General features: G+C 67.2%; 52 protein-coding genes and 2 tRNA genes (2 of these 54 cut by a window edge). 14 read left to right on the top strand and 40 right to left on the bottom strand.

The genetic code is table 11. The features are described from left to right. From JF781_RS08915 to JF781_RS08890, 6 genes are all read left to right on the top strand, one after another. Positions 1-1927 carry the 3' portion of an RND family transporter gene (locus JF781_RS08915; RefSeq protein ID WP_225327134.1) on the top strand. It extends 1082 nt beyond the left edge of the window, so 1927 of the gene's 3009 nt are visible here — the last part of the coding sequence; its start codon lies beyond the left edge, outside the window; its stop codon occupies positions 1925-1927. A gap of 57 nt (positions 1928-1984) precedes the next feature. Then, the gene (gene pe / locus JF781_RS08910) at positions 1985-3112 is read left to right on the top strand and encodes an acyltransferase PE (protein WP_225327133.1); all 1128 of its coding nucleotides are present in this window, start codon (positions 1985-1987) and stop codon (positions 3110-3112) included. Between the two features lie 10 nt (positions 3113-3122). Then, positions 3123-4862: an AMP-binding protein gene (locus JF781_RS08905; protein WP_225327132.1), complete on the top strand. Its 1740-nt coding sequence runs from the start codon at positions 3123-3125 to the stop codon at positions 4860-4862. Between the two features lie 82 nt (positions 4863-4944). Further along, positions 4945-6003, top strand: coding sequence for a dihydrodipicolinate reductase (locus tag JF781_RS08900; RefSeq protein WP_225327131.1), 1059 nt, complete (start codon positions 4945-4947; stop codon positions 6001-6003). Between the two features lie 165 nt (positions 6004-6168). Beyond that, positions 6169-6633, top strand: coding sequence for an MmpS family transport accessory protein (locus JF781_RS08895; protein WP_225327130.1), 465 nt, complete (start codon positions 6169-6171; stop codon positions 6631-6633). Next, a complete protein-coding gene (locus JF781_RS08890) occupies positions 6630-9542 on the top strand; it encodes an RND family transporter (RefSeq protein WP_225327129.1) in 2913 nt (970 codons plus the stop codon). The genes JF781_RS08895 and JF781_RS08890 overlap by 4 nt, the downstream gene beginning before the upstream one ends. 51 nt (positions 9543-9593) lie before the next feature. Here the strand turns inward: JF781_RS08890 and JF781_RS08885 are convergent, their stop codons facing one another. From JF781_RS08885 to JF781_RS08850, 8 genes are read right to left on the bottom strand one after another with little or no spacing between them, the layout of a single operon-like run. Further along, on the bottom strand, positions 9594-10427 hold the full coding sequence (locus JF781_RS08885) for a DegV family protein (protein WP_225327128.1): 834 nt from the start codon (positions 10425-10427) through the stop codon (positions 9594-9596). A 5-nt stretch (positions 10428-10432) separates the two neighbouring features. Further along, positions 10433-11233 (bottom strand): diglucosylglycerate octanoyltransferase, encoded by an 801-nt coding sequence (gene octT, locus JF781_RS08880; RefSeq protein ID WP_225327127.1) that lies wholly within the window; start codon positions 11231-11233, stop codon positions 10433-10435. Next, entirely contained in the window at positions 11223-11897 is a 675-nt protein-coding gene (gene gpgP, locus JF781_RS08875) for a glucosyl-3-phosphoglycerate phosphatase (protein ID WP_225327126.1), read from the bottom strand. The genes octT and gpgP overlap by 11 nt, the downstream gene beginning before the upstream one ends. After that, entirely contained in the window at positions 11894-12289 is a 396-nt protein-coding gene (gene rsfS, locus JF781_RS08870) for a ribosome silencing factor (protein WP_225327125.1), read from the bottom strand. The genes gpgP and rsfS overlap by 4 nt, the downstream gene beginning before the upstream one ends. Continuing rightward, entirely contained in the window at positions 12286-12918 is a 633-nt protein-coding gene (nadD, locus tag JF781_RS08865) for a nicotinate-nucleotide adenylyltransferase (RefSeq protein ID WP_225327124.1), read from the bottom strand. Before nadD ends, rsfS begins: the two co-directional genes overlap by 4 nt. Before the next feature lie 52 nt (positions 12919-12970). Beyond that, on the bottom strand, positions 12971-14419 hold the full coding sequence (locus JF781_RS08860; RefSeq protein WP_225327123.1) for a VWA domain-containing protein: 1449 nt from the start codon (positions 14417-14419) through the stop codon (positions 12971-12973). Positions 14420-14429: 10 nt separating this feature from the next. After that, positions 14430-15305, bottom strand: a complete 876-nt coding sequence (locus tag JF781_RS08855; protein ID WP_225327122.1) for a MoxR family ATPase — start codon at positions 15303-15305, stop codon at positions 14430-14432. A gap of 36 nt (positions 15306-15341) precedes the next feature. Further along, positions 15342-16625, bottom strand: coding sequence for a glutamate-5-semialdehyde dehydrogenase (locus JF781_RS08850; protein WP_225327121.1), 1284 nt, complete (start codon positions 16623-16625; stop codon positions 15342-15344). A gap of 83 nt (positions 16626-16708) precedes the next feature. On the opposite strand from JF781_RS08850, the gene JF781_RS08845 reads away from it, so the two are divergent. After that, entirely contained in the window at positions 16709-17587 is an 879-nt protein-coding gene (locus JF781_RS08845) for a ribokinase (protein ID WP_225327120.1), read from the top strand. A 73-nt stretch (positions 17588-17660) separates the two neighbouring features. Here the strand turns inward: JF781_RS08845 and JF781_RS08840 are convergent, their stop codons facing one another. The 6 genes from JF781_RS08840 to JF781_RS08815 all read right to left on the bottom strand — a co-directional run bounded on the left by JF781_RS08840 (position 17661) and on the right by JF781_RS08815 (position 21753). Next, positions 17661-18488 (bottom strand): isocitrate lyase/phosphoenolpyruvate mutase family protein, encoded by an 828-nt coding sequence (locus tag JF781_RS08840; protein WP_225327119.1) that lies wholly within the window; start codon positions 18486-18488, stop codon positions 17661-17663. A 102-nt stretch (positions 18489-18590) separates the two neighbouring features. Then, complete coding sequence (locus tag JF781_RS08835) at positions 18591-18977, bottom strand: thioesterase family protein (RefSeq protein WP_225327118.1); 387 nt, start codon at positions 18975-18977, stop codon at positions 18591-18593. 106 nt (positions 18978-19083) lie between these two features. Beyond that, complete coding sequence (locus JF781_RS08830) at positions 19084-19533, bottom strand: GNAT family N-acetyltransferase (protein WP_225327117.1); 450 nt, start codon at positions 19531-19533, stop codon at positions 19084-19086. 71 nt (positions 19534-19604) lie between these two features. Continuing rightward, the gene (locus tag JF781_RS08825) at positions 19605-20042 is read right to left on the bottom strand and encodes a hypothetical protein (RefSeq protein ID WP_225327116.1); all 438 of its coding nucleotides are present in this window, start codon (positions 20040-20042) and stop codon (positions 19605-19607) included. A 44-nt stretch (positions 20043-20086) separates the two neighbouring features. After that, on the bottom strand, positions 20087-20899 hold the full coding sequence (locus tag JF781_RS08820) for an acyl-CoA thioesterase II (RefSeq protein WP_225327115.1): 813 nt from the start codon (positions 20897-20899) through the stop codon (positions 20087-20089). After that, on the bottom strand, positions 20896-21753 hold the full coding sequence (locus JF781_RS08815; RefSeq protein ID WP_225327114.1) for an alpha/beta fold hydrolase: 858 nt from the start codon (positions 21751-21753) through the stop codon (positions 20896-20898). The genes JF781_RS08820 and JF781_RS08815 overlap by 4 nt, the downstream gene beginning before the upstream one ends. Before the next feature lie 146 nt (positions 21754-21899). Between JF781_RS08815 and JF781_RS08810 the strand changes: the two genes are divergently transcribed. Continuing rightward, positions 21900-23234: a PLP-dependent aminotransferase family protein gene (locus JF781_RS08810; protein ID WP_225327113.1), complete on the top strand. Its 1335-nt coding sequence runs from the start codon at positions 21900-21902 to the stop codon at positions 23232-23234. Between the two features lie 13 nt (positions 23235-23247). On the opposite strand, the gene JF781_RS08805 is transcribed toward JF781_RS08810, so the two are convergent. Then, the gene (locus JF781_RS08805; protein WP_225327112.1) at positions 23248-25290 is read right to left on the bottom strand and encodes an NAD(+) synthase; all 2043 of its coding nucleotides are present in this window, start codon (positions 25288-25290) and stop codon (positions 23248-23250) included. A 59-nt stretch (positions 25291-25349) separates the two neighbouring features. Here JF781_RS08805 and JF781_RS08800 point away from each other — a divergent pair, with 59 nt between their 5' ends. Further along, complete coding sequence (locus JF781_RS08800; RefSeq protein WP_225327111.1) at positions 25350-25895, top strand: cysteine hydrolase family protein; 546 nt, start codon at positions 25350-25352, stop codon at positions 25893-25895. Between the two features lie 16 nt (positions 25896-25911). Further along, on the top strand, positions 25912-26760 hold the full coding sequence (locus tag JF781_RS08795; RefSeq protein WP_225327110.1) for an NAD-dependent protein deacetylase: 849 nt from the start codon (positions 25912-25914) through the stop codon (positions 26758-26760). On the opposite strand, the gene JF781_RS08790 is transcribed toward JF781_RS08795, so the two are convergent. Beyond that, a complete protein-coding gene (locus JF781_RS08790; RefSeq protein ID WP_225327109.1) occupies positions 26757-28034 on the bottom strand; it encodes a cytochrome P450 in 1278 nt (425 codons plus the stop codon). The genes JF781_RS08795 and JF781_RS08790 overlap by 4 nt on opposite strands. A gap of 105 nt (positions 28035-28139) precedes the next feature. On the opposite strand from JF781_RS08790, the gene JF781_RS08785 reads away from it, so the two are divergent. Next, complete coding sequence (locus JF781_RS08785) at positions 28140-28820, top strand: TetR/AcrR family transcriptional regulator (protein ID WP_225327108.1); 681 nt, start codon at positions 28140-28142, stop codon at positions 28818-28820. A gap of 98 nt (positions 28821-28918) precedes the next feature. Here JF781_RS08785 and proB read toward each other — a convergent pair whose 3' ends face one another. The 18 genes from proB to clpX form a co-directional block, all read right to left on the bottom strand. After that, on the bottom strand, positions 28919-30022 hold the full coding sequence (proB, locus tag JF781_RS08780) for a glutamate 5-kinase (RefSeq protein ID WP_225327107.1): 1104 nt from the start codon (positions 30020-30022) through the stop codon (positions 28919-28921). 146 nt (positions 30023-30168) lie between these two features. Further along, complete coding sequence (obgE, locus tag JF781_RS08775) at positions 30169-31644, bottom strand: GTPase ObgE (RefSeq protein WP_225327106.1); 1476 nt, start codon at positions 31642-31644, stop codon at positions 30169-30171. Positions 31645-31734: 90 nt separating this feature from the next. Next, positions 31735-32001 (bottom strand): 50S ribosomal protein L27, encoded by a 267-nt coding sequence (gene rpmA, locus JF781_RS08770; RefSeq protein ID WP_225327105.1) that lies wholly within the window; start codon positions 31999-32001, stop codon positions 31735-31737. 13 nt (positions 32002-32014) lie between these two features. Then, a complete protein-coding gene (gene rplU / locus JF781_RS08765; RefSeq protein WP_225327104.1) occupies positions 32015-32326 on the bottom strand; it encodes a 50S ribosomal protein L21 in 312 nt (103 codons plus the stop codon). Between the two features lie 214 nt (positions 32327-32540). Then, complete coding sequence (locus JF781_RS08760) at positions 32541-35378, bottom strand: Rne/Rng family ribonuclease (protein ID WP_225327103.1); 2838 nt, start codon at positions 35376-35378, stop codon at positions 32541-32543. A gap of 344 nt (positions 35379-35722) precedes the next feature. After that, complete coding sequence (ndk, locus tag JF781_RS08755) at positions 35723-36133, bottom strand: nucleoside-diphosphate kinase (RefSeq protein WP_225327102.1); 411 nt, start codon at positions 36131-36133, stop codon at positions 35723-35725. A 62-nt stretch (positions 36134-36195) separates the two neighbouring features. Continuing rightward, the gene (locus JF781_RS08750; protein ID WP_225327171.1) at positions 36196-36498 is read right to left on the bottom strand and encodes a DUF4233 domain-containing protein; all 303 of its coding nucleotides are present in this window, start codon (positions 36496-36498) and stop codon (positions 36196-36198) included. Between the two features lie 80 nt (positions 36499-36578). Next, positions 36579-38036: a folylpolyglutamate synthase/dihydrofolate synthase family protein gene (locus JF781_RS08745; RefSeq protein ID WP_225327101.1), complete on the bottom strand. Its 1458-nt coding sequence runs from the start codon at positions 38034-38036 to the stop codon at positions 36579-36581. Then, positions 38033-40681: a valine--tRNA ligase gene (locus tag JF781_RS08740; RefSeq protein WP_225327100.1), complete on the bottom strand. Its 2649-nt coding sequence runs from the start codon at positions 40679-40681 to the stop codon at positions 38033-38035. Before JF781_RS08740 ends, JF781_RS08745 begins: the two co-directional genes overlap by 4 nt. A gap of 90 nt (positions 40682-40771) precedes the next feature. Continuing rightward, positions 40772-41371: a LysM peptidoglycan-binding domain-containing protein gene (locus JF781_RS08735; RefSeq protein ID WP_225327099.1), complete on the bottom strand. Its 600-nt coding sequence runs from the start codon at positions 41369-41371 to the stop codon at positions 40772-40774. Between the two features lie 162 nt (positions 41372-41533). Next, a complete protein-coding gene (locus JF781_RS08730) occupies positions 41534-42112 on the bottom strand; it encodes a DUF937 domain-containing protein (RefSeq protein ID WP_225327098.1) in 579 nt (192 codons plus the stop codon). 151 nt (positions 42113-42263) lie between these two features. After that, entirely contained in the window at positions 42264-43520 is a 1257-nt protein-coding gene (locus JF781_RS08725) for a trans-acting enoyl reductase family protein (protein WP_225327097.1), read from the bottom strand. Positions 43521-43622: 102 nt separating this feature from the next. Beyond that, a complete protein-coding gene (locus JF781_RS08720; RefSeq protein WP_225327096.1) occupies positions 43623-44162 on the bottom strand; it encodes a transglycosylase family protein in 540 nt (179 codons plus the stop codon). A gap of 810 nt (positions 44163-44972) precedes the next feature. Continuing rightward, the gene (gene mobA, locus JF781_RS08715) at positions 44973-45581 is read right to left on the bottom strand and encodes a molybdenum cofactor guanylyltransferase (protein WP_225327095.1); all 609 of its coding nucleotides are present in this window, start codon (positions 45579-45581) and stop codon (positions 44973-44975) included. Position 45582: 1 nt separating this feature from the next. Beyond that, positions 45583-46683 (bottom strand): 2-oxoacid:ferredoxin oxidoreductase subunit beta, encoded by a 1101-nt coding sequence (locus JF781_RS08710; RefSeq protein ID WP_014379675.1) that lies wholly within the window; start codon positions 46681-46683, stop codon positions 45583-45585. A 49-nt stretch (positions 46684-46732) separates the two neighbouring features. Then, a complete protein-coding gene (locus tag JF781_RS08705; protein ID WP_225327170.1) occupies positions 46733-48688 on the bottom strand; it encodes a 2-oxoacid:acceptor oxidoreductase subunit alpha in 1956 nt (651 codons plus the stop codon). A gap of 247 nt (positions 48689-48935) precedes the next feature. After that, on the bottom strand, positions 48936-50189 hold the full coding sequence (locus tag JF781_RS08700) for an MFS transporter (protein WP_225327094.1): 1254 nt from the start codon (positions 50187-50189) through the stop codon (positions 48936-48938). A gap of 43 nt (positions 50190-50232) precedes the next feature. Then, positions 50233-51513 carry an ATP-dependent Clp protease ATP-binding subunit ClpX gene (gene clpX, locus JF781_RS08695; RefSeq protein ID WP_008255183.1) on the bottom strand — a complete coding sequence of 427 codons (1281 nt, stop codon included), beginning with the start codon at positions 51511-51513 and terminating at the stop codon, positions 50233-50235. 341 nt (positions 51514-51854) lie between these two features. On the opposite strand from clpX, the gene mmuM reads away from it, so the two are divergent. Beyond that, positions 51855-52781, top strand: coding sequence for a homocysteine S-methyltransferase (gene mmuM / locus JF781_RS08690; protein ID WP_225327093.1), 927 nt, complete (start codon positions 51855-51857; stop codon positions 52779-52781). Between the two features lie 21 nt (positions 52782-52802). On the opposite strand, the gene clpP2 is transcribed toward mmuM, so the two are convergent. The 4 genes from clpP2 to JF781_RS08670 form a co-directional block, all read right to left on the bottom strand. Beyond that, positions 52803-53438, bottom strand: a complete 636-nt coding sequence (gene clpP2 / locus JF781_RS08685; RefSeq protein ID WP_225327092.1) for an ATP-dependent CLP protease proteolytic subunit ClpP2 — start codon at positions 53436-53438, stop codon at positions 52803-52805. Beyond that, positions 53435-54025, bottom strand: a complete 591-nt coding sequence (gene clpP1, locus JF781_RS08680; protein WP_067171178.1) for an ATP-dependent CLP protease proteolytic subunit ClpP1 — start codon at positions 54023-54025, stop codon at positions 53435-53437. The genes clpP2 and clpP1 overlap by 4 nt, the downstream gene beginning before the upstream one ends. A 127-nt stretch (positions 54026-54152) precedes the next feature. After that, positions 54153-55544: a trigger factor gene (gene tig, locus JF781_RS08675; protein ID WP_374109681.1), complete on the bottom strand. Its 1392-nt coding sequence runs from the start codon at positions 55542-55544 to the stop codon at positions 54153-54155. A 67-nt stretch (positions 55545-55611) separates the two neighbouring features. Further along, positions 55612-55688, bottom strand: a tRNA-Pro gene (locus tag JF781_RS08670). A gap of 149 nt (positions 55689-55837) precedes the next feature. Between JF781_RS08670 and JF781_RS08665 the strand changes: the two genes are divergently transcribed. Both JF781_RS08665 and JF781_RS08660 read left to right on the top strand, forming a co-directional pair. Then, positions 55838-55908, top strand: a tRNA-Gly gene (locus JF781_RS08665). Between the two features lie 32 nt (positions 55909-55940). Further along, on the top strand, positions 55941-57131 hold the full coding sequence (locus tag JF781_RS08660; protein WP_225327091.1) for a serine hydrolase domain-containing protein: 1191 nt from the start codon (positions 55941-55943) through the stop codon (positions 57129-57131). Between the two features lie 8 nt (positions 57132-57139). Here JF781_RS08660 and JF781_RS08655 read toward each other — a convergent pair whose 3' ends face one another. Then, positions 57140-57451: a hypothetical protein gene (locus JF781_RS08655; protein ID WP_225327090.1), complete on the bottom strand. Its 312-nt coding sequence runs from the start codon at positions 57449-57451 to the stop codon at positions 57140-57142. Between the two features lie 58 nt (positions 57452-57509). After that, a protein-coding gene (locus JF781_RS08650) for a DNA-formamidopyrimidine glycosylase family protein (RefSeq protein ID WP_225327089.1) crosses the window boundary here: on the bottom strand, positions 57510-57671 show its final stretch. The gene runs 645 nt beyond the window's last position; only the last 162 of its 807 coding nucleotides appear in the window; its start codon lies beyond the right edge, outside the window — the gene reads right to left on this strand; it ends in the stop codon at positions 57510-57512.

Raw genomic sequence — 57671 nt, 5'->3', positions numbered from 1 at the left:
GGGCATCCGCATCGTGCGGCGGCCGAAGGTCAATCTGGTCGCCAGCGTGCTGGTGTTGATCATCCTGGCCAGCTGCGCGGGCCTGGTGCGCTACAACTACGACGATCGCAAGGCTTTGCGGCCTTCCGCGCCGAGCTCCATCGGGTACGCCGCGCTGGATCGCCATTTCCCGGTGAACCAGTCCATTCCGCAGTACATCCTGGTCCAATCGCCGCACGACCTGCGCACGCCCAAGGCCCTCGCGGACCTGGAACAGCTGGCGGACCGCGTCAGCCAACTGCCGAACGTCGCTGCGGTCAGCGGCATCACCCGTCCCACCGGGAATGTGCCGGAACAATTCCGGGCGACCTATCAGGCGGGCGCCATCGGCACCCTGCTGGCGGACGGGTCCACCCTGATCAAAGACCACACAGGTGACCTCAACCGACTGGTCGCCGGCGCGGGCACGTTGGCCGACAACCTCGGCAACGTGCGAGGCCAGGTCGTCGAGCTCGCCGCGAGCGTGCAGCAACTGGAGAGCGCCTTCTCGTCGGCGAAGAACCAATACAGCGGCGACGCGCTGGTGAGACAGGTCGACCTCACGGCCCAGCTCGTCGACCATGTCAACGCGATCAGCAATTCCATGGGTTGGAACTTCTCGGCGGCCAAGAACGTGTTCGCCTGGATAGGCCCGGTGCTGGCGGCGCTGCAGGGCAACCCGCGATGCGATGCCGATCCGTCGTGCAGCGACACCCGCGGGGCCTTCGAGCAGCTGGTCGGCCCGCAAAATCAGGCGGACCTCGACGCAATCAACGAGTTGGCCCATCGACTGCAGGAGTCCCCGGACAAGCGGACGCTGAAAGCGTCGACCGAGCGTGTGCGTGCCTCGCTGGCAAAGCTCACCAAGGTGTTGCACTCCATGGGGTTGGACAAACCCGGTGGCATGCAAACGAATCTGAACACTGTGCAAGACGGTGCCAACCGATTGGCCGGCGGCAGCCGCCAAGTGGCCGACGCCGTGGCTCAACTCGTCGACCAACTCAAGCAGCTCGGTAGCGGGCTCAATGAGTCAGCGGCGTTTCTGTTGTCGCTGAAACGCGACGCCGCGCATCCGGCGATGGCCGGTTTCAATATCCCACCCCAACTGCTGCAATTAGAGCAGTTCCAAAAGGCGGCCAAGGTATTCATTTCGCCGGACGGCCACTCGGTGCGGTATTTGGTTCAAACCAAACTGAATCCGTTCAGCACCGAAGCCATGGATCAGGTCAACGCGATCACCGCGGCCGCCCGGGGGGCCCAGCCGAATACCGCTTTGGCGGACGCCACGGTGTCGATGGCGGGATATACCGTCGCCCTGAAGGACACCCGTGACTACTACCAACACGATATCCGGTTCATCATCGCGGTGACGCTTATCGTCGTGCTATTCACCTTGATCGCGCTGCTGCGCGCGATTGTCGCGCCGCTGTATCTGGTTGCTTCCGTGGTCATTTCGTATTTGTCGGCGGTGGGTATCGGCGTGCTCGTGTTTCAATACCTGCTGGGTCAGCAATTGCATTGGAGTGTGCCCCCGCTGGCATTCGTGGTGTTGGTCGCGGTGGGGGCCGACTACAACATGCTGCTCGTCTCGCGAATGCGCGAGGAGTCTGGACACAGCATGCGATACGGCATCATTCGAACGCTGGGCTCGACAGGCGGTGTGATCACCGCGGCGGGTCTGATCTTCGCTGCCTCGATGTGCGGTCTCTTGTTCTCCAGCATCAACACCGTGGTCCAGGGCGGTTTCGTGATCGGGGTGGGAATTTTGCTGGACACCTTCTTGGTGCGCACCGTCACGGTTCCCGCCATCGCCGCGCTGGTAGGACGGGCGAACTGGTGGCCTTCACACGGGCGCGTACGGGCCGCAACGCGGTCACCGGACGGACGCGCCGAGCCGCAGCCCGGTTAGCACCCACACGTGATGTATGTGAGACTACGAGGCGAATCCGAGCGGTCAGGAGTAGGGATGAAGAAACTACTCGCGGGAGTGACGGCGCTGGTAACCGTCGGTGCCACAGGGTGTTTCGGCGTCAATACCGCGACGGCTGACGAGTCACCCATCGGCGGTCCGCCGACCCCGGGGGCCCCAGGCGACCAGACGGCGTTCGCCCTCGGCGGCGCTCACGTTCTGGGCATCCCCTACGACGAGTACATCCGTCAGGAGGGCGCCCAGTGGTTCCCCGGTCAGAAGCGCGAAATCGTCCGTTACCCGGCGGGGCAGGTTCAGGGGCACGTGCTGGAGCGGCTCTTCCCGGGCATCGGCAAGCTCGATGAGCAGTTCCCGGGTCTGGGTGCGGACGGCCCCAGCGTCGGCGAGTCGGTCGACGTCGGAATAGACAACCTCGATGCGGCGATCCGCACCGGCCGCCCGGGTACCGCGATCGGCTTGTCCGAGGGCGCGTTCGTGGTCGATGGCGTGCAGGCGCGGCTGGCGAATGACCCCACTGCTCCCCCGCCGGACACGCTGAATTTCGCCACGTTCGGCGACCCGATCGGGCGTCACGCCTTCGGTCAGAGCTTCCTGACCGCGATGTTCCCGGTCGGCAGCGTCGTTCCCGCACTCGACTACACGATGCCGCCGCCCTATGAGAGCCAGTACGACACAAACAGGTTCGTGGCCGCCTACGACTCGATCGCGGACTTCCCCGACCGGCCGGACAACATGTTCGCGCTCGCCAACACGCTGCTCGGCCTCGCCACCGGTCACACGGCGGTGGCCTTCACGAACCCGAGCATGGTGCCGCCGCAGAACATCAGGACGACGATCAACTCGAGGGGCGCGAAAGACACCACGATCATGGTTCCGGAAAAGCACCTTCCGCTCGTCATGCCGCTGAAATACGTCGGGATTGACGAAGGCACGCTGAACAAGCTCGACGCCATCCTGCTCCCCCGGGTGAACGCGGGCTATTCGCGAAACGACGACCCGTCGACCGCCCCGGTTCAGGTGGACCCGGTGCACGGCTTCGACCCGGCGGAGGTGACTGCGCCGGCCAACCAGGCGACCTTCGGCGGCGACGCCGACCCGCTCTCGCAGATCCTTGCCGGTGCCACGTCCGTGTTGTCGCACGGCGCAAGCGAAGTTACCGACTGAGCACGCGCCTATGTCTCAGTCATCGATCCTGTCCATGTTGCACGGACGTGCCAGCCTTCGGCCCCACGATGTGGCGTACACCTTCACCGATTACCAGCGCGACTGGGCGGGTGTGCGCGAGACGCTGACGTGGTCGCAAGTATCGCGCCGAACGCTCAACGTGGCGCGCGACCTCGGCCCGCACGGGTCGGTCGGAGACAGGGCGGTAATCCTGGCGCCCCAGGGCCTCGAGTACATCGCGGCGTTCCTGGGATCCATACAGGCCGGGCTCATCGCGGTTCCGCTGCCGCTGCCGCATCGCGGCTCGAGTCACGAGCGGGTGGCTGCGGTCCTCGCCGACACGTCGCCGTCGGTGGTTCTCACGACGTCCGACGTCGCGGAAGACGTCGCCGAATATGTCGATCAGGCACGCATGGACGACGTCCCCAAGATCGTCGAAATCGATTCGATGAACCTGGATGGCGAGGGCGAAACAAGCGTTTCGACGGATGATTTGCCCAGCGTCGCGTATTTGCAGTACAGCTCGGGTTCGACCCGCACGCCGACCGGCGTGATGATCTCGCATCGGAATCTCGAGGTGAACTTCGCGCAGTTGATGCGCGGCTTCTTCGCGGACTCGCACGTCAAAGCCCCTCCGGACGCCACGATCGTGTCGTGGTTGCCCTTCTACCACGACATGGGTCTGGTGCTGGGAGTCTGCGCACCCATCCTGAGCGGCTATCGCGGCGAGCTGACGACCCCGGTCTCGTTCCTGGAGCGGCCGGCCAGATGGATGCGATCTCTGGCCGAAAATCCCCATGCCTGGTCGGCGGCGCCCAACTTCGCCTTCGACCTGGCCGCCCGCAAAACAACCGACGGCGACCTGGCCGGGCTCGACCTCGGGCAGGTGCTGGGCATCATCAGCGGCGCCGAACGTGTCGAGCCGGCCACCTTGGAACGTTTCGTGGATCGGTTCGCGCACTTCAACTTTCGCGACCACATGGTGCGTCCGTCATATGGCTTGGCGGAGGCCACCGTGTTCGTGGCGGCCGGCACCTGGAGTGAATCAGCCGAGGCGGTTCACTTCGATGTCGCGGAATTGTCCGCCGGCCGCGCTCAACGGTGTTCGGCCGGGGCCGGCACCGAGCTGGTCAAATACAAAGTGCCGCAATCACCCACGTTGCGGATCGTCGATTCCGACACCAACCGCGAATGCCCTCAGGGCGTAGTCGGTGAAATCTGGGTGCACGGCGGCAACGTCGCCGACGGCTACTGGCGCCGACCGCCGGAGGAGCAGCGATGCTTCGGCTCAACACTGGTCGAACCGTCGCCGGGGACGCCCGACGGACCCTGGCTGAGAACCGGCGACCTCGGATTCATCCATTCCGACGAACTATTCATCGTCGGCCGCATGAAGGATCTGCTGATCATCCGGGGGCGCAACCACTATCCGGAGGACATCGAGGCGACGGTCCAAGAGATCACGGGTGGTCGGGTCGCGGCGATATCGGTCCCGGTGAACAGCACCGAGAAGCTGGTCACCGTCATCGAGCTCAAGAAGCGAGGTGACTCCAACGAGGACGCGATGCACTGGTTCACCTCGGTCAAGACCGACGTCACCTCCGCGATTTCCAACGCGCACGGCGTGAATGTCGGGGACCTCGTCCTGGTACCGCCCGGGTCCATTCCCACCACGACCAGTGGCAAGATCCGGCGCGCCGCCTGTGTGGAGCAGTACAGCCGGCACGAATTCGCCCGCTTGGACGCCTGAGCCCGGGCGGTGGACGCGCGCGCGCCGACGGGTAGCGCGCTTCGCATAATGGTTCCACCCCCGCAGCGGCAAAGGAGCCACGATGAGCACAACCAGCACTGACCGTCCCCTACGCGTCATCCAGTGGACCACCGGGAACATCGGGCGGCGGTCGCTGCATGCCATCATCGGGCGGCCCGACATGGAACTGGTCGGGGTGTACGCGCACGGCGAGGACAAGGTCGGGGTGGACGCCGCCGAACTGGCGGGCTGGCCGCAGCCGACCGGGGTGAAGGCCACCAACGACATCGATGCGCTGATCGCCCTGGGCGCCGACGCGTGTTGCTACAACCCGTTGTGGCCCAACATCGATGAGCTGGTGCGGCTGCTGGAATCGGGAGTCAACGTGTGCACGAGCGCGGCCTGGATCACCGGCGGCAAGCAGACGCCGGAGGACCGTCGACGCATCGAGGACGCCTGCCAGAAGGGCGATTCGACGATCTTCGGCAGCGGCGCGCACCCGGGCATGACCAACATGGTCGGCATGGCGCTGTCCGCCTCGTGCGAGCGCGTCGACGAGATCCGGATCACCGAGTCGGTGGACTGCTCGACCTACGAATCGGCGGAAACCCAAACCGCGATGGGGTTCTCGCAAGACCCCGACACCCCGGGGCTGGCCGAAAGCGTACGACGGGAGAGCGAGGTCTTCGCCGAGTCGGCCGCGATGATGGCCGACGCGATCGGGGCGAAGCTGGACAAGATGACCTTCGACGTCACGTTCACGGCGGCGACCGGCGACTCGGATCTAGGGTTCATGAAAATTCCGGCCGGGACCGTCGGCAGCGTCTACGGCTACCACCGGGGCTGGGTCGGCGACCGTAACGTCGTCAGCGTCGGGTTCAACTGGACCATGGGCAGCCATGTCGTCCCGCCCAAACCGCTCGAGCACGGGCACGTCATTCAGGTGTTCGGGCTGCCCAACATGCGCACGGTGCTGCACTGCCTGCCGCCCAAGGATTGGACGGAGCCCGGGTTCATGGGATTGGGAATGATCTACACCGCCATGCCTGTGACCAATGCCGTCCCGGCGGTGGTGGCGGCCCGGCCCGGCATCGTGACGCTGGCGGATTTGCCGCCGGTGACCGGCCGTCTCGCCCAGTAACGGCTATGCCGTTCGCCACACCCGGCGGCCCCGAGGAGGAACGCTTGCGTGCACTATGGTTAGGATGCCTAGCTGAGCAAATTTTCCGTTGACATCCGTGTCGTCGGCGATGGTTGGTGAGCTTTGCGGCAAGGCCCGAAGCGGTGGGCGAAAGGCGGTCAGGTGATGGCTGATCCGAAAACAAGTCCTCGCCCCGGCATCGCGACCCGCGTGCTGAAAAATGGGTGGATACCGCTGCTGCTGGTCGTCGTTCTGGCTTTGTCTGCACTCGTGGTGTCGCGGCTGCACAAGCTCTTCGGCTCGGAAGATCTCAACGCGAACGCCGGCAAGGGGATCGAAATCGTGCAGTTCAACCCGAAGGTCGTCGTCTACGAGATTTCCGGCGCCCCGGGCACCACGGCGAACATCAACTACTGGGACGAGAACGCCAACACGCATCAGGTCAACAACGCCCCGCTGCCCTGGTCGACGACGATCTCGACCACGCTGCCCTCGGTGAGCGCCAACATCATGGCGCAAAGCGACGGCCCGACGATCAATTGCAAGATCACCGTGGACGGCGTCGTCCGCGACAACCAGAACTCCGACGGCCATAACGCCCAGACCTTCTGCCTGGTGAAGTCCGCATGAGCAATGTGAACAACGAGACCGATTCCGGCGCCAGAAGCGCCGAAGACGACGCAGCCACCGGCCCGATCAGCACTCGCGGCCTGTCGAAGGCCGAGCGCGGCCACCGCCCCTACCTCCCCCACGCGATCCGCATCTTTGCGATCCCGATCATCCTGGGCTGGGTAGCGATCACCGTCTTGGTGAACGTCCTGGTCCCCTCCCTGGAAGTGGTCGGCGAGGCGCATTCGGCGCCAATGACTCCGCTGGACGCGCCGTCGATGAAGGCGATGATGCGCCTGGGCAGTAACTTCCACGAATTCAACTCGAACAGCACCGTGATGATCGTCCTGGAGGGTCAGCAGCCGCTGGGCCCGGACGCGCACAAGTACTACGACAAGCTGATCCGAGACCTGCGCAAGGATCCCGCGCACATCCAGCACATCCAGGACTTCTGGGGCGACCGCCTGACCGCTGCGGGAGCGCAGAGCGCCGACGCCAAGGGCGCGTACGTGCAGGTGAACCTCGCCGGTAATCAGGGCACCACGCAGGCCAACGACTCCGTGGACGCCGTCCGCAAGGTGATCGAGGAGAACAAGGCGCCACCCGGCGTGAAGGCCTATGTCACCGGCCCCGCGGCGCTGTCCGACGACATGCACATCATCGGTAACGCCAGCCTGGCCAAGATCACGCTGTTCACCCTGGGCGCGATCGCGATCATGCTGCTGCTGGTCTACCGGTCGATCGTCACGACGCTGATCCAGCTTTTCATGACCTTCGTGGCGCTGGCGTGTGCGCGGGGCGTCGTCGCGGTTCTGGCCTATAACAACGCATTCGGGCTCACCACGTTCGCCGCCAACATCCTCACCATGCTGGCGATCGCGGCGGGAACTGACTACGGCATCTTCCTCGTCGGGCGATATCAAGAAGCCTTGGCCGCCGGTGAGGACCGAGAAACGGCTTACTACACCACATTCAAGGGCGTCGCCCCGGTCGTCCTGGGCTCTGGGCTGACGATCGCGGGAGCGACCTACTGCCTGAGTTTTACCCGCCTGCCCTGGTTCAACACCATGGGCGCGCCGGTGGCGATCGGCATGCTGGTCGTGGTGCTCGCCGGGCTTTCCCTCGGCCCCGCGGTCGTCTTCATCGGCAGTCGCTTCCACTTCTTCGAAAGGCAGGCGAAGCGAGGGCGACTGTGGCGCCGGGTGGGCACCGCGGTAGTGCGTTGGCCCGCACCGATTTTGGCCGTCAGCGCCGCCATCGTCCTGGTCGGCATGGTGGCACTGCCGGGCTTCAAGCCCAGCTACAACGACCGTCACTACCTGCCGTTGTCAGCCCCCGCCAATCAAGGGCAAGAAGCCGCGAATCGGCACTTCTCCGAAGCGCGGATGAACCCCGACTTGTTGATGGTCGAATCCAACCATGACATGCGAAACCCGGCCGACATGCTGGTGTTGGACAGAGTGGCGAAAAACGAGATGCGCACGCTCGGCATCGCCATGGTTCAGGACATCACGAGGCCGCTGGGCATCCCGATTCAGCACAGCTCGATTCCGTTCCAGAACAGCGTCCAGAGCCAGACGACGATGCAGAACATGGGCTTTCTCAAGGAGCGCATGAACGACATCCTCAAAATGGCCGATGACTTGCAGACCCAAATCGACACCACGCAGCGCCAATACGAGGTGTCGCTCGATTTGGCCAACGCGGCCGACGACAGCGCCAAGACCACGCAGGTGACGTCGCAGATCACCGACAGCCTGCGCGACCACATCGCCGATTTCGACGACACGTTCCGGCCGGTCCGCACGTACTTCTACTGGGAGAAGCACTGCTACGACATTCCCGTGTGTATCGGGCTGCGATCTTTGTTCGACACGTTCGACGGGTTCGACCAATTGGCCGAGCAGTTCCACTATTTGACGACCGACATCACGCACACCGCCAAAGCGTCACGCGACCTGACCGAGCTGTTTCCCACGCTGATCGCCACTTTGAAAACGACCAGGGGCATCACGCTGACGCTCTATCAGACGTTCAAGGCGATGATCGACCAGATGGAGGCGATGAGCAACACCGGGATCGTCATGGGGCAGAGCTTTGATCAGTCGAAGAACGACGACTTCTTCTACCTGCCACCAGAAGCCTTTGATAACCCCGACTTCCAGACGGGTCTGCGCATGTTCTTGTCGCCGGACGGTAAGTCGGCGCGATTCTTCATCACCCACCAGGACGATCCGATGACGCCGGAGGGAATTGAACGGGTGGCGGCCGAACGCACCGCCGCGCAGGAGGCGCTGAAGCAATCCTCGCTGGCCGACGCCAAGGTGTACCTCGGCGGAACCGCCGCGACGTTCAAGGACATGGCTGACGGTGAGAAGTACGACCTGATGATCGCCGTCATCGCGTCACTGACGCTGATCTTCATGATCATGCTGCTGCTGACACGAAGCGTGGTGGCCGCACTGGTCATCGTCGGCACCGCTGCCAGCTCGATCGCGGCGTCTTTCGGTCTGTCCGTGCTGATTTGGCAGGATTTGTTCGGCATCAATATCCACTGGATCGTGATGGCGCTGGCGGTCATCATCCTGCTGGCGGTCGGATCCGACTACAACCTGCTGCTGGTGTCCCGGTTCAGGGAAGAGATCCATCACGGCCTCAAGACCGGGATCATCCGGTCGATGGCCGGGACCGGTGGGGTGGTGACGGCCGCGGGTCTGGTGTTCGCGTTCACCATGGCGTCCATGCTGGGAAGCGATCTGCGCGTGCTCGGTCAGTTCGGGTCGACGGTCTGCATCGGTCTGCTGCTCGACACGCTGATCGTGCGCACGCTGCTGATGCCGTCGATCGCCACCCTGCTCGGGCGGTGGTTCTGGTGGCCGCAGGTCGTGCACCCGCGCGGGGACAACGCGCGACGGCCGGTGAGCGCCTAGGCCGTTGGTGGCGACCCGCAGTGCCCGGCTACGCCGCGCTTGCGATCGCCACTAAGCTTCGGCGAGCGCCACGCTCACCGCGACCGCGCCCGCGCCGACGTGCAGCGCCAGCACCGGCCCCAGCTCGGTGACGATCGCCGGCTCACACGCCGGTAACCGCTTGCCCAGCGCCGTCGCCACCTCGGTGGCGCCGTCCGGGTTGTTGACGTGGTGCACCGCCAGGGCGGCCGTGCCGTCGCCGACGACCTGGCAGACCCGCTCGATCATCGCCTCGGTCGCATGACTGACGGTGCGCACCCGTTGGGCCAGAACGAGTTTCCCGTCGTCGATACGCAGCAACGGTTTCAGTGCGAGCGCGGTGCCCAGCCACGCCTTGGCGCCCCCGATGCGGCCGCTGCGGCGCAGGTTGTCCAGCCGGTGCACCACGATGAAGGCGTGCCCACGGTCCACGGCCGAGCGCGCAGCATCCGCGACGGTGTCCAGGTCACCGCCCGCGGCAGCCGCCCGTGCCGCGGCCACGGCGACGAATCCGGTGCCCATCGCGGCCGACTTGGAGTCGACGACGCGCACGTTGGGATCCAGGTCGGCCGCGGTGCGTTCGGCGGCGCGGCACGTTCCCGACAGCGCCGACGAAAGGTGCACGGCCACAACGCCGTCGGCGCCGCTGTCGGCCAGCGCCTGCTGGTAGGCGTCGGCGAGTTCGGCCGGGGTGGCCGCCGCGGTGGTGGCCGCGAGTTTGTAGATGTCGTCGGGGATGTCGTCCACGCCGTCACGCAGGTCGGCGCCGTCGAGCAAGATGTGCAGCGGAACGACGCGTATCCCCCACTTTTCGAGCAGGTCGGCCGGCAGACGCGCCGACGAATCGGTCACCACCACGACAGTCACGAGCGCTACCCGCGCGGCTTCTCGGTCGACACGCCGGCCTGATTGCGCGGCTTCTCCTCACCGCGCTGCGCGCGCTGCATCGTCGCCACGCCGGCCTCGGCGAGCGCCTTGAGCATCAGCTCCGCGACCGCCTGGTGGGCTTCGAAATTCCAGTGGATGCCGTCGGGGTTTCCCCGTCCGCTCATCACCTGTTCGGCGACGGCGGCTTTCAGATCGACCAGGGGCACGTTGTGGTTTTGCGCCCATTCGGTGATGGCGGCCGCCGTCCCGGCGCGGCCGTGGTGCGCCCTGCCGTAGGTGTCGGCGATGTGCACCGACGGCAACGACGCCACGATCGGGATCCCGGGTCGGTTGAAATCGATTGCGCCCCGGGTCTGTTCGAGGTAGTCGGCACTCAGGTGCGGCGGCAGGGCGGGCCTGGCCACCGGGGAGAGCCTGGGCTGCAGCCACCCGTAGCCGTCGCGGACCCAGCGCCGCAGCCGGGGCGGCCGCACGTAGCGGATCAGCTCACGCAGCGCGGTGGGCAGCACCGACGGCAGCGAATCCATGCCGCCGGTGGCGAAGATGACGGCGCCCGCCCGCGGCAGCGCCGCCCACGCCCGCGGGTCCTGGGTCGCCGCCCACCAGACGTCCCGACACGTCCAGCCGATCCGGCCGATCAGCTCCACATCCCAATCCAATTGGGCCGCAACGATGTTCGGCCAGATTCGGGGATCGTCGGCGGGCAGCCCCCCGGTTGGGCCGTAGTAGGCCAGCGAGTCGGCGAAAATCAGCAGGGTGGGCCGGTGCCGCTGCTCAGAGGACATCGTTGGACACCTGTGCCGAGGCGTTCCACACATCCAGACGCCAACGGATGCTCTCGAATTCGTCGCCCTCGTCCCCGGAATGGCCGGACAGCTGAACCCAGCTGGCGTTGCCCATGCCACCCAGAATCGGCCAGTTGCCGACGGGAAGCTTCAGCAACGCGGCCGACAGCGCGGCGATCAGTCCGCCGTGGGCCACCAGCACCACCGGGCGGTCCGGGCCGTCGGGATCGCCCCATTCCGGTTCTGCGGAGGCCAGTTCGGCGACCAACGGCACGCTGCGCGCCGCGACGTCCACCCGGCTTTCGCCGCCATGCGGGGCCCAGGTGGCGTCCTCACGCCAGGCCAGCCGGGCGCCGGGGGCCTGCGCGTCGACCTCGGTGTGGGTCAATCCCTGCCAGTCGCCGAGATGCGTCTCCCGCAGCCGCTGATCCACCCGGATCGCCAAGCCGGTCCGCTCCCCCAGCCTGACCGCCGTGTCGTAGGCGCGATGCAGATCCGACGACACGATGAGCAGCGGCTGCAGCTTGCCCAGTACCTCGGCGGCCGCGATGGCCTGTGCGCGCCCGAGTTCGCTGAGTTCGGAATCGAGCTGGCCCTGCATCCGGCTGCCGGCGTTGAACTCAGTTTGCCCGTGCCGCAACATGATCAGCCGACGAATCATCATTGCGCGCTCGGGTCTTCGGAGTCCCCGTCGGGCTCGTCCACCTTCACCGGCACCACCGGGCAGTCGCTCCACAGCCGGTCCAGGGCATAGAAGTCACGGTCGTCCTGGTGCTGGATGTGTACGACGATGTCGCGATAGTCGAGCAGCGTCCAGCGGCCTTCGCGGGTGCCCTCGCGGCGCGCGGGTTTGTAGCCCGCCTTGCGCATCTTCTCTTCGACCTCGTCGACGATGGCGTTGACCTGTCGCTCGTTGGATGCCGAGGCGATCACGAAGCAGTCGGTGATGGCGAGCTGGGCGGAGACGTCGATGACGACGACGTCGTCGGCGAGCTTCGCGGCTGCGGCGCCGGCGGCGACCGTCGCCATGTCGATGGCTTCCTGGGTGGCGCTCACGTTGGCTCCTCGCCGCCCGGCTTACGGTAAAGCCGCCGCTTGGAGACGTACTGCACGACGCCGTCAGGCATCAGGTACCACAGCGGGCGGTGGTCCTCGGCGCGGCGGCGGCAGTCGGTCGACGAAATCGCCAGCGCCGGAATCTCGACGAGCGTCAACGCGTCGTCGGCAAGCTCGCCCAGAACGCCGGTGATGTGGTCGTGGCTCAACTCATAGCCGGGGCGGCTGACGCCGACAAAGCGAGCCAGGTCGAACAGTTCCTCCCAGCCCTGCCAGGACAGGATGGATTCCAGCGCATCGGCGCCGGTGATGAAGAACAGCTGGGAATCCGGGTTCAGCGCGCGCAAGTCGCGCAGCGTGTCCTTGGTGTAGGTGGGGCCGGCGCGGTCGATGTCGACGCGGCTGACCGAGAACCGGGGATTGGACGCGGTGGCGATGACCGTCATCAGATACCGGTCCTCGGCGGCGGAGACGTGCCGATCCTTCTGCCAGGGCTGACCGCTGGGCACGAACACGACTTGGTCGAGGTCGAACAGGTCGGCGACCTCACTGGCGGCAACCAGGTGGCCGTAATGGATGGGGTCGAACGTCCCACCCATCACTCCTAACCTGCGAAGCTGCTTTTGCACGATGTGCCAGCTTACTTGAGGCGGTGAGCAGGGCCGTGGCGCGGCGAGGTCCTCACACGGGCAGCAGCTGGTCGATCACCGCGGCCAACTGCTTGGCGGACCGGCATTCGTGCATCGCGATGACCTCTTGATAGCGCGGCACCGCCGAGTCGCCGCTTCCCCACAGATGCTTGGGCTCGGGATTCAGCCAGTGCGCGTGCCGGCTGGCGGTCACCATGTGGGACAGGAGCTCGATCTCCGGGTTGCGGTAGTTGGTGCGGCCATCCCCGAGCACCAGCAGCGAGGTACGCGGGCAGAGCACGTTGGGGAACGCCTGCACGAACGACGCAAACGCGTTGCCGTAGTCGGAGTGGCCGTCGCGGCTGTAGACGCCCGACTCCCGGGTGATCCGCTGGATGGCCACGGCCAGGTCGGCTTCGGGCCCGAACATGTGGGTCACTTCGTCGGTGGTGTCGATGAAGGCGAACACGCGAACGCGTGAGAACTGTTGGCGCAGAGCATGTACCAGAAGAAGGGTGAAATGACTGAACCCGGCGACCGAGCCGGAGACATCGCACAGCACCACGAGTTCCGGCCGCGCCGGGCGCGGCTTGGCCAGCACCACGTCGATCGGCACCCCGCCGGTGGACATCGACTTGCGCAGCGTCTTACGGAGATCGATCGACCCGGCCCGGCTGCGCCGGCGGCGCGCCGCCAGCCGGGTCGCCAGGGTCCGCGCCAAGGGCGCCACCACCCGACGCATCTGGCGCAGCTGCTCTCCGGAGGCGCGCAAGAATTCCACGTTCTCGGAAAGCTGGGGAATGCCGTACATCTGAACGTGATCGCGTCCCAGTTGCTCGGCCGTGCGCCGTTTGGTCTCGGCGTCGACCATCTTGCGCAACTGGGTGATCCGCTGCGCCGCAAGGGCTTTGGCGATCTCCTCCTGGGAGGGTGTGGGTTCGTCGCCGTAGGAGGCGAGCAGCCCCGCCAGCAGCTTGCCCTCGAGTTCGTCCAGGGCCATCGCCTTGAGCGCCTGATAGGACGAGAAGGACGGGCCCCGGCTGGAACTGTATTTTCCGTAGGCCTCGACGATCCTGGCAATCATCGCCACGAGGCGCTCGTCCATGTCGGCGAGATCGGGGTTTTCGGCCAGCAGATCCAGCAGCATCTGGCGCATCGCCTCGACGTCGTCGGGCGGCAACGCGTTGTCGTCCGGGGTGTCGCCGGCCTCATCCTCGGTGACCACCGCGCGGGCGCCCAGCGCCGCCGGGAACCACAGGTCGAACATGGCGTCATAGGTGTCCCGATGATCCGACCGGCGCAGCACGGCGCACGCGATGCCCTCGCGCAGCACCTCGCGGTTGCCCAGCCCGAGGGTGGCCATCACCCGGCCGGCATCCACCGTCTCCGACGGGCCGACCGAAATCCCCGCTCCCCGAAGCGCTTCCACGAAACCGACCAGGTGCCCGGGCAGCCCGTGCGGGGCGAGCGGCCGGGAGGGTCGGATGCGGCGGGCGGCCATGGCGGTCTTCCTAGTTCAGCCGCAGCTCGCCGGTCGCGCGCTGCTGGTCGGATTGATGTTTGAGGACCACGCCCAGCGTGGCGGCGACGACCGCGTCGTCGATGGTGTCCAGTCCCAGTGCAAGCAGCGTGCGGCCCCAGTCGATGGTCTCGGCGATGGACGGGACCTTCTTGAGTTGCATCCCGCGCAGCACGCCGATGATGCGCACGAGCTCCTCGGCCAGATGGGCGGGCAGCTCGGGAACCCGGGACAACAGGATGCGGCGTTCCAGGTCGGGGCTGGGAAAGTCGATGTGCAGGAACAGGCAGCGACGCTTGAGCGCCTCGGACAGTTCGCGGGTCGCGTTGGAGGTCAGCACCACCAGCGGCGTGCGCTCGGCGCTGATCGTGCCCAGTTCGGGGACGGTCACGGCGAAGTCGGACAACACCTCCAGCAGCAGGCCCTCGATCTCGATGTCGGCCTTGTCGGTCTCGTCGATGAGCAGGACCGTGGGCTCGGTGCGCCGGATGGCGGTCAGCAGCGGACGCTGCAGCAGGAATTCCTCGCTGAACACGTCATCCTTGGTCTGGTCCCAGTCGCCGGAGCCGGCCTGGATGCGCAGGATCTGCTTGGCGTGGTTCCACTCGTAGAGCGCGCGGGCCTCGTCGACCCCCTCGTAGCACTGCAGGCGGACCAGGCCCGACCCGGTGGCCTGGGCCACGGCGCGGGCCAATTCGGTCTTGCCCACGCCGGCCGGGCCCTCCACCAACAACGGCTTGCCGAGCCGGTCGGCCAGGAACACGGCCGTCGCGGTGGCGGTGTCGGGCAGGTAGCCGGTCTCGGCCAACCGCCGCGAGACGTCGTCGATGTCCTCGAACAGCGGCTTTGACCGGGCGGGCACACTCACAATCGGTTCTCCTAAAACACTTTCTCCACGGGGGTATCAGGCCGGACGAGTCTGTCCGTCTCCCCACGCGATCCATTTGGTCGACGTCAATTCGGGCAGTCCCATGGGGCCGCGGGCATGCAATTTCTGGGTGGAGATGCCGATTTCGGCTCCGAAACCGAACTGCTCCCCGTCGGTGAAGGCCGTGGACGCGTTCACCATCACGGCCGCGGCGTCGACGGCATCGGTAAACCGTTGCGCCGCAGCCATATTCGTCGTCACGATGGCCTCGGTGTGGCCGGTGCCGTATTCGTCGATGTGGGCGATCGCGGCGTCGATACCGTCGACCACCGCCACCGCGATGTCCATCGACAAGTACTCGCGTCGCAGATCGTCCTCGTGCGCGTCCTGAGAAAAGCCACCGTGCACGGTCACACCGGCGTCTTGCAGGGCGGTCACCAGCCGCGGCAGCGCCTCCTCGGCGATCGTGGTGTCGACGAGCAGCGTCTCGGCGGCGTTGCAGACGCTCGGCCGACGCGTCTTGGAATTCAGCAGGATCCGCTCCGCCACGTCCAGATCGGCACCGTCGTGCACGTAGACGTGACAGTTGCCGACCCCGGTTTCGATGGTGGGCACCTGCGCGTCGCGAACCACCGCGTTGATCAGGTTCGCTCCGCCGCGCGGGATCACCACGTCGACCAGGCCGCGGGCCTGGATCAGATGCGTCACCGTGGCGCGGTCGTCGGACGAAAGCAGCTGCACCGCATCGGCCGGCAGGTCCTCGCTGACCAGCGACGCCCGCAACACCTGCACCAGCGCCTTGTTGGACCGGGTCGCCGATGAGCTGCCACGCAACAGCACGGCGTTGCCCGACTTCAACGCCAAACCGAACGCGTCGACCGTCACGTTGGGCCGGCCCTCGTAGATCATCCCCACGACGCCGAGCGGAACCCGCTGCTGGCGCAGCTGCAGCCCGTTCGGCAAGGTGTAGCCGCGCAACACCTCCCCGACGGGATCGGGGAGCCCGGCGACCTGACGCAGGCCCGCGGCGATGCCCTCAACGCGCTTGGTATCCAAGGCCAGTCGATCGAGCATCGCGGTCGGGGTGCCGGCGGCGCGGGCGGCCTCGACGTCTTCGGCGTTGGCGGACAGGATCAATTCGGCGTGGGCGTCAATGGCCTCGGCCGCCGAACGCAGCGCCTGGTCTTTGGCGACGGTCGGCAACAACGCCAGGACACGGGAGGCCACGCGGGCGCGGCGGGCGGCGTCGTGCACCTCCCGGCGCAAGTCAGGCTCCCCCCGTTGGGCCGCTCCGCTGCGGAATGGTGCCTGCAGACTCATTGAACCAGGGTATCCGGCCGCAAAAGCCCGGGTAACGCGGCCCGTTCTAGCCCGCCATCCCGACACGACTAACGTCGGGCCCCATGGCAGGCGTATGTGTAGTCGGCAGCGTGAACATCGATCTGTCGCTGGGCGTCGACGCCCTTCCGCGGCCCGGCGAAACGGTGTTGGCGTCGTCCTTGACACAGGCCCCCGGCGGCAAGGGCGGCAATCAGGCGGTGGCGGCGGCGCGCGCGGGTGCGCGCGTGCAGTTCGTCGGTGCGGTCGGCGACGATGCCGCCGCCGAACAGTTGCGTGCCCACCTGCGGGCCAACGGCGTCGGGCTCGACGGGGCCGTCGAAATCCCCGGGCCGAGCGGCACCGCCATCGTCGTCGTCGACGCCAACGCGGAGAACACCATCGTGGTCGCGCCGGGCGCCAACGGGCGTTTCACGCTGACCGACGACCGCGCGCGCAGCGTGGTAGCCAACTGCGATGTGATGCTGACCCAGCTGGAGATTCCGGTCGACACGGCGGTCGCGGCGGCGCAACACGCTCGTTCGGCCGGTGCCGTCGTCGTCGTGAACGCCTCACCGGCCGGCCAGGATCCCGCCTCGCTGGGCGAGTTGGCGGGCACCGCCGACGTGGTGATCACCAACGAAGAGGAAGCCAACGAATGGCCTTGGCGCCCAACGCACCTGGTGGTCACTCTGGGTTCGCGCGGCGCCCGCTACTCCGGCGCCGACGGCGAGTACTCGGTGCCCTCCCCCTCGGTGGACGCGGTGGACACCACCGGCGCCGGCGACGTGTTCGCCGGTGTGCTGGCCGCGAACTGGCCGCCCAATCCCGGCTCACCCGATGAGCGGCGGCTCGCGCTGCAGCGCGCCTGCGCGGCGGGCGCGCTGGCCACGCTGGTTCCCGGCGCCGGGGATTGCGCGCCGGACGCCGACGCGATCGACAAGGCACTTCAGAACGCGTCCTAGCGGCTTTGCCGCTGACGTCGTGGGCGATGCGGTGCATCGGCGACGTGCTGGCCCGCGGCGGCCTCACCGGAACCTACGGGCGCTTGCCTTCCGGCATGAGGGCGGCTACCTCACGCAGCGCCAGTCCGGTTGTCGCCGTGGCGAGATCGCCTCGAGTGAGCGCCAGCGCGGCGGACTGCACAGCCGCGGCGGCGTGAGTGTAAAGCGCGGAGCCGGTACTGATGCGCTTGACTCCGGCCGCCGATAATTGCGCCACCGTCGGCGTCTCCGACTTGGTACCCACCACAAGGTTGACCGGCTTCGGAGCGACCGCTTGCACAATCGCCCTGACCGCCGCCATGTCCGGCGGATATGGCGCGTAAAGGACGTCGGCACCGACCTCCGCGAATGCCGTCAGCCGACGGATCGTGTCATCGAGGTCGTTGCGACGATGCAAGAAGTTATCGGTGCGGCCGGTGAGCACGATGCGGCCCCGCGCAGCCTGGGCTGCCGCGCGTACTCGCGCGACGGCGTCGTCGAAATCACGGATCGGGTCAGCCGGGTCGCCGGAGGTGTCCTCCACCCCGATGCCGGCCAGACCGGTGTCGATCGCACCGCGCACCGTCGCGGCCACATCTTCGGGTGTCGCGCCGTAGCCGTCCTCGAAGTCGCCGTTTACCGGCAAACCGCTGACTTCCATGAGCAACTTCGCGTGCGCCAGATGTTCGGCTGCGCTGACGGCGTGGCGCCCGTCCTGGCGACCCAGCGTGGCGGCCAGCGCCGCCGACGAGGTGCCTAACGCGGCGAATCCTGCATTCCTGAAGATCAGCGCAGACAATCCGTCCCATGCGTTGGGCATCACGAATGCTTCGGCCTGCTGATGCAAGGCCAGGAATTGCTCATAGCGTTCGGGTTGGGTCATCACGCTGTCCTGTCTGTGTGCGCTACTGCCAACGGTGGATCCACACACGGCTACCTCTTATGTCCTGTGCCGATCATGCTTGTCTCAGCAACAACTTTCGCATCAACCCTCGTTGTAGTCGGGGAAAGCGACCGGACCCGTCTCGCCTACCAGTACGAGGGTCATGTCGCACACACTGAGACACCTCTCCTCGAGGAACAGGCCAGAGGATACGACGACCGAGCTGCGGCCGATGCCACCAATCCCGATGCCCACCTTGATCGTTGCGGGCCAGAACGCCTCGGCGAGAAAGTGCACCACATTTTGCGAAGTCACCAGCCGCAAGCCACGATTCGTCGGATGGTAGGTCCCAGGGACATACTGCTCGTTGATTCGCGCTCGCGCATCTTCGTGCAGGGCTTCCAACCCCAGATGGTTGAGGTGGCCATTCACATCCATGTCGCTGTAGCGAGCTTCCGCTGTCCCGACGATCGGGTAGACGCTCAGCACGCAGCGACACGGATGCGGCCGACTCGTTGTCGTTAGCCACTCCGCGGAGACGGCGTGTTCATACTGCATGGCAATTCACCCTCTCGACGTTCTAGTGTTCGCGCGATTATCGGACGACTCGCGCGTGAATGACGCCGTGGTCCATTCCAGACACGACAGTGCCAAATCTGGCGAGTTTGCCTAGCAACCAATGATTATCGGCTACTGCGGAAACACATAGATCTTCGTGAGGTCCAAGAAGGTCGATGAGCGATTCAAGCATCACGGTGCCGATGCCTCGCATCTGATAGCGATCTTCAACCAGGAAACCCAACTCTCTACAATTATCCGAAACCAATGCAGCACTGGCGAATCCGACCACGTGGCCAGGATGTCCCTCGGGGACCGCGACAACGGCGAAATGCTCGTTACCGCCGTCCAGCAGCGACCGCAGATAGGTTTCGGGGAAAATCGCGCTAGACGCAAGCCATCTCGAGTAGCGCGTCGCGAGGCCACAACGGCAGTGCATGGCAACCAACGCGGCGCCATCCGTCCTGCGGAGTTGTCGGATCTGCACCGAACGCCCTCGACCGGCGACCGCGCAGCGTGGGGGCGGCGTGGCGAGGACGCGTTCGCGAACCATCGGCATCACGAGAAACCTCCGGACATCTGCTCCGCTGTTATGGGCTCCGTGCTGCGGCGCCAGCCAAGGTATTGAAGGGTTGCGAACGCCAGCGTGTATGCCGCGGTCGCCAGCGTGAACTTCGCGCCGGCGGCCGTGAACGGAAGGGCTCCGGTGAGCACACCACCGACAGCCCCCACCGCGTACAGGAGGTTGGCGACGACGACAGCCATGCCGGCGGAGCGCACAGCCGGTAGCCAGGACAGGCCCAACACGATGGCGCCGTAGACGATGAAGAAAACTTGCAGGCCGTACTCGAAAGACGCTGGAATGCCTGAGAATTCGGTCACCCAGCCGGTCAGCCCCGTTACGCCGAAGAAGCCGCTGATGAGCGCATCCGCACGCATCGCGCGGCGCAGCAGCCCGTTGCGGCGATCGGTTTGGGTCATCGTGTTGGCGGACATGCATTTCCTCTTCTCTCGTTCGGCGCGGAATGGGTCACGCGCAGTCAGCCTTTGAAGTAGACGAGCTGGTGCGAGGTGGCCAGTAGCACGCCATCGCGAGTCCACAGCTGCGCGCTCTGATCGAAGTAACCGCCGGAAAAGCGACCAGCGCGGGCGGTACCCAGGACGTAGTCGCCGGCGAGCGCGTCAAGCTGGTGCTGGTCGGCGTGGAAATACGTAGTGAGCGACACCGTCCCGGCTGGAATGGCCCCGCCATGACGCAGGAACGCCCGCGGACAGAAAATGTCGCATAACGCCGCGATGGCGGGGTGGTCGATGTGGCGTTTTGCGTTGTCGCGCATCCACATCGTCGTCACTGCGGACGGGCTGGCTGCCGCACCGGCGCCGGGGAAGGAGCCCTCGGCGAACCGAAGGTCGAACAGACGTGCCCAGCCCACGAAGTCGCCCTGTGCGCTATCGCGGGCGAGCCGCTCCGGCGGCGGCGCAACCGGCGGGCGAGCCTCGGTATCTTCCCAACCGGCGCGCCGGATTCCGAACAGCGCGGTTGCGGTCGTCCTGACTTCGCCGTGTTGCGTCAGATCAACTGTCCAGTGCTGAGTGGTGCGATTGGTGCGCGCGGCGCAAAGCGAGATGTCGAACTCGCCGTCGGAGATGGGAGCGGCGAAGTTGACGGTCAGCGCCAGAGGCTCACCGATGCGCTCCGGGTGCGTCTGAATGGCTTGCACCAGAACAGCGGCGGTGATCCCGCCGAACGGGCTGACCATGGATGCCCATTCCGGCTGAGTGCGGCCGCGCCTGAGATTTCCCTCGACGGCCTCGAGTTGCATGGCAACGTCAAACGGGTGGCTAGCGGTCATATCGATCCGCCTCGGAGTCCGTCGCTAGATGGCACGGCGATCGTCGACAGCAAGTCGGCAAGCCGAGCCGGCCGATCCACCATCGCAAACGTGCGCGCCCCTTCGATGACTTCGAGCCGGGAGTTGGGGAGCGTAGCGGCCAGCCGTTCGCCGTCGCCGGTCTCGAAGAACAGGTCATCCGCCGACCACGCGATGAGGGCGGGTTTGTCGAACTCGTGCAACCGGGCCGCGACGCCCGTGGTGACCTCGGTACGAAAGGAGAGAGTCAGCTGGCGCAAATCCTCCCCGACCGCCGGAGCGCGCAGCGCCGAACGCACCCATCCCTTGGCGAGGTCATCGATATCCGTGTGCGCCAAATCGCCGTACGCGCGTTTGCGCACGCTCGGTAGGCGCATCGCCTGCAGCGCCATCCGGAACAGCAGCCGGGATTTTGCCGCCGCGATCATCGGCTGCAGGACCGGTGGTGGAAAGTGTTCGAACGCGTCGCAACTCGTTAGCACAATGGCGCCGAGCCGCTCGGGATGATGCACCGCGGCGAGTTGTGTCACCACACCCCCGGAGTCGTTGCCGACGAGCACCACGTCGTGGAGGTCGAGGGCTGCCAGTACCTCCGCGACGATGCCGGCGACGCCGGCGATGGTGCGGTCGGCGCCGTGGCGCAACGCCTGCGAATGCGCGCCCATCGGCCAGGTGGGGGCGATGCACCGTAATCCGCAGACAGCGAGCCGTGCACTCACCTCACGCCACACATCGCCGGCCATCAGGTAGCCGTGCACGAATACCACCGGCCGGCCGTCCTTTGGCCCGGACTCTTCGTAATAGATTGTGCCGGAACTGATTTCGATCTCGGGCATGGACAACTCCTATCTTGACCGACACTCGTCACCACGTATGCCGGATGGCCTCGACCAACCCAGCGGTTGGTTGACGGACTTCCGCTAGCGTATCCAGCCGTGGTAGAACAATCGAGAAATTGTCCTAGATACAAGGCGGACGACCCGTGCCGACCAGCCGCTACTCCGAGATCGTGGATCGGTTGACCGCTGAGATCCTCGATGGTCGGCTCGCGCCCGGTGCCCGCCTGCCGACTCATCGTGATCTAGCACGCCGCCACGGCATCGCGTTGGCTACCGCAACGCGCGTGTACGCCCACCTTGCACGGGCCGGCCTTGTCGCGGGCGAGCCTGGCCGCGGCACTTTCGTTCGCGACCAGGGTGGCTACGGGGGGTTGGATGGGCGTCGAATTCCCTTGGCAGCCCGCGTTGCCGACTTATCGTTCAACCAGCCGCTGGCCGACGATCAGGCCGAGCAGCTGCGGGAGGCTCTGCGGCAACTGGCTGCAACGGGTGACCTGCAGTCGCTGCTCATCCAGCATGCTCCAGGGGGCCGGACCGTGGAGAAAGCCGCGGTCGCTACCTACGTCCTTGACCGCGGGATCGACGTGCCGCCCAACAACGTTGTGCTGGCCGCCGGATCCCAGCACGGACTTGACGTCGCGCTGCGCGTGCTGACGCGACCAGGTTCGGTCATCGCCGTTGACGAGCTGACATATCCTGGGATCAAGCTTCAAGCCGATGACCGCGCACTGGAATTGGCGCCGTTCTCATCAGACCCCGACGGTCCAGACCTCGACGCCTTGGCGAAGCTGTGCTCCCGCCGGCGAGTCGCGGCGATCTACACCATCCCAACGCTGCACAACCCGCTCGGCTACACGATGTCGCAACCTCAGCGCGCTCGCCTGGTCGATATTGCGCGGCGGTACGACTGCGCTGTGATCGAGGACGGAACGTATGCCTTTCTGGAACCGCACTGTGGCCCAACCCTGTACACGTTGGCGCCGGAACGCACACTGCATGTCGCAAGCCTTTCGAAAAACCTTGCCACCGGCCTACGGTTTGGGTTCGTCGTCGTGCCAGACGAATACATCACCTCCGCGAAACAAGCGGTGCGCACATCGAGCTGGGGCACCTCGAGCCTGGTATCGGCACTTGTGACGGGTTGGCTGAGCGACGGTACCGTCACTCGACTCGAAAAGAGGCGCCGTACCGATGCACGGGAACGACAGGAGATTGCTCACCGCGCCTTGCAGGGCCTCGACTATCGCGGCCCCGCTTCGTGTTATTACGGCTGGCTGCGGCTTCCGGAAAGCGTACGCGGCGATGCCATCGCACACGAGCTGGCGAACAACGGCATTCTGGTATCGACCGCCGATGCCTTCTGCGTTACGCCGCATCCCCCGAATGCCCTGCGACTCGCCTTGGGCACGCCACCGCATGCGGAGCTCGCCAACGCATTGGCTCGAGTGCGTGAAGTCGTGCTAGCAGCACAGTGGTGAGGGGGCGCGCCCGCTAGTCTTCGGGAACTTCGCGGTCGATCTCGTCGAGCCAGATGCGCGCGGACATGTCGGACGGCGCCCGCCAATCCCCCCGCGGCGACAGCGAACCACCGTGCGACACCTTGGGCCCATTGGGCAGCGCCGAACGCTTGAACTGGCTGAACGAGTAGAACCGCTGCACGAACACCTGCAGCCAGTGCCGAATCTCCTTGAGCGAGTAAGACGGTCGCTTGTCTTCCGGGAAGCCGGGCGGCCAGATGCCGTGCTCGGGATCGCTCCACGCATGCCAGGCCAAAAACGCGATCTTCGACGGCCGGAATCCGAAGCGCAGCACGTGGAACAGTGAAAAATCCTGCAGCGCAAAGGGGCCGACCTTCGCCTCGCTGCTCTGCAGCTCTTCCTCTTCGCCGCTGGGTACCAGCTCCGGCGTGATCTCGGTGTCGAGCACCGACTGCAGCACCTCGCAGACCTCCGGCTCGAACTGCTCCGAGGAAATCACCCAGCGGATCAGGTGCTGAACCAGGGTCTTGGGTACGCCGCCGTTGACGTTGTAGTGCGACATCTGGTCGCCGACACCGTAGGTCGACCAGCCCAGGCCCAGTTCGGACAGGTCGCCGGTGCCCAGCACGATGCCGCCGCGCTGGTTGGCCAGCCGGAACAGGTAGTCGGTGCGCAAGCCGGCCTGGACGTTCTCGAAGGTGACGTCGTAGACCTTCTCGCCGCGCGCGAACGGGTGGTCCATCTCCTTGAGCATCAGCTGCGCCGTCTCGCGGATGTCGATCTCGGAGAACGTCACCCCCAGGGCGCGGCACAGCTCGATCGCATTGCGCTTAGTGCGGTCCCCGGTGGCGAAGCCGGGCAGCGTGAACGCCAGAATGTCGCTGCGGGGCCGCTGTTCGCGGTCCATTGCGCGCGCCGCGACGATCAGCGCGTGCGTCGAATCCAGCCCACCGGAAATCCCGATGACGACCTTCGGGAAATCCAGGGCACGCAAACGCTGTTCGAGGCCGGCGACCTGGATGTTGTAGCCCTCGAAGCAATCCTGTTCCAGCCGTTGCGGGTCGGCGGGCACAAAGGGGAACCGCTCGATCTCCCGCAGCAGCCCGATGTCGCCGCCCGGCGGGTCCAGCCGGAACTCGATGCGCCGGAACGACTCCGCCGTCGTCCGGTGGTGGCGCCGGTTGTCGTCGAACGTGCCCATCCGGAGCCGTTCCGCGCGAAGCAATTCGAGGTCGACGTCGGCGACGCTGCGGCGCTCCCCTTGGGGGAAACGCTCGGACATGGCGAGTAGCACACCGTTTTCGAACACCATGGTCTGACCGTCCCAGGCCAGATCGGTCGTCGACTCGCCCGCGCCGGCAGCCGAATACACGTAGGCGGCCAGGCAACGCGACGAGGCCGAACGGGCCAGCAGGCAGCGGTCCTCGGCGCGGCCGATGGTGATCGGGCTGCCGGACAGGTTGGCCAGCACCGTCGCACCCGCGAGCGCGGCCTCCGCGCTGGGTGGAATCGGCACGAACATGTCCTCGCAGATTTCCACGTGCAGCACGAAACCGGGCAGGTCGGAGGCGGCGAACAGCAGATCGGGACCGAACGGCGCCTCGACCCCCGCGAGCCGGATGGTGCCGCGCTCGTCGTCTCCGGGCGCGATCTGGCGGCGTTCGTAGAACTCCCGATAGGTGGGCAGGTACGACTTGGGCGTCACGCCGAGCACCGCGCCGCGGTGGATGACCACGGCGCCGTTGTAGATGCGGTGCCGGTGACGGACCGGGGCGCCGACCACCAAAACCGGCAACAACTCGGCCGAGGCCGCGACGATGTCGGCGATGGCCTTTTCGACGTCGTCGAGCAGCAGGTCTTGCAGGACGATGTCTTCGATCGAATAGCCGGACAGTGTCAGTTCCGGGAAAACGGCCAGCGCTACGCCGTCGTCGTGGCACTCCCGGGCCATCCGTAGGACCGAGTCGGCGTTCGCGGCGGGGTCACCGATGACGGTGTGGTGCGTGCACGCGGCGACGCGGGCGAAGCCCTGGCTGTAAACGTTGTAAAAGTCCATCGCCCTTCCATTGTCGCCTCGGGGGTGTCAACTCCTCGCCGCCGGGTATCCCGAACGGCATGAGCGACACTGCGGTCCTCGTGGTCGACATGATGAATACCTATCAACATCCCGACGCTGAAGATCTAATACCCAATGTCGAGAAGATCATCGAGCCTTTGACCGATTTGGTCCGGAGGGCGCGCGCATCCGGCGACGTCGACCTGATCTACGTCAACGACAACTACGGCGATTTCACCGCTGAGTTCTCCGGAATCGTCCGCTCGGCGCTCGATGGCGCGCGGCCCGATCTGGTCAAGCCGATCGCGCCCGCAGAAGGCAGCCGCCTGATGACCAAGGTCCGCCACAGTGCGTTCTATTCGACGGCGCTGGCGTATCTGCTCGGCCGGCTGGACACCCAGCGGTTGATCATCACCGGCCAGGTCACCGAGCAATGCATCCTCTACACGGCCCTGGACGCCTACGTGCGGCACTTCCCCGTCGTGATCCCGACCGACGCGGTCGCCCACATCGACCCCGACCTGGGCGCGGCGGCGTGCAAGATGATGGAGCAGAACATGTCCGCCGAGCTCACGACCGCCGCGGACTGCCTCGGCCCGGCGTGATCCGTACCCTGGCCAGGTGACCGTCATCCCCGCAGAATCCCCGGAGCTGGTCTCGCTGCTGGCCGGGCGCCGGGTCGCGGTGCTGACGGGCGCCGGCATCTCCACCGATTCCGGGATCCCCGACTACCGCGGACCCGATTCACCGCCGAGCAATCCCATGACCATCCAACAGTTCATCGGCGAAGCCGCGTTTCGGCAGCGGTACTGGGCGCGCAACCACGTCGGCTGGCGGCACATGGACGACACGCTGCCCAACGCGGGCCATCGGGCGTTGGCCGCGCTCGAGGCAGCGTCGGTGGTCACCGGCGTCATCACCCAGAACGTCGACCTGCTGCACACCAAGGCGGGCAGCCGCAACGTCATCGACCTGCACGGCACCTACGCGCGGGTGATCTGCCTGAGCTGCGGCCACACCATGAGCCGTGCCGCGCTGGCCGAACAGCTGGAAGCGCTCAACCCCGGATTCATCGAGCGCGCCGAGGCGATCGGCGGGCTGGCCGTGGCTCCCGATGCCGACGCCGTCGTCGCCGATACCGCCTCGTTCCGCTATCTCGACTGTGTGCGCTGCGGCGGCATGCTCAAACCGGATATCGTCTATTTCGGTGACAGCGTTCCGAAAGACGTTGTGGCCAAAGCTTATAAGATGGTCGACCAGGCCGATGCGCTGCTGGTCGCCGGGTCGTCGCTGACCGTGTTCTCCGGCTATCGATTCGTGCGGCACGCGGCCGCGCTGGGCATCCCGATCGCCATCGTCAACCGCGGCAGCACCCGCGGCGACGACCTGGCCACGGTCAAGGTCGACGGCGGATGCTCCGAGCTGCTCGCGCTGCTCGCCGACGAATTATCGCCCCTGGCAACGCATTAGAAGGTGCACGGCATGCTGCGCACGGCGTGCACGAAATTGCCCGCCAAATACGTCGGCTCGCCCGCCTGGATGCCGGGCAGCTGACGAAACAGCTCGCCGAAGACGGCGCGCAGCTGCGCCCGGGCGACGTGCGCACCGAGGCAGAAGTGCAGACCACCACCGCCGAAACCGACGTGCGGATTGGGGTCGCGGCTCAGGTTCAGGCGTTCGGGGTGATCGAACGCGTCGGTGTCCCAGTTGCCGGACGGATAGAACATGACCACCTTCTCCCCCGCCAGAATGGTCTGGCCGCCCAGCTCGATATCCGTTGCCGCCGTGCGGCGGAAGGTCATGACCGGGGTGGCCCAGCGGATGAACTCCTCGATGGCGGTGCCGATCCGGTTGTCGAAATCGCCGAGCAGCCAGGCCTTCTCGTCGGGAAAGTCGGTGAGCGCCTTCAGCGTGTGGCTGACGGTCTGGCGGGTGGTGTCGTTTCCCGCCACCGAGAGCAGCACGAAGAACGCCGCCACCTCCGCGTCTTCCAGGCGGTCCCCGTCCACCTCGGCGGTCACCAGGCTGCTGATCAGGTCGTCACCGGGCCGCTCGCGGCGTTCGGTGGCCAGGGCGCCGACGACCTCATGGAGGTACAGCTGGTTTTCGACCAGGACTTCCAGCGCCGGACGTCCGTTGAGGAACTCCGGGTCGGCCCAGGAAACCAGGGCGTCGGTGGCGTGTGCCATGCGCTCGCGCTCGGATTCCGGGATTCCCATCATGTCCGAGAGGGTGCGGATGGGCAGCTCCTTAGCGCAGTGGTCGACGAAATCCGCACCGCTGCCGACGGCCCGCAGTTCTCCGACGATGGTCTTGGCGTTGGCCTTGATCGAGTCTTCGATGCGGCGCACCTGCCGGGGGCTCAGCGCGGCGTGGGCGAGCTTGCGCAACTTGGTGTGCCGCGGCGGGTCCATCGCCAGGAACGACTGCGACGCCTCGAGCAGTTCGACGGGAATGCTCTCGAACATCACCCCCTGGCCGGACAGGAAGACGTCGTTGTTGCGGCTGACCGCGACGATGTCGGCGCGACGAGTGACCGCCCAGAAGCCGGGATCGGCGGGATCGGGCATCAGCGAATCTTCGACCGGCGGATGCCAGCTGACCGGGCGCTCGGCGCGCAGCACGGCGAACGAACGTTCCCGATCCGCCGCCGTCGTGGACCAAAACGCCCGCGAGGACAGGTCGATCTCGTCGTAGGCGCGGCCGGACTTCTCGGCCCCGGGCGTACCCGTCATCACGGCCATGGTGGCTGATCCTCCCTTGTATGACGCCGGTCACAAACTTTGCCTGACGATATGCCTAGACAGTATGTCTAGTCAAGATGTCGAAAGGTCGGCTATGCTCGGCGCATGCCGTCGCTCACCCGCAAGCCGCAGGGCCACCGAAGCGTGGGGCGCGCGCAGCGGCGCGAGGAGATGGAGCGCCGGCTGCTGGACGCCACCGAGCGGCTGATGCGCGACGGCGCGAGCTTCACCGAACTCAGCGTGGATCGGCTTTCCGGTGAAGCGGGCATCTCCCGCGCCAGCTTCTACATCTACTTCGAGGACAAAGGCCATCTGCTTCGCCGGCTCGCGGGCCAGGTGTTCGGCGACCTGACCGACGGCGCGCAGCGGTGGTGGACGGTGGCCGGGCGCCGCGACCCCGCCGACGTGCACACGGCGATGAGCAACATCATCGCCACCTATCGACGGCATCAGGCGGTGCTGGTGGCCCTCAACGAGATGGCCGCCTACGACCCGCCGACGGGCGAAACGTATCGCGAACTGCTGACCGGCATCTCCGAACAGCTCACCCGGGTCATCGAAGCGGGCCAGGCCGACGGCTCGATCCGCCCCGAACTGGCGGCGCTGACCACCGCCAGCGCGCTGACCTGGATGGTCGAGCGCGCCTGCCAGCAGAACCTACCGGCGCGGCCGCCCGACTACGACGCGGAGCTGGCCGCCACCCTGGCCGAAATTGTTTGGGGCGCACTGTATCTCAGACCCACCTCGGCGAGCCGACCCGGCGGCGCCCCGGTGATCAGACCATGAGGTGATTCTCAAACGTGCTAGCGCATCAGCTAGCGGCGTTGCGAAAGTCCTCATGGTTCGGAGGTCGACGCCACCCGCGCCGCAAGCCGGACCGCCTCTTACACGGCCACCAGGTCGTCGGCGTGCACGGCGGGCCTGCGCAGTTCGCCGGGCAGCTCGCTGGTCGATCGGCCGATCATGGTGACGAGTTCCGTTGCGTCGTAAGCGACCACGCCGCGGGCCACCATCGCCGCGTCCGGGCCGCGCAGTTCGACCACGTCGCCGCCGAAGAACCGGCCGGACACCGCGGTGATCCCCGCGGGCAGCAGCGAGCGGCGCTGCCCGACCACGGCGCGCACCGCCCCTTCGTCGAGGGTCAGCGCGCCGGCCACCTCGGCGGCGTAACGCACCCAGAACCGCCGCGCCGACATCCGGGCGGGTCGCGCGGCGAACACCGTGCCGACGGACGCGTCGGTGAGCGCCGTCGAGGCGTCGGCCGCGGCGGCCAGCAGCACCGGCACACCGGCGTCGGCGGCCAGCAGCGCCGATGACATCTTCGAGGTCATGCCGCCGGTACCCAGATCGCTGCCCGGTCCGGCGATCACGCCGTCCAGATCCGCCGAGCTTGACACCTCCGGAATGAATTGCGCGCCTTCGGTTTTGCGCGGATCGGAGTCGTACAGCCCGTCGATATCGGACAACAACACCAGCGCCTCGGCCCCGACCAGGTGCGCCACCAGCGCCGAAAGCCGGTCGTTGTCGCCGAACCGGATCTCGTTGGTGGCCACCGTGTCGTTTTCGTTGACGATCGCCACCGCATGCAGGGCGCGCAGCCGATCCAGCGTGCGCTGGGCGTTGGTGTGCTGGGCCCGCATCGAGATGTCGTGGGCGCTCAGCAGCACCTGTCCGACCGTGCGGCCGTAGCGGGCGAACGCCGCGCTCCACGAATTCACCAGCGCCACCTGACCGACGCTGGCCGCGGCCTGCTTGGTCGCCAAATCCCTGGGGCGACGGGCCAATCCCAGCGGTTCGATGCCCGCGGCGATGGCACCCGAGGACACGATGACGACGTCGGTGCCCGCCTTCATCCGCGCCTCGATCGCGTCGGCGAGGCCGGCCAGCCGGCCGGCATCGAACACCCCGGCCGGTGTGGTCAACGCGTTGGTGCCCACCTTGACCACCAGGCTGCGAGCGCTCCGGATAGCGTCGCGTTGAGCGCTCACGGCCCCTCACCGCTGCGCTCTGCATCGTCGCCGACCTTAGTCACGGGCGCCGCTCCTCCGCATCGCTGCGCTCTGCATCGTCGCCGACCTTAGTCACGGGCGCCGCGCCTCCGCATCGCTGCGCTCTGCATCGTCGCCGACCTTAGTCACGGGCGCCGCTCCTCCGCATCGCTGCGCTCTGCATCGTCGCCGGCGCGGCGCTGTCGTCGGGCCGCCTTGCGCTCCGCGGCGCCGACGCGATCGCTGCGCTCCAGCCGCACGTCGGTGCCCCGCCCGGATAGCGCAACCTGTTGTCCCGCAGGCGTTTGCGGCTCCCAATCGAACGTCATGTCGCCGATGGTCACCTCGCACCCCGGACGCGCACCCAGCCGCAGCAGCTCCTCCTCGACCCCAAGGCGCGCCAGGCGGTCGCCGAGATACCCCACGGCCTCGTCGTTGTCGAAGTTGGTCTGACGCACCCAGCGTTCGGGCCGTGCTCCGGTGACCACGAAGGCGCCCGGCTGCTGGGGGTCCGGCTCAACGCGAAAGCCGCTGTCGTCGACGGGGACCGGGCGAATCACCGGGCGGCGCGGCACGATCTCCGGTTGGGCGGCCTTGTATTCTGAGATCATCGTCCAGAGCCCAAAGATCAATGGCTGCAAACCTTCTCGCGCGACCGCCGACACCAAAAACACCGGCCAGCCGCGCTCGGCGATCTCGTCGAGGACGAATTCGGCGAGCTCGCGCGCCTCGGGGATGTCGATCTTGTTGAGCACCACCGCGCGAGGCCGCTCGGCGAGATCGCCCAACGTCGCGTCCCCTTGCAGGGTGGGCGTATACGCGGCGAGCTCGGCCTCCAGCGCGTCGATATCGGAGATCGGGTCGCGGCCCGGCTCCGCGGTGGCGCAGTCGACGACGTGCACCAGCACGGCGCACCGCTCGATGTGCCGGAGGAAGTCCAGGCCCAGGCCGCGGCCCTGCGAGGCCCCGGGGATCAGGCCGGGAACGTCGGCCACGGTGAAGGTGTGCTCGCCGGCCGACACCACGCCGAGGTTGGGCACCAGCGTGGTGAAGGGGTAGTCGGCGATCTTGGGTTTGGCCGCCGAGATGGTGGACACCAGCGAGGACTTGCCAGCCGACGGGAAGCCGATCAGGCCGGCGTCGGCGACGGTCTTGAGTTCCAGTGTCAGGTCGCGGGTCTCGCCCTGCTCCCCCAGCAGCGCAAACCCGGGAGCCTTGCGCGCGCGCGAGGCGAGCGCGGCGTTGCCCAGGCCGCCGCGACCGCCCGCGGCGGCTTCGAAGCGGGTGCCCGCGCCGACCAGGTCGGCCAGCAGGCGGCCGTTGTCGTCGAGGACGACGGTGCCGTCGGGGACTTTGACTTCCAGGTCGGCGCCGGCGGCGCCGTCGCGATTGTTGCCCATCCCCTGCTTGCCCGACGGCGCGGTGACGTGGGGATGGAAATGGAAGTCGAGCAGGGTGTGGACCTGCGGATCGACGACGAAGACGATGCTGCCGCCGCGGCCGCCGTTGCCGCCGTCGGGGCCGCCCAGCGGCTTGAATTTCTCGCGATGGACCGAGGCGCAGCCGTTACCTCCGGAACCGGCGCGCGCATGGATGACGACGCGGTCGACGAACCGAGGCATCCTGGGTCCTCTCACCCGTCTCGCTCGCCGAGCGTGCGGCTACTGCGAGAATTGCCTCGAATTATCGCAGTGGGTGCACGCTCGCGGCGCTCAGTCGGTGGTTTGACCGGCCGTGACGATGTTGACGGTCTTGCGGCCGCGCTTGATTCCGAATTCGACGGCGCCGGCTTCCTTGGCGAACAGCGTGTCGTCGCCGCCGCGCCCGACGCCGACGCCCGGGTGGAACTTGGTGCCGCGCTGACGAACGATGATCTCGCCGGCCTTGACGACCTGGCCGCCGAATCGCTTCACACCCAGCCGCTGTGCGGCGGAATCGCGACCGTTGCGCGAGCTGGAAGCGCCCTTCTTGTGTGCCATGTCTTCGCCTTTGCTACTTGATGCCGGTGACCTTCAGGACCGTCAGCCGCTGACGGTGTCCCTGACGCTTGTGGTAGCCGGTCTTGTTCCGGAACTTGTGGATACGGATCTTGGGGCCCTTGGTGTGCTCGAGCACCTCGCCGGTGACCGCGACCTTGGCCAGTGCGGCCGCGTCGGTGGTCACCTTGGCGCCGTCCACCACCAGTGCGACCGGCAGCGACACGTTCGAACCCGGCTCAGAGTCGAGCTTCTCGACCTTGACCACGTCCCCGACGGCGACCTTGTACTGCTTGCCGCCCGTCTTGACGATTGCGTAGGTCGCCATCGTTGCTCTGCTCCTTCTTCTAACCGCGGCTCGGCGCGTCGCGCGCGAACCAGCCGCGGTGCACGTGGTGGGTCTGGGTTGCGGGCCTGCGCCGATTCCCCGGGAGTCCCGCTGCCGCCGGCCAAAGCTTAGTCGCCCGGCCTGACGACAACTGTCCAAGGGTACGTGACCAGCGGCTACAGGGTCAAACCGGACACGACCTGACTTTGGGCGTTCAGTCCGCGTGGATCGGCGGTCCGGCGGGCCTGCCCGCCGCGCGTCGGCGCCGGGGCCGACCGGGTGCCGAGCCGCCCTGGTCCGCAGCAGCGGAACCCTGGCCGCCGTCGGAGTCGTCGTCGTCGGAGTCCTCGGTGTCCAGGTCGTCGTCTAGCTCGAGATCCTCGTCGTCGTCGCCCAGATCTTCCTCGTCATCGAGGTCGTCGTCATCCGAGTCGTCATCCGAGTCGTCATCCGAGTCGTCGTCCGAGTCCTCGTCATCCGAATCGTCGTCATCCGAATCGTCGGTGTCGTCGAAGTCCTCCTCGTCGGTGTCGGTGTCGGCGACGTCCTCGTCGCGCGTCGCCCGCGTCCGGTCGAACTCGTCGGTGGCATCCTCGGTGGCCTCGTCGGATTCGTCGTCGTCGGATGCCGCCTGCGTGGACGAGCCGGCCGCCATCGCCTTGAACATCGGGTGCTCGCCGGGAGAGTGGGCGGGCACCTTGGCCACGACCGGCTCCTCGGCCTTGTTCTTCTTGCGCCGCCCGCGGCGGCCGCCGGACTCGGACTTGCGGCCGTTCGACGGGGCCGAATCCACCGGGTCGGTGTGCAGCAAAATGCCGCGACCGCCACAGTTCGGGCACGACGTCGAGAAGGCCTCCACCAGCCCGGTGCCCAACCGCTTGCGGGTCAGCTGCACCAAACCGAGCGACGTCACCTCGGACACCTGATGGCGGGTGCGGTCACGGGCCAGCGCCTCGGTGAGCCGGCGCAGCACCAAATCGCGATTGGACTCCAGCACCATGTCGATGAAGTCGATGACGACGATGCCGCCGATGTCGCGCAGCCGCAGTTGGCGCACGATCTCCTCGGCCGCCTCGAGGTTGTTCTTGGTGACCGTCTGCTCGAGGTTGCCCCCCGAGCCGGTGAACTTTCCGGTATTGACGTCGACCACGGTCATCGCCTCGGTCCGGTCGATCACCAGGGTGCCGCCCGAGGGCAGCCAGACCTTCCGGTCCATCGCCTTGGCCAGCTGCTCGTCGATCCGGTGCACCGCGAACACGTCCGGTCCGCCCGATCCGTCCGGCCCGGCGGGCGGTTCGTATTTGCTCAGCTTCGAAACCAAGTCGGGCGCAACCGAATTCACGTATTCGTTGATGGTGTTCCAGGCCTCGTCACCGGAGACCACCAGGCCGGCGAAGTCTTCGTTGAACAAGTCGCGGATGACCTTGACCAGCACGTCGGGCTCTTCGTAGAGGGCCACCGCGGCGCCGGCGGCCTTCTCCTTGACCTCGATGGCCTTGGCCTCGATTTGTTTCCAGCGCTCCTGCAGGCGGGTGACATCGCTGCGGATGTCGTCTTCTTTGACGCCCTCGGACGCGGTCCGGATGATCACCCCCGCGTCGGACGGCACCACCTCGCGCAGGATCTCCTTGAGCCGCTGGCGCTCGGTGTCGGGCAGCTTGCGGCTGATCCCGGTCGACGACGCGCCCGGCACGTACACCAGGTAGCGGCCCGCCAGCGACACCTGCGTGGTCAGCCGGGCGCCCTTGTGCCCCACCGGGTCCTTGCTGACCTGGACGACGACATAGTCGCCGGGTTTGAGCGCTTGTTCGATCTTGCGGTCAGATCCGCCCAGCCCGGCGGCTTCCCAGTTGACCTCGCCGGCGTAGAGCACGCCGTTGCGGCCGCGGCCGATGTCGACGAAGGCCGCCTCCATCGAGGGCAGCACGTTCTGCACGATGCCGAGGTAGATGTTGCCCACCAGGGACGCCGACGCGGCCGAGGTGACGAAATGCTCGACGACGATGCCGTCCTCGAGCACCGCGATCTGGGTGTACCGCGAACCCTGGTGCGGCGGCTCGCTACGGACCCGGTCGCGGACGACCATGACGCGTTCGACGGCCTCGCGGCGGGCCAGGAATTCGGCCTCGGTCAACACCGGGGGGCGGCGCCGCCCGGCGTCGCGACCGTCTCGGCGCCGTTGCCGCTTGGCCTCCAGCCGAGTCGAGCCGTCGATGCCCTTGATCTCGTTGCTCGAGCTGCCGCCGTCGCCGCCGCCGTTCTTGCCGCTGCGGGGCGGCCGCTCGTGCACGACCGTGTTGGGCGGGTCGTCGGGCGCTACGCCCTCGTCGTTGTCGTCGCCCGATCCGGATTTGCGGCGCCGGCGCCTGCGGCGGCGACGGTTGCCGCCATCCGCCGAACCGTCGTCATTGCCGTCGGAGTCGTCGGCGTCGTCGGAATCGTCGTCGTCGGTGTCGTCGGAATCGCCGGAGTCGGACTGGGCGGCTTTCTTGCCCCGGCCCTGCGGCTCGTCGTCGTCACCGCCGTCGTTCTGGCCCTCGGGTCCGCCCTGCTCGCCGCGTCCGCGGCCGCGACCACGGCGGCCGCGGCGGCGCCGGCGGTTCGACGGCCGATCGGCCTGCTCGTCGTCGTCACTGTCGGAATCGTCGGAGTCGGCGTCCTCGTCGGTGCCGCTGTCGTCGTCGGTGTCGTCGCTGTCCAGCGGCTGCGGCGCGACGAAGAGCGGCATGTAATGCGGCCGGTCTGCGGCGTTGTCGGGGGTTTCCAGCATCAGCCGGGATTCGGGTTCGCCGGAGTCGGCGTCCGCCTCGGCGTTCTCCGGCGTTTCCTGGGGCTGGGTGGCCAGCAGGTCACGCACCCGCACCGCGTCGGCGCGGTCCACGGTGGAATGTGCGCTGCGTATCCGCCCGTCCAGCTCGCTGAGCGCGTCCAGGACCCGTTTGCTGGTTGTTCCCAGCGTTCGGGCCAGCGAATGGACCCTCAACCGGTCGGGCAGCTCCGCAGGCCGGGTCGATTCTTCTGATGGGTCTGCAGTCGGTGCACCGTCTACCACGTATTCTCCTCAAGCCCCCGGGCGCGTCGTTTCGACGCGGCCACGCGAGGGCTTCGCTATGGGCCCGGGTCACTTCTCCCGGGCTTGTGATGGTCTCGCCCCGAGCGGCTCAGGTTAGAACCCACTCGGCGCCGTGCTGAATGACGGCCTGACATGCTGCAAACCAAGGCGACGGGGCTATTGGTCGCGCTTGTCCAAGTCTTCATTCGGGTGTCTGACGCCGGTCCGGCGACGTTCACCCGAGATCAGTATCCCACATCACGTGGCGGGCCAACCCACACCTGAGGAACCTCGGTATGGCCGAACCCGGTCACGACGGCGCCGCGGGACCGATCGTCGCAGCTCTAGGCGCCGGGGAACCAGAGCCCGATTTCTCGCTTGGCCGACTCGATCGAATCCGAGCCGTGCACCAGGTTGAACTGCGTCTCCAGCCCGAAGTCACCGCGGATCGTGCCCGGGATCGCCTTCTCGACCGGGTCGGTACCGCCCGCGAGCTGCCGAAACGCCGCGATCGCCCGCGGTCCCTCCACGATGGCAGCGACGACCGGCCCCGACGTGATGAATTCCAGCAACGGCTCGAAGAACGGCTTGCCCTCGTGTTCCGCGTAATGCTGGGCGGCGAGATCCTGGCTGACGTGCCGGAGTTCCAGCGCGGCGATCGTGAGGCCTTTTCGCTCGATCCGGCCGATGATCTCCCCCACCAGCTGTCGCTGGACGCCGTCCGGCTTGATCAGTACCAATGTCCGTTCGGTCACGGCGGACAGCGTACATAACCAGGTGCCGCCGCGGCGGGTCAGCGCTTGTCCCTGCCGGCGGGCTACCCCTGTCTGCGCCGGACCTCGGCCCGGAAGTAGGCGATCAAGCCCCACAGGCCGGTGAACAGCACGCCGATGAATCCCACCCCCGGATACACGGCGAAGCCCGCGAGCAGGATCACCTGCACGCCGAGGTTGGCCCAGATGGCCCAGGGTTTGCGCTGCAGCCCGGCCATCAGGATCAGCAGCACGGCCAGGCCGATCAGGTAGACCAGCGACGCCGTCGTCAGGCCTCCGCCCACCGCTCCCACCACCGGGATCGCCAGCAGCACCACGATCGCTTCCAGAAACAGCGTCAGGGCCATCACCGCGCCGAAGCTGCGCCACGGGTCGGCCGCCGGCGTCGGGGCCGGCCCCTCGGGGTTCTCGGGTGAGTCCGGTTGGGTCACTGCGGATCACGCCCGAACAGGGTGCGCGCCGCGCCGGCGGTGACGACCGAGCCGGTGATGACGATCCCGGTGCCGGAGAAGTCTTCGGCGTGCCCGTCCAGCGCGGCATCATCGACCAGTGCGGTCGCGACGTCGATGGCGTCACGCAGGTTCTCGGCGGTGCTCACCCGGTCGGGCCCGAACGTCTCGCGCGCCGCCAGGGCCAGCGATTCGACGTCGAGCGCCCGCGGCGACCCGTTGTGGGTCACCACGACGGCGTCGAACACCGGCTGCAGGGCGGCGAGGATGCCGCCGACATCCTTGTCGGCGAGCACGCTGAGCACTCCGACCAGATAGCGGAAGTCGAATTCGCCCGCCAACGTCTGCGCCAGCGCGGCCGCACCGGCCGGATTGTGCGCCGCGTCGATGAACACCGTGGGCGCGCTGCGCATCCGCTCCAGCCGGCCCGGGCTGGCGACGGCGGCGAAACCCGCGCGCACCGCCTCGACGTCGAGCTGACGCTGCGCGCCGGCGCCGAAGAAGGCCTCGACGGCGGCCAAAGCCAGCACGGCGTTGTGCGCCTGATGTTCTCCGTGCAGCGGCAGATAGACGTCGGAATACACCCCGCCAAGGCCCTGCAGCTGCAGCACCTGCCCGCCGATGGCGACCTGGCGCCCCAGCACGGCGAACTCCGAATCTTCGCGGGCCACCGCGGCATCGGCTTGCACGGTTCGGTCCAACAACACCTCCATCGCCTCGGGCGCCTGGCGCGCGATGACCGCGACGGTGTCGGGCGCGCCCTCGGGCGCGCGGGTGATGATGCCGGCCTTCTCCCCGGCGATGCCGGCGAGGTCGTCGCCCAGGTAGTCGACGTGGTCGATGGCGATCGGGGTGATGACCGCGACCGGCGCGTTGATCACGTTGGTGGCATCCCAGCGTCCGCCCATCCCCACCTCGACCACGGCGACGTCGACGGGGGCGTCGGCGAACGCGGCGAAGGCCATCGCGGTCAGCACCTCGAACTTGCTCATGGCGGGCCCGCCGGCGGCCTGCGATTGCGCGTCGACCATCTGCACGAACGGCTCGATCTCGCGGTAGGTCGCCACGTACTGCGCCGGGCTGATCGGCTTGGCATCGATCGAAATGCGCTCGACCGCCGATTGCAGATGGGGGCTGGTGGTCCGCCCGGTGCGCCGGTGTAGCGCCGTGATCAGCGCGTCGATCATGCGGGCCACCGAGGTCTTGCCGTTGGTGCCCGCGACGTGGATCGACGGGTAGGCCCGCTGCGGTGAGCCCAACAGGTCCATCAGCGCGCTGATCCGGGTCAGGCTCGGCTCGATCTTGGTCTCGGGCCAGCGCTGGTCCAGCAGGTGCTCGACCTGCAACAAGGAGGCGATCTCGTCCGGGGTCGGGACCGGCGCGGGAACCACGTCGGGAAGTTCGGGGTCCTCAGCCCACTCGGGCGGCTCCGTCATGCCAGCCCGGCTAGCCGCGCGTTGATCCGCTCGGTTTCCTCCTGGGCCAGACGCTGACGGTCCCGGATCTTGTCGACGACGTTTTGCGGGGCCTTGCCCAGGAAGTCCTCGTTCGCCAATTTGGCGGTGGTCGACGCCAGCTCCTTGTGCGCCGCGGCCAGATCCTTTTCCAGCCGGCGCCGCTCGGCCGCGACGTCGATGGTGCCCGAGGTGTCCAGTTCGACGACGACGGTGCCGCCGCTGAGCCTGACTTCCACGGACGCCGACGGGCGAAATTCCGCCCCCGCGGCCGTCAGCCAGGCCAGGGACGTCACCGCGCTCACCTGGGTGGCCAGATCGGATTCGTCGACGCCGGTCATGCGGGCGGGCACCTTCTGGCGGTCCGCCAGCCCCTGATCGCTGCGGAACCGGCGCACCTCGGTCACCAGCTTTTGCATGTCGGTAACCCGTTGTGCGGCAACCGGATCCAGGCTCATCCCGGACGGTTGCGGCCAGTCGGCGATCACCAGCGACTCGTTATCGGTCAAGGCCTGCCAGAGGGCCTCGGTGATGAAGGGGATCACCGGGTGCAGCAGCCGCAGCAGGGTGTCCAGCGTCGCCGCCAGCACGGCCGTGGTGTGCGCGACCCCCTCGGCCAGTTGTGTCTTGGCCAATTCGACGTACCAGTCGCAGAATTCGTCCCAGGCGAAGTGGTAGAGCGCCTCGCAGGCGCGGCTGAACTCGTAGTTGTCGAATGCCGCATCGACTTCAGCGCGAACCTCTTCCAGCCGCCCGAGGATCCACCGGTCGGCATCGGTGAGCTCGGCCGGCGGGGGCACGGGCGCCAGCTGCGCCCCGTTGAGCAGCGCGTAACGCGTGGCGTTGAACAGCTTGGTGCAGAAGTTGCGCGACGCCCGGACGTGGTCCTCACCGATCGCCAGGTCACCGCCGGGGCTGGCGCCGCGCGCCAACGTGAACCGCAGGGCGTCGGCGCCGAAGATCTCGACCCAGTCCAGCGGGTCGATGACGTTGCCCTTGGACTTGCTCATCTTGCGGCCGGACTCGTCGCGGATCAGCCCGTGCAGGAAAACATCGGTGAAGGGCACCTGCGGGCCGCGGCGCCCCTCCAGGGTGATGGCGTCGTCGTCGCCGACGAAGGTGCCGAACATCATCATCCTGGCCACCCAGAAGAACAGGATGTCGTAGCCGGTGACCAGAACGCTTGTCGGGTAGAACTTTTCGAGCTCGGGGGTTTTCTCCGGCCAGCCCAGGGTGGAAAACGGCCACAGCGCCGAAGAGAACCACGTGTCCAGCACGTCGGGGTCCTGTTCCCAGCCCTCCGGCGGCGTCTCGTCGGGACCCACGCACACCTGTTCCCCGTTGGGCCCGTACCAGATCGGGATGCGGTGACCCCACCACAGCTGCCGCGAGATCGTCCAATCGCGCATGTCGTCGACCCAGGCGAACCAACGCGGCTCCAGGCTGGCCGGGTGAATCACGGTGTTGCCGTTGCGCACCGCGTCGCCGGCCGCCTTGGCCAGGGACTCGACGCGGACAAACCACTGCAGCGACAGCCGCGGCTCGATCGGTTCGCCGCTGCGCTCGGAGTGCCCGACGCTGTGTAGGTAGGGTCGCTTCTCCTCGACGATGCGGCCTTCGGCGGCCAGGGCCTCGCGCACCGCGACGCGGGCCTCGAAGCGGTCCATCCCGTCGAATTGCGTTCCGGTGTCGACGATTCGGCCCCTGGTGTCCAGGATCGAGATCATCGGCAACCCGTGCCGCAGCCCGATCTCGAAGTCGTTGGGGTCATGTGCGGGCGTGACTTTGACTGCGCCGGTACCGAATTCGGGGTCCACGTGCTCGTCGGCGACCACCGCGAGCTGACGGTCCACGAACGGGTGCGGCAGGCTGGTGCCGACCAGGTGGCGGTAGCGGTCGTCGTCGGGATGCACCGCGATGGCGGTGTCGCCGAGCATCGTCTCGACCCGGGTGGTCGCGACCACGATGTGCGGCTGCGAGTCGTCGAGCGAGCCGTAGCGGAAGGACACCAGCTCGCCCTCGACATCGAGGTAGTCGACCTCGATGTCCGATATCGCGGTCTGGAGCACCGGCGACCAGTTGACCAGCCGCTCGGCCCGATAGATCAGCCCGGCATCGTAGAGCCGCTTGAAGATGGTGCGGACCGCCCGTGACAGGCCCTCGTCCATGGTGAACCGGTCGCGGCTCCAGTCGACCCCGTCGCCGAGCCGGCGCATCTGGCCGCCGATGGCGCCGCCGGACTCGCGCTTCCAGTCCCAGACCTTGTCGACGAACAGCTCCCGGCCGAAGTCCTCCTTGGTCTTGCCGTCGACCGCGAGCTGCTTTTCCACCACGCTCTGCGTGGCGATACCGGCGTGGTCCATGCCCGGCTGCCACAACACCTCGTATCCCTGCATCCGCTTGCGGCGGGTCAGGGCGTCCATCATGGTGTGTTCCAGCGCATGGCCCATGTGCAGGCTGCCGGTCACGTTCGGCGGCGGCAGCACGATCGAGTAGCCGGGCTTGGCGCTGGCCGGGTCCGCGGCGAAGTATCCGGCGTCGATCCACTTCTGGTAGATCGCGCTCTCGGCCGCAGCCGGATCCCACGACTTGGGCAGGTCGGTGGCGGGGCTGCGGCTGGCGGTCACCCGTCAATTCTAGGGAGCGCGGTTTACCCTCGTGTAAGTGCCCGAACCCGCAGGTCACAGGGATCCGGGCGCTGACGCCGTTCCCGGCGATCAGGGAATCGTGAGCACCTGACCGGGCTGGATCAGGTCAGGGTTCGGAATTCCGCTCGCATCGGCGATTGCCTGGCACTTACTGCCGTCGCCGTAGAAGCGCTCCGCGATCGCCCACAGGCTGTCACCGGATTCGACGGTGTACGTCCGAACGGCCGGCTCTGGCTCTGGCTCGGGAGGCGCTTGCGCGGCAGGCTCCTCGACCGGCGCGGCGGGCTCCTCTGCGGCGGCCTGCGTAGCCGCCTCGGGCGCCGGCGGCGGCGGAGCGTCCGTCTCGGTCTTGGTCGACCAGGCCGCCTCATTTCCGGCGTAGAGCACCAGGTTGCGGTCGTCCTGCAGCACGAGCTTGACGTCCTTTTTGCCGGCTGTGTTGCTGTGCCACACGGGTTTGTCGGCCGTGTAGACGACGAAATTGCCGTCGGGTTGCACTTCGGCGCGCACCACATTCTGACCGTCGGTACCGGCGGACCAGATCGCTTGGCCGCGCGACGCCAGCACCAGGTTGCCGTCGTCCTGCAAGGTCAGCGTGTAGGCGCCGTTGTTCGAGGTGAGCGATTCGCCCCGCACCAGCTTCTGTCCTTGGGTCAGCGTGTCCGCCATGGCATTTCCCTCTCGTCTACCGCCCGGCCGATTGGTCGGACGTTATTTCCTATGTCCGATGAGGACGAACCTACTCATCTTGGATTGCCTTGGGCAGCCCTGGATTCGACGCGATCGAAACCCTAGGGGAACTACCAGAGAACAATGCGGTTCGGCGCTGGACTACTTCTTGCCCCCGAGTAGGCCGCCGAGGATGTCGCCGATTGCACCTCCCTTGCCGCCCAACACATTTCCGACGATGCCGCCAAGGGACTTGTTACCGGAGCCACCGAGGATGCTGCCCAGAACCTCGCCGAGACCGCCACCGTCAGCTGCCTCCGTTCTCTGCGACGCGCCGGCCCCGCTGCCGGAACCGAGCTGTTTTCCGATGTACGCCAACACAATTGGCAGAACCACCGGCAGCAGTTGCTTGAGCAGGTCAGGATTACCTGCACCGCGATCGGCCAGGGCCGATGCGACCTGGTCGGCGTCGATGCCGCCGAACAGAGACGCGACGGCCTGGTGCCCGTCGCTCTCGCCCGGGGCGCCACCGACGTCGAGTAGGCCCCGCGCGGCATGGCTGGTTGCCATGGACTCGATCGTGCTGGCGTGCGCGGGATCTTGCGAATTCTGGTGCAGGCCGCCGAGCAGCTCCGGCACCAGCGTGTGAACGGCGTTTTGCACGTCGGCTTCGTCGGCGCCGAGCTTGTTTGCGATTTCAGACGTGGGAATCTGGCTGTACAGATCATCGAGACCGGCCATCGGTGCGTCCACCTTCGTTCCTGATATCGGAGCCAAGTCAATTACGACACTAGACGCATGCGGCTTCGGCCAACACCCTTCGCGCAGGAACGATTTGGTGTTCAGTAACCGGTAACCTGCCGGAACTGCGCCGATCCGGATCGATGCCCCGTCAGTTCAGCCGTTCGGTCTGCAGCGACACACCCGCCGCGGGGAAGCGGTCCAGCAGCGCGTCGCCCATCGCGGCCGCGGGCGTGAGGACGCCGTGTAGGTCCGGGAGCTTGTCACGGTCGAATGCCAGCGCCAGACCGCACTCCCCCAACAACACCGAAGTCGCCTTGTAGCCCGGGTCGCCGCGCTGCTCCATGCGCGCCACGTAACGGGCGCCGGTGCTCGTGGTCGTGTAGGTCTCGATGCGGTAGTAGCCGCGTTCCCGCGCGGCCGGACTGGGGCCGGTTCCGGGTTTGGGCACGATGCGCTCCACCAGCCGGCGCGGCAGCAGCCGGAAGAACCGGCTGCCCAGGCCGAACGTCGCGGCGGCGGCCCCGCCCACCACAGCGGAGGCCACCGGCGCGATCGGCGACGACCCCAGGCTCATGCTTTCGCTGTAGCGCAACCCGCGTCCGTAGGCCCAGTCCAGCAGGGCGTTGCTGCGCCGCACGATCCGGGTGTTGTAGGGCGCCATGACGAAGCCCGCGGTCCACACGCCGCTCAGTTCCGGCGCGATCCGGCCACCGCGACGCCACGGCAGATCGGGCTGCGGGCCGATGTCGGGTTCGGCGCCGCGGTCGCTGCTGAGCGTGTACGGGTCGGCGAGTTGGCGGCGGGCCTCGGGATCGCGGGAGGCGGTGTCCAGCACCTCCAACATCGACGCGACGGTGCCGCCGGACACCCCGCCGGAGAAGGACCGGACCACGAGGTCGGTGTCGACGAGTTCGCCGGCGCCGTCGTCGCGCGCCGCGCGATACAGCGCATACACGCTGAGGTCCGAAGGAACGGAGTCGAATCCGCACGCATGCACGATGCGGGCGCCGGTATCCGCGGCCTGCTTGTGGAATTGGTCGATGCTGTCGCGCACGAACATCGCCTCGCCGGTCAGGTCGGCGTAGTCGGTGCCTGCCGCGGCGCAGGCGGCCACCAGCGGCAACCCGTAGCGCGTGTAGGGGCCGACCGTGGTGATGACGACCTGCGTGCGCGCCGCCATCTCGTTCAGCGTCGACGGCGCTGAGGCATCCGCACTCAGGACGGGCCATGACCGCGCGGTTTCGCCCAGCGTGTCGCGCACGGCACGCAGCCGGTCGGGCGACCGGCCGGCCAGCGCGATCCGTTTGTCCGGTGCCGAGCCGGCCAGGTATTCGGCGGTGAGCTTCCCGACGAAGCCGGTCGCCCCGTACAGCACAATGTCGAATTCGCGCGTCGTTGCGGTCACGGGCCCGACGCTACCCGACGACGGGGGTGGCGACCGCTGGAGACAAGGAGTGCCGGGCACGGGGCCCGGCACTCCTTATATGTATGTCAGCGAAGCCGTCGATCAGCCGCGGCGTCCGCACACCGGCCACGCGCCGATGCCCTGCGAGTGCAGCACGTTCTCGGCGACGCGGATCTGCTCCTCGCGGCTCGCGCCGGCCGGGGAACCACTGCCGCCGTTGGAGCGCCACGTGCTCGGCGTGAACTGCAGGCCACCGGAGAAACCGTTACCGGTGCTGATGCCCCAGTTACCGCCCGACTCGCACTGCGCGATGGCGTCCCAGTTGACGCTGTACGCCCGGTGGGCGGGCGGCGGCGGCACGTCGGGGCCAGGAGGCGGCGGGACGTTCGGGTCGAAACCGACGGGCGCCGGCGCGTCCGGGGCCGGAGGCGCGTCGGGGGCCGGAGCGTCCGGAGCCGGAGGTGCGTCGGGGGCCGGAGCGTCCGGGGCCGGAGGCGCGTCCGGGGCCGGGGCGTCCGGGGCCGCTGCCGGCAGGTTCGGGTCGAAGGCCACCGCTTCGTCGGCGTGGGCGGTGGCCGACGGGATGGACACAAGCGTGCCCGTGACCGCGGCAAGAATGAGCGTCTTGCGGACGTTCTTCAATATCTTTCCTTTCGCTGCGCGCGCGCCAAAACAAGCCCACGCAGGTGGGCTGAAGGTCGTTGGCTGAATGCCTGTTTTGGAACGTGCCGTCTGGGTCAGGCACGACAGCGGCGGGCCAGGTCTGCCCGGCGGGTTGTCACCCACCGTCCACGGTCGGGCTTTCGCCGTCCGTGGCGCCGCTCACACGCGGGTCCGTGGATTCAATTTTGTTGATTACTTTTCCGTAACCCGTTGCGGGCTAACAGGGACCGTAGAGAACGCCGAGGCGTTCGTCATCTTCGGAAATCGCATATCTCGTTTGGATAACGACCCGATCACGCCGCGATACCAAGGCCATTCATGCAGGTCACAGGCGAGTTTTCGGACCGGGAACCGCCAAGGCATCCGCAAACAAATGGTGAGCCTAATCACGCGTAATTTGTGAGCTGGCGCACGTTCATTCGCGGCGCTGCCGCCGATTAGAAGCAGTCACAACGGATTTCTGCCGTCTTGTCGGCGGGCCGCGCAGCGTACCGCATGCCCGCCCCGTTCCTCACATCGCCACGCGGGATAGGCAGGAAAAAGGCGATCTCTGCCGAATTGACTTGCCCCACATAGCTATTCGTCAACCGCATCGCCGCGAAGCACGGCATTCGACGCGGATGGCGCGTATTGTGCTTTCCAACAATGACTTTCGCTAAACACTCACGGCGACAAGGCTTTTCAGGAACGGGCAGCTACTTCGTCACCCGCCGCGATTTCCTCGCGCACTCCGCAAAGGCCGCAAATTGCCGCTGTCCCAAAGGATCACGACGCCCGGAGCGGTTGGCGTCAGGCTTGGAGCTGCGCCAGAGCGCGCAGGTCGCTCTCCGAGTTGACGTTGGCCAAGAAACGCGATTCCGGCAGCACGATCTGTTGGGCGTCGGAGGCATCGATCAAGGCACGCATCGAGCGGGCGCCGCCGGCGACCAGGCCGTCGATCCGCTCGGCCAGATCGGTGCGGTACACCGCGGCGAGGTAGTGGCTGCGACCGTCCCACGGCAGCACGATTTCGGCGTTGGTCTCGGTGGCCAGCCCCATCAGGTCGTCGATCAAACCCGCTGACAGAAGCGGCATGTCGACGGCGCAGACGAAGGCGAACCGGGCGCCGGTTTCCGCCGCGGCGCGCAGGCCGCCACCGGTCGCCGGCAGTGGCCCCTGGCCGCGCACCTCGTCGCGAAGCACGCGCGCCTGCACCTCGGGCAGCGGTTGCCCCGGCGCGGCCATCACGAAGACCGGGTCGCAGCGCTGGGAGACGACCCCGACCACGTGCTCGAGCAGCGTGGGGGCCCCGCCGGGACCCGGCAAGGTCGCCTTGTCGCGGCCCATCCGCCGCGATTCGCCACCGGCCAGCACTATTCCGGCCAGGGACACTTCGGTGTCGGGTACCTGCTCGGCCACGTCAGTCGACGGTCCAGGTGTCGCGGCCGCGCAGCAGCGATTGCAGCGCCGCGGAGTCGAACGGCTTCGCCGACTGGGCCGCCTGAATCTGCGAGCGTGCCGCGTCGTCGTAGGTGGGCCTGTTGATGTTGCGGAAGATGCCCAGCACCGTGTGCTCGAGGTTCTGATCCGACAGCCGTGACAGGGCGAAGGCGTAGGCCGAGTTGTCGCTGTGGGCGTCGTGCACCACGATTTCGTCGACGGAGACGTCGGCGGTCTTGGCCACCTCCAGGCCGAACCCGGACTTCACGACGCAGTATTCGCCGTTGGCGCCGAACACAATTGGTTCGCCGTGGCGGACGTTGATGACCCGCTCCTCGGCGCCTTCCTTGCGCAGCGCGTCGAACGAGCCGTCGTTGAAGATCGGGCAGTCCTGCAGGATTTCGACGACGGCGGCGCCCCGGTGCCCGGCGGCCGCGCGCAGCACCTCGGTCAGGCCGTTGCGGTCGGAGTCCAGAGCGCGGCCGACGAAGGTCGCCTCGGCGCCCAGGGCCAACGACACCGGGTTGAACGGGTGGTCCAGCGACCCCATCGGGGTCGACTTCGTGACCTTGCCGACCTCCGAGGTGGGCGAGTACTGGCCCTTGGTCAGCCCGTAGATCCGGTTGTTGAACAGCAGGATGGTGATGTTGACGTTGCGGCGCAGCGCGTGGATCAGGTGGTTGCCGCCGATCGACAGGGCGTCGCCGTCACCGGTGACCACCCACACCGACAGGTCCTCGCGGGCCAGCGCCAGGCCGGTGGCGATGGCGGGGGCACGCCCGTGGATCGAGTGAAATCCGTAGGTCTCGAGGTAATACGGGAAGCGGCTCGAGCAACCGATGCCGCTGATGAACACGATGTTCTCGCGGCGCAACCCGAGGTCCGGCAGGAAGTTCCGGATGGTGTTGAGGATGACGTAGTCCCCGCAGCCCGGGCACCAACGCACCTCCTGGTCGCTGGTGAAGTCCTTGGACTTCTGGGGCTGGTCCTCAGCGGACAGCGTGGGGACCCCGTCGTTCTTGGTCAACTTCGGGGTCACACCGAGGTCTTTGCCCGCCAAATTGCCGATCAGGTCAGTCACGAGCGCCGCTCCTCCTCATCGCTTCGCTCTGCATTGACGCCGGCGCGAATCATGCGCCGGCCCCAACCGTTGCCGCCGCCATTCTGGCGACCATCGTCTTGTCGTTCTCGACTTCGGCCAATGTCCCGCCCAGCGCGGCGCGGATGACGCGGCCGATCTCGTCGGCCAGGAACGCGACACCCTGCACCTTGCTGACGGACTGGACGTCCACCAGGTACTTGCCGCGCAGCACGAACGCCAGTTGGCCCAAGTTCATTTCGGGCGCCACCACCTGCGGGTAGCGTCGCAGCACCTCGCCGAGGTTGGCCGGGAACGGGTTGAGGTAGCGCAAGTGCGCGTGCGCCACCTTGATGCCCTTGCGGCGCGCGCGCCGGCAGGCCTCGCCGATCGGACCGTAGGAGCTGCCCCATCCGATCAGCAGCAACTCGGCGTCGCCGGTCGGATCGTCGACCTCCAGGTCGGGAACGGAGATGCCGTCGATCTTGGCCTGGCGCAACCGGACCATGAGGTCGTGGTTGACCGGCTCGTAGGAGATGTTGCCCGAGCCGTTCGCCGCTTCCAGACCGCCGATGCGGTGCTCGAGCCCCGGGGTGCCCGGCACGGCGAACTGCCGGGCCAGCGTCTCGGGGTCGCGCGCGTAAGGCTGGAACGGTTCGTCCGGCTTGGCGAAGGCGTGCGTGATGCGCGGCAGCGTGCTGACGTCCGGAATGCGCCACGGCTCAGAGCCGTTGGCGATCGCGCCGTCGGACAGCACGATCACCGGGGTGTGGTAGGAGACCGCGATGCGCGCGGCCTCGAGCGCGGTCTCGAAGCAATCGGACGGTGACCGCGGCGCGAGGATCGCCACCGGTGACTCGCCGTTGCGGCCGTACAGCGCTTGCAGCAGGTCGGCCTGCTCGGTCTTGGTGGGCAGCCCGGTCGAGGGGCCACCGCGCTGCACGTCGACGACGAGCAACGGCAGTTCGGTCATCACGGCCAGCCCGAGCGCTTCGGACTTGAGCGAAATGCCCGGCCCCGACGTGGTGGTGACCCCCAGCGCGCCGCCGTAGGAGGCGCCGATCGCGGCGCAGATGCCGCCGATTTCGTCCTCGGCCTGGAAAGTGAGGACGTTGAAGTTCTTGTGCTTGGACAGCTCGTGCAGGATGTCGGAGGCCGGCGTGATCGGGTAGCTGCCGAGCAGGACCGGGATGTCGGCGAGCTGGCCGGCCGCGACGATGCCGTACGCCAGGGCGGTGTTCCCCGAGATTTGGCGGTATTCGCCCGTCGGCAGGGTCGCCCGGGACACCTCGTAAGTGGTGCCGAAGGCCTCGGTCGTCTCGCCGTAGTTCCAACCGGCCTTCAGCGCCAGCACGTTGGTCTCCGCGACCTCGGGCTTACGGGCGAACTTCTCACGAATGAACTTTTCGCTGGTTTCGATCGGCCGCCCGTACATCCACGACAGCAGCCCCAGCGCGAACATGTTCTTGGCGCGCTGGCCATCCTTCTTCGTCGCGCCGATGGCCTCGACCGCCCCGAGCGTCAACGTCGTCATCGCGACGGAATGCACGACGTAGTCGGACAACTCGTCGGTCTCGAGCGGGTTGGTGACGTAACCCACCTTGGTCAGGTTGCGCTTGGTGAACTCGTCGGAGTTCGCGATCACCATGCCGCCGCGGGGCAGGTCGCCGATATTGGCCTTGAGCGCGGCCGGATTCATCGCGACGAGCACGTCGGGCCGGTCGCCGGCGGTCAAGATGTCATAGTCGGCGATCTGAATTTGGAAGGACGAGACGCCGGGCAGGGTGCCTGCAGGCGCACGGATCTCGGCGGGATAGTTCGGCTGGGTCGCCAGGTCGTTTCCGAAAAGCGCTGCCTCGGAAGTGAACCGGTCACCGGTAAGCTGCATGCCGTCGCCGGAGTCACCGGCGAAGCGGATGACGACCTGTTCGAGGCGCTGACGGGCAGATCCGTTCGGGGGAGCCCCGTTCTGTGAGTCTGATCCGGCTCCGCTGCCGTTCGGATCCACGTCTTTGCCCTCCATTTGTTCACCGGACAGACAGTTCGCGCAGCTTCAGGTTACGCGTCGGCGAAGGGAGTCTCCGGCCATCACGGTTTTATGTCACTGGCGGTACCAATTATGGCACTGATTTGCGATCGCCATGGCCGCCTCTGCGGCGTCATCTCGGCCGTGTTCGCAGTCAAAAGGCGACGTCAGCGCCATCTACTGATGAGTAGCTCGGCAAACTGTGGCGTTGGTCACGTCTCGCGCGTTATCAACCGTCGTTCGTACCGTGTCGGCCTCCGGATGCCGCGTTTTCCGCGCCGAGTTTGGTCGCCGCCGTTTCCGGCATCGCAACCAGATACAACACGAACCCGGCCGCGGCCAGAGCACCCAAGAAGACGAATGCGGCGTCGTATCCGGCCGCGACCACGATCGAGCCCGCGACGAGGTTCGACACCGCGGCGCCGATGCCCGTCGCGGCCGTCACCGCCCCCAAGCTGACGTTGAAGCGGCCGGTTCCATGTGTCACGTCCTGCACGACGAGGGGAAACAGCGCGCCGAACACGCCGGCCCCAACGCCGTCCAGCAACTGCACGCTCACCAGCCAATAGGAGTTGTCCGAGAGGGTGTAGAGAAATCCACGGGCGGCCAAGACCGCGAATCCGACCAGGAAGATCGGCTTTCGGCCCCAGGAATCCGCCTTGGCGCCGGCGACATAGGCCACCGGCACCATGACGACCTGCGCGGCCACGATGCAGCCCGCCATCAGGGCGGTCCCGACGTCCTTGTTGTGCAGCGCCAGCCGTTGCCCGACCAGCGGCAGCATGGCCGCATTCGCGAAGTGGAAGGCCATGACCGTGGCGGCAAAGATCATCAGCCGGCGATTGCCCAGCAACGCCGCCAGCCGCGACGGGCTCGGGTGCGGTTGCCCGGGGGCGTGGTCCATTCCCCGGGCGACGTCGTGGTCGATCGCGTCGCCCGGAATCCACAGCGCCGCAACCACGCTGGCGGCGGCCATGACCGCGAGCACCCAGAACACGACGACGGGCCCGAAGAAGTAGGCCAAGCCGCCGGTGATCGCCGCCGCCGTGGCGTTCCCGGCGTGGTTGAACGACTCGTTGCGCCCGATCCGGCGGGAGAAGCGACGGGAGCCGACCAGCCCCAGGGTGATCGCGGCCAGCGCCGGGGCGAAGACGGATCCGGCGATGCCCGTGAGCGCTTGCAGCACCGAGATCGAAGAAAACCCGGGAAACAACGGCATCGCCAACGACGCCGCGGTGATCGTGAGCGCGCCGCCGATGACCAGTGCCCGCTTGGCGGTGCTCCGGTCCACCAGGGCGCCGGCCGGGGCCTGCGCGACGATCGCGCCGATGCCCCCGACCGCCATGACGAATCCGATCGAGCCCTGGTCCCAGTGGTGAGTCAGCAGCAGGTAGATCGACAGGTACGGGCCCAGCCCGTCACGAACATCGGCGAGGAGGAAGTTCAGCAGGTCCAGCCCGTACGCGACACGCGGTGGGATCACGTCAGCGCTGTCACGCGGCGTGCTGGGAGGCTCCCGGATCTAGTTAGGCGCTCTTGTCGCGGCGCTCGGTACGCGACGGCTTGCGCGGCACGATCGTCGGCAACACGTTGTCCTGCACGGTCTCCTTGGTCACCACGACCTTGGCGACGTCGTCGCGGCTCGGGATGTCGTACATCACGGGCAGCAGGACCTCTTCCATGATGGCGCGCAGGCCACGCGCCCCGGTGCCGCGGTGGATCGCCTGATCCGCGATCGCTTCCAGGGCGTCGTCGGTGAACTCGAGCTCCACGCCGTCCATCTCGAAGAGCCGCAGGTACTGCTTGACCAGCGCGTTCTTCGGCTCGGACAGGATCTTGACCAGCGACTCGCGGTCGAGATTGGTGACCGAGGCGACCACCGGCAGCCGGCCGATGAACTCGGGGATCAGGCCGAACTTGATCAAGTCTTCGGGCATGACCTCGGCGAAGTGGTCGGTGGTGTCGATCTCGGCCTTCGAGCGGACCTCGGCGCCGAAGCCCAGGCCACGCTTGCCGACGCGCTCGTAGATGATTTTCTCCAGGCCGGCGAACGCCCCCGCGACGATGAACAGCACGTTGGTGGTGTCGATCTGGATGAACTCTTGGTGCGGGTGCTTGCGGCCGCCCTGCGGGGGAACCGACGCCTGGGTGCCCTCCAGGATCTTCAGCAGGGCCTGCTGCACGCCCTCCCCGGAGACGTCGCGGGTGATCGACGGGTTCTCGCTCTTGCGGGCGATCTTGTCGACCTCGTCGATGTAGATGATGCCCGTCTCGGCCCGCTTGACGTCGTAGTCGGCGGCCTGGATGAGCTTGAGCAGGATGTTCTCGACGTCCTCACCGACGTAGCCGGCTTCGGTCAGGGCGGTGGCGTCGGCGATGGCGAACGGGACGTTGAGCATCTTGGCGAGCGTCTGGGCCAGGTAGGTCTTGCCGCATCCGGTGGGTCCGAGCATCAAGATGTTGGACTTGGTCAGCTCGACCGGCTCGTGCCGCGAGTCCCGGCCCTTCTCGCCGGCCTGAATCCGCTTGTAGTGGTTGTAGACCGCGACCGCCAGCGTCCTCTTGGCGGTGTCTTGCCCGATGACGTAGCCCTCGAGGAACTCCCGGATCTCGATGGGTTTGGGAAGTTCATCGAGCTTCACGTCGTCGGCGTCGGCGAGCTCCTCTTCGATGATCTCGTTGCAGAGATCGATGCACTCATCGCAGATGTATACACCGGGGCCAGCAATGAGCTTCTTGACCTGCTTCTGGCTCTTCCCGCAGAACGAGCACTTCAGCAGGTCCCCGCCGTCTCCGATGCGTGCCATGGTGCGTTAGTGCCTACTTCCTCTTCGCCGTTGGACTTCCCTGTCCCGCATGTATTCACCGACGCTACCCGCTTGATCGGGCCCGCCGCGACCATAAACGCCGAATCGCGCCGATGGTATTTGCGGGAGTTCATGCCCCTTCCGTATGGAGGAAAGATATAGCCACACGATGCCCGTCGCTCGCGAAAGGCGCGCTTTGCGTGTCTTTGGCGTGTCGCGGTCGTAATGCGACCGAGTCCGGCGCCCGTCCCATCCCACCTCCGACGGAGGTGCCGACCCAGCCCCGGATAGTCACACGAGGCCTGGGCGAATCCCCCACGAAATCACCCTACAGTGGCCACGTGGGTTTGGCCGTGGACTTCACCTGGCCCAGCGGAACCGTGCTGCTCGATGGCGGCTTGGCCACCGAGCTCGAAGCGCGGGGTCATGACCTGTCCGACCGGTTGTGGTCGGCCAGGCTGCTCGCGGACGCCCCGCGCGAGATCGTCGCCGTCCACGCCGCCTACTTCCGCGCCGGGGCCACCATCGCGACGACGGCCAGCTACCAGGCGTCATTCGAGGGTTTTGCGGCGCGCGGATTGGATCGGCGGGAAACCGGCGGGCTGCTGCGCCGCAGCGTCGAGCTCGCGAAGGCCGCGCGGGACGAGGCCGGCCGTGGCGAACCCGCGGGTCTCCTCGTCGCCGCCTCGGTCGGACCCTACGGCGCTGCGCTGGCCGACGGCTCGGAGTACCGCGGGCGCTACGGCTTGTCGGTCGCGGCGTTGGCGCGATGGCATCGGCCCCGACTGGAGACCCTGGCGGACGCCGGAGCCGACGTCCTCGCCTGCGAAACCGTGCCCGACGTCGACGAGGCGGAAGCGTTGGTCGGCCTGGTCCGCTCGGTCGGGATGCGGGCGTGGCTGAGCTACACGATCGACGGGGACCGGACCCGTGCCGGACAACCGCTGGCCGACGCGTTCGCGGTGGCCGCCGGCGTCGACGAGATCGTGGCCGTCGGGGTCAACTGCTGCGCGCCCGACGACGTGTTGCCGGCGATCGCGAGCGCATCGGTGCTCGGCAAGCCCGTCATCGTCTACCCGAACAGCGGGGAACGCTGGGACGGTCGCGGGTGGGCCGGCCCGCGCACGTTCGCGACGGGGCTTGCGTCGCAATGGGTTTCGGCGGGCGCTCGCATTATCGGCGGCTGCTGCCGGGTGGGGCCGGCGGACATCGCCGCCGTGCGCCGAGCGTGCAATCAGGGCGAAGAATCAGCCGAAAATTCGCCGTGAGTGCACGTTCGGCGAAAGGGGCTAGGCGCTCTGGGCGGAAAGCTTGCGGTACTCCAGCACGGTGTCGATGATCCCGTAGTCCTTGGCCTCATCGGCGGTCAGGATCTTGTCCCGGTCGGTGTCCTTGCGGACCGTCGCGGCGTCCTTGCCGGTGTGGCGGGCCAACGTGGTCTCCATCAGGGTGCGCATCCGCTCGATCTCGGCGGCCTGGATCTCCAGATCGGAGAACTGGCCCTGGATCACACCCTGCAGCGACGGCTGGTGGATCAGCACCCGGGCGTTGGGCAGCGCCATCCGCTTGCCCGGGGTCCCGGCGGCCAGCAACACCGCGGCCGCCGAGGCGGCCTGCCCCAGGCACACCGTCTGGATGTCGGCCCGCACGTACTGCATGGTGTCGTAAATCGCCATCAGCGAGGTGAATCCGCCGCCGGGCGAGTTGATGTACATGGTGATGTCGCGGTCGGGGTCCAGCGACTCGAGCACCAGCAGCTGCGCCATGATGTCGTTCGCCGACGCGTCGTCCACCTGGACGCCGAGGAAGATGATGCGCTCCTCGAACAGCTTGTTGTAGGGATTGGACTCCTTGATCCCAAAGCTGGAGTGCTCGATGAACGACGGCAGGATGTAGCGCGCCTGAGGCTGGGTTTCGGGGTTCATCGGGCTTCTCCATTGGTGATGTGGGCGGCGCGGGTGATGATGTGGTCGACGAAGCCGTATTCGAGGGCCTCCTGCGCGGTGAACCAGCGGTCGCGGTCGGAGTCGGCCTCGATGCGTTCGATCGACTGGCCGGTGAATTCGGCGTTGAGCCGGAACATCTCCTTCTTGATGACGTGGAACTGCTCGGCCTGGATGGCGATGTCGGCCGCGCTGCCCGTCACCCCGCCGAGCGGCTGGTGCATCAGGATGCGGGCGTGCGGCAGCGCGTAACGCTTGCCCTTGGTGCCCGCCGCCAACAGGAACTCACCCATCGAGGCGGCCATGCCCATCGCGTAGGTGGCGATGTCACACGGCGCCAGGACCATGGTGTCGTAGATCGCCATGCCGGCGCTGATCGATCCGCCGGGCGAGTTGATGTAGAGCGAAATGTCTTTGGTGGAGTCCTCGGCGGCGAGCAGCAGAATCTGCGCGCACAGCCGATTGGCGATTTCGTCGCTCACCTCCGAACCCAGGAAGATGATGCGCTCGGACAGCAAGCGCTCATAGACGGAGTCCGTGAGGTTGAGACCCTGCGAGTTTGAACGCATGTCAGTCACGACCGGGTTACCTGCTTTCTGTCAGATCTGTCTTCACCGACACTAACCAACCGGGCCCGCCGTTTCGCGGCCACGCACCCCCGAAACGGGCGCGTTCGCTCACAGCGTCATCGCACGGTCACTCCCCGGCGTCGGCCGCCGTGGGTTCTTCGACGTCACCGGCGACGTCACCCGAGGCGTCCGCCTCCGCGCGCTTGCCGAAGAACTCATCGGTGTCGACGGTGTTTCCGGCGGTGTCGGTGACCGTCGCCGCGCGGATCACCTCGGCGATGGCCAGCGCCCGGCGCACATCGGCGAACATGGCCGGCAGCTGGTTGTTCTCCCGGAGGTAGGCCAACAGCTGCTGGGGCTCGATGCCGTACTGGCGAGAGGTCGCGACCAGCCGCTCGGTCAGGTCGTCCTGGCCGACCTGGACCTGCAGCTCGTCGGCGAGCGCGTCGAGCAGCAGCTGTCGTTTGACGTCCGTCTCGGCGGCGGTGCGCGTCTCGGTCTCGAACTCCTCGCGCGACTTCCCCTGCTGGGCGAGCACCTCGTCGAGCTTGGATTCGTCGTGGTCGAGGCTGTGCAGGGCGTTGTGCAGCGCGCTGTCGACCTGCGCCTTGACGATCGCTTCAGGCAGCGGGATGTCGACCTGCTCGAGCAACGTGTCGATCGCGGCGTCGCGAATGCTTTCGGCCTGCTGCGCGCGCTTGGTCTGGCCGACCTGCTCGCGCAGGTTGGAACGCAGCTCCTCGATGGTGTCGAACTCGCTGGCCAACTGGGCGAACTCGTCGTCGGGCTCGGGCAGCTCGCGCTGCTTGACCGACTTGACCGTGACGGTCACCTGCGCGTCTTTCCCCGCATGCTCGCCGGTGGCCAACTGCGCGGTGAACTCCTTGGATTCATCGACGGACAAGCCGACCAGCGCCTCGTCGAGGCCCGCGATCAGCCGGCCGGAGCCGACCTCGTGGGACAGCCCCTGCGCGGTGGCGCCCGGGACCTCTTCGCCGTCGATAGTGGCGGACAAGTCGATGGAGACGAAGTCACCGTCGGCGACCGGGCGCTCCACCCCGGTCAGGGTGCCGAATCGGGCACGCAGAGACTGCAATTCGGCGTCGACGTCGTCGTCACTGACCTCGATGGGGTCCACCGAGATCGTCACGGAGCCCGGGTCCGGCAGGGTGAGCTTGGGGCGGATGTCGACCTCGGCGGTGAACGCCAGCTCCTCGCCGTACTCCTTCTTTGTGACCTCGATCTCGGGCTGGCCCAGCGGGTGCACCTCGGATTCGGCGACCGCCTGTCCGTACCGCGCGGGCAGCGCGTCGTTGACGACCTGGTCAAGCATCGCCTCCCGGCCGAAACGGGCCTCCAGCAACTTCGCCGGCGCCTTGCCCGGCCGGAAGCCGGGCAGGCGCACCTGCCGGGCCAGCTCCTTGTAGGCCCGCTGGAAGTCCGGCTCGAGTTCAGAGAAGGGGACCTCCACATTGATGCGCACCCGGGTGGGGCTCAACTGCTCGACGGTGCTCTTCACGGGTGTGCTCCTCGGTGCTCGTTCCTGGTGGTCGGTGGGCCGCGCGCAGCGCGCGGGCCGGTCGTGCTGGTCGGGGTGACAGGATTTGAACCTGCGGCCTTCCGCTCCCAAAGCGGATGCGCTACCAAGCTGCGCTACACCCCGCGCTGACCTCGATGATCCTAAGGCCCCGCAAAGCCAGGTCCGTCACAGGCTTGGGCAGCGACCTCGCGGACCTCACACAGAGATCACAAAGCCGCGTCGATTAGATTTGATCTTCGTCGCCAGCTACAGTCACGCTCGACTAACTACATGCGGGCGTAGCTCAATGGTAGAGCCCTAGTCTTCCAAACTAGCTACGCGGGTTCGATTCCCGTCGCCCGCTCGGGCTAACTATCTGCTCGATAGAGAGGCGCCATGAGCGACCTGACGACGGACGCGTCGATCCACGGCTCATGCGCGTCGGATTTCGTCGGGGTTCGCGACGCGTTCGAGCGCAATTTCACGCAGGGCAACGACGTCGGCGCGGCCGTCGCGGTGTGGGTCGATGGGTCTCTCGTCGTCAACCTGTGGGGCGGCTGGGCCGACGCAGCCCGCACCCGGCCGTGGCAGCAGAACACCCTGACCACGGTGCTGTCCGGCACGAAGGGCCTGTCGGCCACCTGCGTGCACCAACTGGCCGACCGCGGCGAGCTGGACCTGCAGGCGCCGGTGGCCCACTACTGGCCGGAGTTCGCCCAAGCGGGCAAACAGGACATCACCCTGGCGATGGTGATGAGCCACCGCTCCGGCGTGATCGGGCCGCGCACCCGGATGCGCTGGGAACAGGTCGCGGATTGGGACTACGTCTGCGAACAGCTCGCCGCCGCCGAGCCCTGGTGGAAGCCGGGCACCGCCCAGGGCTACCACATGACCACCTTCGGCTTCATCATGGGCGAGGTGTTCCGCCGGGTCACGGGCCGCACGATCGGCCAGTACCTACGGACCGAGATCGCCGAACCGTTCGGCGCCGACGTCCACATCGGGTTGCCGCTGGCCGAACAGCGCCGCTGCGCCGAGCGGATCAACAAGCCGCACGCCCGGGACCTGCTGGCCGACGCCAATGCCCCAGGCTGGCCGACCAGCCTGGCCGAGCACCCCAAGGCGGGCCTGTCCATCTCGATGGGGTTCGCCCCCGACGACGAACTCGGCTCACACGATCTGAGCCTGTGGCGCGAACTCGAATTCCCGGGCACCAACGGGCAGGTGTCGGCGCTGGGATTGGCGACGTTCTACAACGCGCTCGCCCAGGAGAAGGTGCTCAGCCGCGAGCACATGGACCTGGTGCGGGTCTGTCAGGGCGGGCTGGAGACCGACCTGGTGCTGGGGCCGCGGGTCGCCGACCACGGCTGGGGGCTGGGGTACATGCTCAACCAGCGCTGCGTCAACGGACCCAACCCGCGGATCTTCGGCCACGGCGGGCTGGGCGGCTCGTTCGGATTCGTCGATCTGGAGCACCGCATCGGCTATGCCTACGTGGCGAATCACTTCGACCCCACCAAGGCCAACGCGGACCCGCGCAGCCTGGTCCTGTCGAACGCGGTCTACTCCGTGCTGGGTGTCAGCTAGCGACGCCGTTAGTGGCCGCCGCCACCGCCGTGTCCACCACCGCCCGGACCGCCGCCGCCGGGACCACCTGGCCCGCCCAGCCCACCGGGACCGCCGGGTCCGCCGGGGTTCAGGTACGGATTAGGTCCGGATCCGCGCCAATTGTCGTGGCAGTTCCCGGTGTCCCAGTTGTCGCCCCAGCCCGGGTCCCAGAAATCACCGGGGCACCACTGCGGGAACGGACCGGGACGCGCCTGCGCGTCGATCGCGACGCCCAGCCCCGCCAAGCCCAGACCCGCGATGGCGGAAATCGTTGCAGCCGATCGAGCGAGAGTCTTCATGGACTCAACACATGCCCACCCCGTTTGAATTCAAACCGGAGGCGGCGATGTTTCCCCGTTATTTTTGGCAGGTCGGGCACCAGAACACGTTGCGGCCCTCCAGCACGGTCGTGCGGATCGCGTCTTTGCACACGCGGCACGGTTCGCCGGCACGCCGGTAGACGTAGGTGCGGGGGCGGTCGGGGCGATACGACGGCGCGCCGTGATCGTGTTCGGGCCG

Source organism: Mycobacterium sp. WUMAC-067 (genome assembly GCF_020217485.1).
GTDB lineage: Bacteria > Actinomycetota > Actinomycetes > Mycobacteriales > Mycobacteriaceae > Mycobacterium.
Note: the sequence above shows the minus strand (reverse complement) of the source record. Positions and strands in the feature narration are given on the sequence as shown.

Bases quoted from the DNA above. Each gene is read 5' to 3' on its own strand.
- pe (WP_225327133.1), top strand. From the start codon at position 1,985: ATGAAGAAACTACTCGCGGGAGTGACGGCGCTGGTAACCGTCGGTGCC.
- JF781_RS08905 (WP_225327132.1), top strand. From the start codon at position 3,123: ATGTCTCAGTCATCGATCCTGTCCATGTTGCACGGACGTGCCAGCCTT.
- JF781_RS08900 (WP_225327131.1), top strand. From the start codon at position 4,945: ATGAGCACAACCAGCACTGACCGTCCCCTACGCGTCATCCAGTGGACC.
- JF781_RS08895 (WP_225327130.1), top strand. From the start codon at position 6,169: ATGGCTGATCCGAAAACAAGTCCTCGCCCCGGCATCGCGACCCGCGTG.
- JF781_RS08890 (WP_225327129.1), top strand. From the start codon at position 6,630: ATGAGCAATGTGAACAACGAGACCGATTCCGGCGCCAGAAGCGCCGAA.
- octT (WP_225327127.1), bottom strand. From the start codon at position 11,233: ATGTCCTCTGAGCAGCGGCACCGGCCCACCCTGCTGATTTTCGCCGAC.
- gpgP (WP_225327126.1), bottom strand. From the start codon at position 11,897: ATGATGATTCGTCGGCTGATCATGTTGCGGCACGGGCAAACTGAGTTC.
- JF781_RS08860 (WP_225327123.1), bottom strand. From the start codon at position 14,419: ATGGCCGCCCGCCGCATCCGACCCTCCCGGCCGCTCGCCCCGCACGGG.
- JF781_RS08850 (WP_225327121.1), bottom strand. From the start codon at position 16,625: ATGAGTCTGCAGGCACCATTCCGCAGCGGAGCGGCCCAACGGGGGGAG.
- JF781_RS08845 (WP_225327120.1), top strand. From the start codon at position 16,709: ATGGCAGGCGTATGTGTAGTCGGCAGCGTGAACATCGATCTGTCGCTG.
- JF781_RS08840 (WP_225327119.1), bottom strand. From the start codon at position 18,488: ATGACCCAACCCGAACGCTATGAGCAATTCCTGGCCTTGCATCAGCAG.
- JF781_RS08825 (WP_225327116.1), bottom strand. From the start codon at position 20,042: ATGTCCGCCAACACGATGACCCAAACCGATCGCCGCAACGGGCTGCTG.
- JF781_RS08820 (WP_225327115.1), bottom strand. From the start codon at position 20,899: ATGACCGCTAGCCACCCGTTTGACGTTGCCATGCAACTCGAGGCCGTC.
- JF781_RS08815 (WP_225327114.1), bottom strand. From the start codon at position 21,753: ATGCCCGAGATCGAAATCAGTTCCGGCACAATCTATTACGAAGAGTCC.
- JF781_RS08805 (WP_225327112.1), bottom strand. From the start codon at position 25,290: ATGGACTTTTACAACGTTTACAGCCAGGGCTTCGCCCGCGTCGCCGCG.
- JF781_RS08800 (WP_225327111.1), top strand. From the start codon at position 25,350: ATGAGCGACACTGCGGTCCTCGTGGTCGACATGATGAATACCTATCAA.
- JF781_RS08790 (WP_225327109.1), bottom strand. From the start codon at position 28,034: ATGGCCGTGATGACGGGTACGCCCGGGGCCGAGAAGTCCGGCCGCGCC.
- JF781_RS08785 (WP_225327108.1), top strand. From the start codon at position 28,140: ATGCCGTCGCTCACCCGCAAGCCGCAGGGCCACCGAAGCGTGGGGCGC.
- obgE (WP_225327106.1), bottom strand. From the start codon at position 31,644: ATGCCTCGGTTCGTCGACCGCGTCGTCATCCATGCGCGCGCCGGTTCC.
- rpmA (WP_225327105.1), bottom strand. From the start codon at position 32,001: ATGGCACACAAGAAGGGCGCTTCCAGCTCGCGCAACGGTCGCGATTCC.
- rplU (WP_225327104.1), bottom strand. From the start codon at position 32,326: ATGGCGACCTACGCAATCGTCAAGACGGGCGGCAAGCAGTACAAGGTC.
- JF781_RS08750 (WP_225327171.1), bottom strand. From the start codon at position 36,498: ATGGCCCTGACGCTGTTTCTGGAAGCGATCGTGGTGCTGCTGGCGATC.
- JF781_RS08745 (WP_225327101.1), bottom strand. From the start codon at position 38,036: ATGACGGAGCCGCCCGAGTGGGCTGAGGACCCCGAACTTCCCGACGTG.
- JF781_RS08735 (WP_225327099.1), bottom strand. From the start codon at position 41,371: ATGGCGGACACGCTGACCCAAGGACAGAAGCTGGTGCGGGGCGAATCG.
- JF781_RS08730 (WP_225327098.1), bottom strand. From the start codon at position 42,112: ATGGCCGGTCTCGATGATCTGTACAGCCAGATTCCCACGTCTGAAATC.
- clpX (WP_008255183.1), bottom strand. From the start codon at position 51,513: ATGGCACGCATCGGAGACGGCGGGGACCTGCTGAAGTGCTCGTTCTGC.
- clpP2 (WP_225327092.1), bottom strand. From the start codon at position 53,438: ATGAACCCCGAAACCCAGCCTCAGGCGCGCTACATCCTGCCGTCGTTC.
- clpP1 (WP_067171178.1), bottom strand. From the start codon at position 54,025: ATGCGTTCAAACTCGCAGGGTCTCAACCTCACGGACTCCGTCTATGAG.
- JF781_RS08660 (WP_225327091.1), top strand. From the start codon at position 55,941: ATGAGCGACCTGACGACGGACGCGTCGATCCACGGCTCATGCGCGTCG.
- JF781_RS08655 (WP_225327090.1), bottom strand. From the start codon at position 57,451: ATGAAGACTCTCGCTCGATCGGCTGCAACGATTTCCGCCATCGCGGGT.